We start from the raw sequence: 50,169 nt of genomic DNA on the forward strand, positions 1-50,169 counted from the left end.
ATACGACAGATGCCCCAAGGTCTTCTTATCAGCCATCGCGCTCGCGGCTACCGTTCTGTTCTGGCTGTAAATCAATGAGTCTGGAGCCTAAAAACCACCTGGGAACTTTGTGTAACCGCTCGTCGCCTCGGGCGTTGCGTCGCAATACAGATGCTCATCAAAAAAACAGAGGGCGTGTTTGCAATAAAGACAGTTTTTTAGCCAATAGACTTCGCCTTTGTAGGCTGCGCGCTTTGCGGCGCTATTCCATCCTTTTTTTGGCAGGTTGTCTAAAAGAGCCATTGTGGGCAACGGACATGGTACCAAATTGCCGCTGCAATCTTTACGCGTGCAGCGTGCCAGTCGAATTGCGGCTTTAGCGTTGTAGATCCATTTCTTGTGGGATTCACTTTCAATGACACACTGCCTAACTTTTTCTTTCGAGGCATCGCGCGGTAATTCGGATACATCAATCTCGATAGCGGACATTTTCAAGCGCTCGTAGTACAGGGCCTTATCGTCATTCACTGCGTGAGTGACCTTTATTTCAATGCAGAGTGTGTGACCTTTTGACGATGCAGCAACATCTGGGACAATGCGCCCTAGGCTACACTCCAGTTCAACAGTGTCGAATTGCACGCGCTTTGAAGATGCGACAACATCGTACCCTTGCGGATAATAACTTCGGCCTCCTTGATAGATGCCATCGGATGCCACGACCTGGGGAAGCAAAATCTCACAAGTTTCGGCAATCACATTTTTGCAGGCAAGATGCAGGGCGCTTTCCCCGAGGCTTGAACAGTCAACCTTTTGCGCGTGGGCGAAGTGGTGCAAACGCACATTGCCCTTTCGAGCGACAAGTTTCTCGCCGCAACTTGGGCAGACGCACTCACATGCAAGCCCTCGTTCAACCTCACTGATATGAACGGCCTTGCCATCTTTACTACCCCAGCCTGTGTTCTCCCAATTTGAAATGCTATCCATCAATGGTCTGTTACTACCTGCAACTGAAAACTAGCTGAGACGCAATCATTCAGCTGGCTTTGGTTGCGTGGCCGTGTGTTCCCAGCCAACCCAGTTTTCCTGTTTTTCGTCCCAGTAGGCTTGCAGAGTTCCCCACAATTCCCCGGCCTCGTCAATCATGTCCTCTAGCTCGTTGGGCAGGGCTTTGAACAGGGTGACATAGCTGTACTTCTCGGTGTGTATCTCGACGTCACCATCTGGCTTGAAGCTGAGCATAAGCACATCAGCCTCGGCATCCTCAATAAATGCCACGACCGACGGCGTACCACTTCCATCATCAATGACTATTACTTCATCAAGCGGGTAACCGCCTGTCAGCAACAAATGCATGTCATCAACTACGTCATTCATGGGAACGCCTACCGTTTGCGAAATCCCATGCATACTATGGCGTCAAATTTACTGAGACCAGCCCGACACAGTATTTCGCCCAGGACTTGGCATCAAATATTTTTTGTTGGGCAAAATGTTGGGCACAGCCAAAAGCACTGCCAAAAAGCCTATCGTTAACAATGCCTTATGAAACCAAAGTGGCGGACCGAGGAGGATTCGAACCCCCGACCCCTTGATTCGTAGTCAAGTACTCTATCCAGCTGAGCTATCGGTCCGCGTTGGTGAGGCGCTATGTAGACCCGGGGCCGGGGACGTGCAAGCCGATTCTGTAAAAAATCTTCAAAAAGTCACGTCCCCGCGCGGTAGTCTTATTTCAAAGGTGGTTCCCTCGGGGCCGGTGTCTTTCAGCAGCAGATCACCGCCATGCCCGCGGACAAGTTCCTGCGAGATTGCCAGCCCCAGCCCGGACCCTCCCTTGCGCACGCCGCCCTGAAACGGGGTGAACAGGTTCTCGCGTGCCTTGGGGGGCAGGCCGGGGCCGGTGTCGCGGATTTCGATGCACCAGCTGTTTTCATACTCGCAGCCCGCGATGGTGATGCGCCCGGGTTTGCCCGAAGCAACCAGCGCCTGCCGAGCATTGCGCACCAGATTCATGATCACCCGGAACATCTGTTCCGGATCGGCGCGGGCCACCAGATCCTCGGGCAGTTCGTTTTCGATTTCGACGCAGGCATCGGCCAGAGCGAGCCGTTCATTGGCGGCCACGTCCTCGGCAATGTCGCGCAGGCGCACCATGGTCAGCGTCGGCGCGGGTTCCTCGGCGCGGCCAAAGGCCAGCGTGCTTTCGCACAAAGACACCGCGCGCGTGATCGAGTTGACCAGTTTGGGTGCCATACGCCGGACCAGCGGGTCATCGCTGGCCTCGATCCTGTCGGTGAACAACTGGGCCGAGGTCAGGATGTTGCGCAGGTCATGGCTGACCTTGGCCACTGCGCCGCCCAGTTGCGCCAGACGCTCCCGCTGTTTCAGAACCTGGGTCAGGTCGGTCTGCAATTGCTGCAGCGCCTCTTCCGCCTCACGCAGTTCGGTCACTTTGGAATTGGGAGAGATGATGCCCCGCGCATCCTCGGGCGCGCTTGCATAGCGCTGCATATAGCCCACAACGCCTTTTATCGGCTTCACCAGCACCACCCGCACGGCCAGAAACAGGAAAAACGCCGTGATGATCGAGATGACAAAGGACAGCCCCAGAATGCGCAGCCCGTAGTCGGTCATCGCCATGCGCAAGGGCATGCTGTCGGTGGTCACTTCGATCAGAAGGCCTGCGCCTTTGACCGGTTCGCCGATCACGCGGATCACCTCGTTTTCAGGTGTCCAGAGCCGGATCATCGCGTCGCGGATCAGCACCCAGGGGCCTGCGTCGCGCAGGTCATAGGTTTTGGTGATCTGCTCGGGGATGGGTGACGACAGCATCAGTTGCCGGACCTCGTCCCGGCGCAGCACGACGTTATAGACGCCCGCATTGGCCAGCAGTTCGGCCTCAAGGTCTTCGGCCAGCATGTCGTCGGCCAGCAGCGCCAGCGAGGCGATCTGGGCGCGTTCCAGCCGGTTCAGCAGGAAATCCTCGCGAAAGCGCGCAATCGAAGGAACAAAGATCAGAATCTCGGCCAACATGACGAAGACCGTGGTCAGGATCAGAAATCGGCCTGACAGCGAGTTCACTCTGCTCTCCCTTTTTCGGTCAGGGTATCCAGCGCTGGACGAACCTGACCATTCGTTTAACCGTTTGATTCTCAAACAGCCTTGGCGAGAAATAAGCACCCGCGACACGTTTGTTAAGCTCTCCGATCGTCGGGTATGGGGAAACCATCGCGGCGATCTGGCCCATCTTCAGGTTATTGGCCAGCGCCAGCGACCACAAGTTGATCAGTTCGCCCGCCTGATGACCCACGATTGTCGCGCCCACAGGCCGGCCTTTTACGACCATGACCTTAATGAAGCCTTTCGTTCTTCGCTCAGAAATCGCGCGGTCATTGTGGTGATAATCAAATCGTGCGATTTCCATCTTATCGCCGTGCTGTTCGCGGGCCTGCGCCTCGGTCAGGCCGACCTGGGCCAGTTCGGGGTCGGTATAGGTGGCCCACGGGATATGGGCCGTTTTGGCCTTGGACGGCAGGCCGAACAGGGCCGAGCGGATGATGATGCCCGCGTGATAGCCCGCGACATGGGTGAATTGCAGACCGCCCGCGACATCGCCGATGGCGTAGACCTTGCGGTTTGTGGTGCGCAGGGTTTCATCGACCTTGATGCCGGTCCGCGTGGGTTCGATCCCGGCAGCCTCAAGGTTCAGCCGGCCGGTATTGGCCTTGCGCCCCGCCGCCAGCAGCAGGTGCGTACCCGCGTAAATCTGGCCGGTTTCTGTGACGACCTCGACCTTGCCTTCGGACCCGCGAATCTGGGCGACCATGGCCTGTTCGTGGATCTCGACACCTTCGGCCCGCAGCGTGTCCAGAACGACCGCCGCAGCCTCGGGGTCATCCTTGCCCAGCGCTTGCATGCCTTCGATCACGGTGACCTTGCAGCCCAGCCGGATATGGGCCTGCGCCATCTCCATCCCGATGGGGCCGCCGCCGATGATCAGCAGATGCTCGGGCTTGTCGCGCAGGTCAAAGATCGTCTCATTGGTGTAAAAGGGCACCTGATCCAGACCGGGGATCGGCGGCACCAGAGGGGACGAGCCGGTTGCAATCACCACGCGGCGCGCAGTGATCAGCGTGTCGCCCGCCTGCACCTGCGTGGGCGAGACAAAGCTGCCGTATTCCCGGATCACCTTGACGCCGAAGCCCTCGAACCGTTCCTGACTGTCCATCGGCTCGATCTGCGCGATGACGTCATGAACGTGGTCCTTGGCGGCGACATAATCGACCTTGGGCACCACATCCGCCACGCCAAGCGCCGAGGCATGTGCCTGACCAAATGCCGCCTTGCCGCTGGCGATCAGCGCTTTCGACGGCACACAGCCGAAGTTCAGGCAGTCGCCGCCCATCTTGTGGCCTTCCAGCAGGACCACATCGGCCCCCATCTGGCTGGCCCCGGCGGCGACGGACAGGCCTCCGGACCCGGCTCCGATCACCAGGATATCGGTTTTCAGTTCGGTCATGGATCAGCTGTCCTTTTTGCCGCGCAGGGCTTTGATCACAATCGGCAAGGCCGCCAGAAGGCACAAGCCAAGGATCGGGCCGATCACGAACGGCTCCCATAGCAGCGAGACATCCGGTGTCTCGCCCCGATCAAACACGCCGCCCAGACCCACGCCAATCCATGTATAGACGATTCCGCCCGGAATGATGCCCAGCGCCGTGGTCAGCAGGAAATTGCGGAACTTCACCCCGACCAGCGCGGGCACCAGATTGGCCACGAAGAACGGCACAACCGGTACAAGGCGCAGCAGGAACAGCACCGAGATTTCATTCTCACGCAGCCCGTCTTTCAGCTTCTTGACCGTACCTTCCGAGGATTCCAGCCGCGCGGTCAGTGTCTCGCCCAACCCCCAGCGCGCGGCCAGAAAGATCGCCGATGCGCCGATGGCGGCGGCAAAAACGTTAAAGACAGTGCCTGCGAACAGGCCGAACAGGAACCCTCCGGTCATCGAGGCAACGGCCGCGCCCGGCAGGGAAAAGGCCACGATCACGATGTAAATACCGACAAAAGCCGCCGCCATCGCCCAGTAATGCCCGTCACGCCAGGCCAGCAACGCCTCGCGGTTGTCGCGCAGGGTCTCGAAAGTCAGGTAATCCCCAAGGGTAAAGAACCCGACAGCGGCAACCGTCAGGATGATCAGCAAGGGAATATGCCGCGCAACCCCGCTGCGCGGCGCCTGGGTGGTATCGCTCATGTCGCCATCCGGCTTTGTCAGTTTCATCTTCTCCACAAGATGCGCCGCCCGGCGGCCAAGCAACAGAGGCTTCACGCGGCCTTGATCCATGTGTCGGTTAATGTGAGCGTTTCTGTGCGGAACCACCGGATTCTGAAATCTTTTCGCCGGTCGGTTACAGAATTGTTGCAAATAGCGACAAAACCCCCACCTTGGGGTTTGACTTACCCTGCCCTTAGCAGTAGAGGACGGGCTTCGAACACTAGGGCCAGGCGAATCCGCGCCGCACCCGACCGCTATAGATTGGAGACGGAGCGATGAAACGCACCTATCAGCCTTCGAACCTGGTTCGCAAACGCCGCCACGGTTTCCGCGCGCGCATGGCCACCAAGGCCGGCCGCAAAATCCTGAACGCGCGCCGCGCACGTGGCCGCAAATCGCTGAGCGCGTAAACCGCTCACCGATCAGGTTATGAACATGACGCCGCCGGAGGCCCCTGAGGATGGTAAGAACCACCCCGGGGACACGCCCCCGGCGGCGTCCGTTTGCGTGCCTGATACTCTGACCGTTCTCAGGAAACGGTCCGATTTCCTGAAAGCCGCGCGGGCGCGCAGGCAGGGCACGTCCTCGTTGATGGTGCAGGCCCGCAAACGCGCACCGGATGAGGCCCCCGGTATTCGGGTTGGCTTCACCTGTTCCAAGAAAGTCGGCAATGCCGTTGCCCGCAACCGCGCCAAACGACGATTGCGCGAGGCAGCACGGGCCGTTTTGCCCGCGCACGGGCGGGACGGCTGGGATTACGTTCTGATCGGACGGGCCGAAGTCACGGCAACCCGCCCTTTTGACGCCCTGCTGGACGATCTGAAATACGCGCTCCGCAAGGTTCACAGCGCCCGGAAATGACGCCGTTTGCCCATATCCTTGCCCTGCCCGTCCGGGCCTATCGGCTAATCTTCAGTCCCTGGGTCGGGTTCAATTGCCGCTACCAGCCCACATGTTCCGCCTTTGCGCTGGAAGCGCTGGAAAAGCACGGCGCTATAAAGGGCACATGGCTCGCCGCCCGCCGCATCGGGCGCTGCCATCCCTGGGGCGGGGATGGCTATGATCCGGTGCCGGATCGCAAGGACTGAACCGCCTCAGACCAGCGCCAGATTGCCACGATCCGTGCGTGCGCGGGTCGGAATAACCTCACGGTCCAGAGAGCCCATAAAGGTGTGATACAGGTCTTCGTAGAACCGGGGCGCGTCGAAATACCAGCTATGCGAGGCGGATTTCCCGTCAGGATAGCTGTCTTTGGTCTTCTTGTAGAACGCGCCGCAATACAGGTTCACGGCCTTGTCCGCCCGATCCTCGGGCAACCCGACCCGCCCGGCCCGGCGCGACACCCCGACACGTTTGATTTCCGAGACCGACAGCGCCTCGTCAAACGGGCTGTAGTAGCAGGTCAGTCGTATGCTACGACGCAACAGGGAAGAGGTTTTGGGGTTCCCGTCCTGAAAGGATTTCGACGACACGTCCGCCGCCACAAAGGCCACCTGGCTGGCGGTCCAGCTGGTCTGGGCCGTGGCGTGGTCGTCATCGGCATAATCCATCGCTTCGCGCACCAGATAGGTGCCCATGGAATGCGCCAGCACGTGAATGTTGTACCGGCAATCCGCCGTCTGCATACGCGACAACCGGTTGATGCCGTGCACAAACAGCTTGTCGGCTGACCGCCGCGCGTCGGCTCGGTCCGAGTTATAGCCCAGAACCGACCCGTCGCTGGGCCAGTCATAGCTGATCACGACGCCCTTGAATCCGTGCGCCTCAAGCCCTTTGCGGATTTTGCGGTGGCGTTCCAGCATCTCGAACTGCTCGGTGTTGAAGCCGTGGACAAACACGACGATATGCCCCTTGTCCTCGTCGGTTGCGCCCGCCGCGGCCTGAACATCGCGCAGCCAGTCCGAGACCCGGACCTCGTGTCTTCGCGCGGGCTGTTTCGCGGTGCCGGGGATCGCCAGATACCGCGCCGCGCCTAGTTTGTTCGAGTAGTGATCGCCCTTGCGGGCGCGGACGGAAAAGAAATAGTCCATGAATTCGCTCCTGCCTGAAATGCTGGCTTCCTACCACATCCGGCACACATCCCCAAACCGGCTGCGTTCAGCCTTGCCCGGGCGCAATGCTCGGTGTACGCACGGGCGCATGTTTGATGACGCAGACGATATCCACCCGCTGTTTGCCGGCGCCCCCTCGACCACCGAGTTCAAGAAGCTGCGCAAGCGCATCGTGCGCCAGACCCGTGAAGCCATCGAGCAGTACGGGATGATCGAACGCCATGATGGGAAGCCCCCCCGCTGGCTGGTCTGCCTGTCGGGCGGCAAGGACAGCTACACCCTGCTGGCCGTTCTGCACGAACTGAAATGGCGCGGCCTGCTGCCTGTCGATCTGCTGGCCTGCAATCTGGATCAGGGCCAGCCCGGCTTTCCCGCCACCGTCCTGCCCGAATTTCTGGATCGGATGGGCGTGCCCCACCGCATCGAGTATCAGGACACCTATTCGGTCGTCATGGACAAGGTCCCGCAGGGCCGGACCTATTGCGCCCTCTGCTCGCGCCTGCGCCGGGGCAACCTGTATCGCATCGCGCGGGAAGAGGGCTGTTCGGCGGTGGTTCTGGGCCATCACCGCGACGATATCCTCGAGACATTCTTCATGAACCTGTTCCATGGCGGGCGTCTGGCGACCATGCCGCCGAAACTGGTGAACGAAGAGGGCGACCTGTTCGTCTACCGCCCGCTGGCCCATGTGGCCGAGGCCGATTGCGAAAAGTTTGCAAAAGCGATGAACTATCCCATCATCCCCTGCGATCTATGCGGCAGTCAGGACGGGTTGCAGCGGCAACAGGTGAAACAGATTCTCGACCAGTGGGAAAAGAACAGCCCCGGACGGCGGCAGGTCATGTTCCGCGCGCTGACAAATGCGCGGCCCTCCCATCTGCTGGACCCGAAACTGTTCGATTTCGCCAATCTTGCGCTGAAATCCGGTGAAATAGACGAAAATTCGGAAGAAATTCCGCGCCTGCGTTAACGACTGACTCAGAGAGGTTTCCTAGGGTCGTCTTGTGCGATTTCAGCCAAGGCCCGGAAACTGATGCGGAACCTTCTTTTTGCTCGACGATTGGTGCAGTCCCTCTCGGGTGTGTTCAATGGCCCGTCCGCGCTGGCCTTTGTGCCCGCGATCAGTCTGGGGGCCTTCTGGATCGGCGGGGAACGGGCGCTTGTGGCGATCGCGCTGGGGTTACCCCTGATGTGGGCAGGCTCGGGCATGGCGGCGTCCCGGACCAAGACAAACGCTCGGGGGGCATCTGGCGGGCTTTTGCCAAATGATGGCTTTGACACAGCCCTTGCCGATGTGTTCCAGGCTGCCAACCGCAGGGGCGATGCCTCGGCCTGTATCGCCCTGACGCTGGACGATTACAGCCAGATCGTCGATCTGCACGGTCAGGCCGCCGCCGAGCATATAAATCAGCAGGTCTGCACCCGTGTCCTTTCGGTAATCCGCACCGGGGATTTTATCACCCGGCTGGACGGGCACAAAATTCTGATCGGCCTCAGCCCCGCGCAGCATCTGGATCTTGAGACATGTATCCAGTTGACCGGGCGCATCCAGGCCGCGGTCGAAACACCGGTAATGTTGAACGAGGCGGGCGTGTACCTGTCCTGCTCGATCGGGTTCTGCCTGAGCACCAGCGCCTCGGACGGCACGGCCAGCGACTGGAAAGAAGCCGCGTTCAGCGCGCTGTTTGAGGCGCAGCAAAATGGCCCCTCGACCATTCGGGCCTATTCCGCAGAGATCAGCCGCCGGTCAAAAACAAGAACCAACCTGCGCAAGGAATTTGACGCCGTGCTGAACAGCGGGGAAATCCGCCCCTGGTTTCAGCCGCAGATTTCGACCGACACAGGGCAAGTCACGGGTTTTGAGGCGCTGGCCCGCTGGGAACACCCCAGTAAGGGTGTCCTTGGGCCGCATCTGTTCCTGCCCTTTGCCGAACAGGCCGGGCTGATGGAACGGTTTGGGCAGGCCATACGCCAACATGCCTTCACCGCCATGCGCGACTGGGATCGCGCCGGGATTATCGTACCCCGGATCGGCGTCAACTTTTCCTCGGACGAGCTGCGCGATCCCGGCCTGATCGACCACCTGAAATGGGAACTGGATCAGTTCGACCTGACCCCGGACCGGCTGGCAGTCGAGGTGTTGGAAACCGTATTCTCTCGCCGCCCGGACGACGTAATCACGCGCAACGTGTCGGGTCTGGCCGCTTTGGGATGCTGCATCGATCTGGACGATTTCGGAACCGGCCATGCGTCAATTGCGTCGATCAAGCGGTTCAGAGTTTCCCGGATCAAAATCGACCGCTCCTTCGTCACCAAGGCCGATCAGGACCCCAGCCAGCAGCAACTGGCCAGCGCCATTCTGACCATGGCAGACAAGCTGAATCTCGAGACTCTGGCCGAAGGGGTCGAGACACCGGGCGAACACGCGTTGATGGCGCAGCTGGGCTGCAACCATGTTCAGGGCTTCGGGATCGGCAAACCCATGCCCGTTGAAAAAACCGTCGACTGGATCACCGCCCATCGCAATAAAATCGGGGGCGTCCCCAAAATCGGTCGGCAAACTGGGTAGCGGGGCGGAATTGCATCACGGAAAGCCTGTCCAAGGCGGATTTACGGGCGATTCCGCTTGACCTTTGGGCCTGCACTCTGTTGAACCCTGCGGGTGTCTTTCACTGCTCAAGGTGGCTGTCCCAGATGGACGATCAGAACAAGAATCTCATCCTCGCAACCGCGCTCAGCTTTCTGGTGATCCTGGTTTGGTTCGTGCTGTTCCCCCCGCCGGAACCAACACCCACGACCGAACAGACCGAGATCGCTGCGGTCGAGGACACTGACGTTCAGACGCCCAGCGCCGCCGGAACCGGCACCGTGGGCAAGGCGACGACCGCCGCAGAAGAAACCCTGCCCGAGGAACAGGCCCCCCGCGTGCAGATCGACACCCCCCGCCTGAAAGGCAGCCTGTCGCTGTCGGGCGGCCGCATCGACGAGCTGTTCCTTAAAGACTACAAAGTTTCGATCGAAGAAGGCGCGCCCATCGTTGAACTGCTGTCGCCGGTTGGAACCGATTCCGCCTATTACGCCTTGTATGGCTGGGCCCCAGGGTCCGGCGTGTCGGGCACCGATGTGCCCGGCCCGAATACCCTTTGGACGCTCGAGCAGGGTGAGGCACTGGGCGTGGACACTCCGATCACGCTGGCTTGGGAAAACGGCAACGGCCTGACCTTCCGCCGCACCATTTCGGTGGACGAGGACTACATGTTCACGATCACGCAATCCGTTGAAAACGGCACTCAGGCCGAGGTTGGCATGGCGCCCTACGGCATTCTGGCCCGCCACGGCATTGGCGAGGACGGCGATCTGCCGGGGCTGAAAAACTTCTTCATCCTGCATGAGGGCGTGATCGGCATGGCCGACGGCACCCTGTCCGAGGTCGATTACGGCGATGTGCGCGATTTCGACATCGACCCGAACGAACGGGCCCAGGCCGAGGTGTATCAGGTCAAGCAAGATGGCTGGATCGGCTTCACAGACCACTACTGGATGACCACGCTGATCCCCGAACCGGGCTCGGCCTTCAAGGCGGCTGCGAAATACGACTCGCGCCGCAAGATTTATCAGACCGAAACCGTTCTGCCGACGCTGACCGTTGCCCCCGGTGCCACGGAAGAGGTCACGACACGCCTGTTTGCCGGTGCCAAAGAGTGGGAGACCATTCGCGAGTATCAGAAAAAAGGCGTGCAGAAATTCATCGACAGCATCGACTGGGGCTGGTTCTTCTTCCTGACCAAGCCGATCTTCTGGCTGCTGCACAACATCAACGCCCTTATCGGCAACATGGGCTGGTCGATCATCGGCCTGACGCTGATCATCAAGGCGATCCTGTTCCCGCTGGCCTTCAAATCCTACGTCTCGATGGCGAAGATGAAGGAATTGCAGCCGCAGATGGAGGCCCTGAAAGAGGCGGCTGGCGACGACCGCCAGAAGATGCAGCAGGGCATGATGGAGCTGTACAAGAAGGAAAAGGTTAACCCCGCCGCGGGCTGTCTGCCGATCCTGATGCAGATCCCGATCTTCTTCTCGCTGTACAAGGTGATCTTTGTCACCATCGAACTGCGACAGGCCCCGTGGTTTGGCCCGTTCCGTGACCTGAGCGCGCCCGATCCGACCTCGATCTTCAACTTTTTCGGCTTGCTACCCTGGGCGGCCCCGCAACCCGAAAGCTTTATGGCGCTGATCTTCATCGGCATCCTGCCGTTGCTGCTGGGTATCTCGATGTGGCTGCAGCAGAAGCTGAACCCGGCCCCAACCGATCCGACGCAGGCGATGATCTTTGCCTGGATGCCGTGGGTCTTCATGTTCATGCTGGGCGGCTTTGCCAGCGGTCTGGTGGTGTACTGGATTGCGAACAACACCATCACGTTTACCCAGCAATACCTGATCATGCGCAGCCAGGGTTACACGCCCGATGTGTTTGGCAACATCAAGTCCGGTTTCAAGAAGACCCCAAAGACGGACGACAAATGAGCGGCGCAATCACCAGCCTGTGGCGGCATCCGATCAAAAGCCACGGGCGCGAAAGCCTTGATCACGTCACCATGACCCCCGGGCAGACCATGCCCGGGGATCGTGTTTGGGCGGTCGCGCATGAGGCATCCACAATCGATGGTTCGCAATGGGCCCCCTGCGCCAATTTCAGCCGTGGCGCGAAGGTGCCGCAACTGATGGCGATCTCGGCGCGGTTGCAGGGCGACGCGGTTACACTAAGCCACCCCGACCGCCCCGATCTGAGCTTTGAGCCGGACACCCAGCAGGATGCGTTTCTGGACTGGGTCAAGCCCTTGATGCCTGCCGATCGCGCGGCCTCGGCCCGTATTGTCCGCGCCCCCGGCCGGGGTATGACGGACAGCGATTTTCCGTCGATCAGCCTGTGCAACATGGCCTCGCACCGGGCGGTTGAACAGAAGCTGGGCCGCGATCTGTCCATCGTGCGCTGGCGCGGCAATATCTGGTTCGATGGCCTGCCTCTGTGGGAAGAGTTCGACTGGCTGGGCCGTGACATCCGCATCGGCGAGGCCCTGTTCCGCGTCCGCGAACGCATCACGCGCTGTCTGGCGACCACCGCCAACCCCGAAACCGGTGAGCGGGACGCCGACACGCTGGGGGCGTTGAACAGCTGGAACCATCAGGATTTCGGCGTCTATGCCGAAGTGCTGGAGGGCGGCAGCGTCCGGACCGGCGACAAGGTAGAAGTGCTATGACCCCGCTTCCCTTCCCCCTGGCCGAAACCCCGGATGAGTTTGCGGCGGAAACCGGCCGCAAGCTGTTTGCCGGCGAATCCGAGTTCGTCAAAGGCGTCGTCGCGATGGACGGCCTGCCCGCCCCCGACCGGTTGGAGGTCTGCTTTGCAGGCCGCTCGAACGTGGGCAAATCCAGCCTGATCAACGCGCTGACCGGCACCAAAGGTCTGGCGCGCGCATCCAACACGCCGGGCCGCACGCAAGAGATCAACTTTTTTACCCAGGGCCCCGAACTGTATCTGGTGGACCTGCCGGGCTATGGCTACGCCAATGCGCCGGTGAAGGTGGTCGAGAAGTGGCAGCGGCTGTTGAAGCAGTACCTGAGCGGGCGTCAGACCCTGCGCCGCGCCTTTGTTCTGATCGATTCACGCCACGGCGTGAAACCGGTGGACGATGAGATCATGAAGCTGCTGGACACCAGCGCCGTGACCTTTCAATGCGTGCTGACCAAGGCCGACAAGGTGAAAGCCAAGGACCGCGCGAAAGTGCTGGATCAGGTGCGCGGCGCGTTGTCCAAACACCCGGCGGCCTTCCCCGAGATCGTGCTGACCTCATCCGAGAAAGGCGACGGCATTCCGACCCTTCGCTCGATAATCGCGCATCTGGAGTAGTCACGGCAGTTCCGGTTTTCATTGCAAAAACACTGATCGCCAATGTCCCGAGAGCGCCGAAGGCGAGGCAGGGCATTGGTGATTCTATGTGAACCGGAACTGCTTTAGGCCCTTGGCAGTGCCGCGCAAAGGTCCTAACACGGAATGTCAGAAGGACCTTAGCCATGAAGACACGTGACATGAACCGGGACTGGATCGCCACCGCCGCAACCCTGAACAGCGCGCTGCCCTATCTGCAGCGCTATGACGGCGCGATTGTCGTCATCAAGCTGGGCGGCCACGCCATGGGCAGCGACGAGGCGATGGAAAGCTTTGCGCGCGACGTGGTGCTGATGCGGCAGGTCGGGGTGAACCCGGTGGTCGTGCATGGTGGCGGGCCGATGATCAACGCGATGCTGGACAAGCTGGATATCCAGTCCGAGTTCGTGAATGGCAAGCGCGTGACCGACAAGGCGACGGTCGAAGTGGTCGAGATGGTGCTGTCGGGCCTTGTGAACAAGCGCATCGTGCAGGCGATCAACCGTCAGGGCGGCACAGCCGTCGGGCTTTCGGGCAAGGATGCCAATCTGATGACCTGCGATCAGGCCGACCCGTCGCTGGGCTTTGTTGGCTCGCCTTCGGAAATGAACCCCAAGGTTCTGCACAACCTGTTCGCCCATGACGTTATTCCGGTCATTGCCCCGCTGGGCGCTGGCCGGGACGGTGAGACCTTCAATGTCAATGGCGACACCGCAGCCGGGGCCATCGCTTCGGCGCTCAAGGCGGATCGCCTGTTGCTGCTGACCGATGTCTCGGGCGTCAAGAACGCCGCCGGTGAGGTCGTGACCGAGCTGAAGGCCGGTCAGATCCGCGAGATGACGATGGACGGCACCATTGCGGGCGGCATGATCCCCAAGACCGAAACGGCGCTGGATGCGCTGCACAGCGGCGTGCGGGCCGTGGTCATTCTGGACGGGCGCGCGCCCAATGCAGTCCTGCTGGAACTGTTCACCGAACACGGTGCGGGTTCGCTGATCCGGCCCGACTGACCCGAGCCGCGGAGGAGAGATGACCGGACATCCCCCACCCTCCTCTTACATGGCGGCAATCAGCTATGGCTGGGTGGGGCGCGTTGCGCATCAGGCGGGCCTGATCGTCATGGGTGCGACCCATCCACGTATCAGCGGCGCCAAAGGGCTGGACGGAGGAACTCTGGTCCTTTTGGGCGCGGGTTCGGCCTTTTGGTCCGTTCTGAAAGCCGCGCCCGAATGGCAGGGCCCCGACCCGGTGGACCGCTGGTCGAGCCGGGTTATCGGCGGGATGGCGCAGACGCTGGGCGCGCAGGCGCATTTCCCCTTTGGCGGGCCGCCTTACGCCCCGTTCATCGACTGGGCGCTGAAATCCGGACGCACGTTCAGCAGCCCGGTCGGCGCGTTGGTGCATGACACGGTCGGCATGATGATCTCGTACCGGGGCGCGCTGCATTTTGCGCAGGAGTTCGACATCCCCGAGATCAGCGCCCCGTCGCCCTGCACGGGCTGCCCGGCCCCCTGCACAACGGCCTGCCCGGTCGGTGCGCTGAATGCCGAGGCGTTTTACAGCGTCGACGCCTGCCACGACCATCTGAACACGCCCGAGGGGCAAAGCTGCTTGACCGGCGGTTGTCTTGCCCGGCTGGCCTGCCCCCTCAGTCCCGGCGCGGGCCGCGATCCGGAGCAATCCGCCCACCATATGAAAGCGTTCCACCCGACATGACCCGTACTCTGATCCTGACCCGTCACGCAAAATCCAGCTGGGACGCGCCGGTTACAAGCGACCATGACCGCCCACTGAACAAACGCGGACGCAAGTCGGCCCCGGCCATCGGTGGATGGCTGAGGCAAAACGGATGGCTGCCGGATGAGGTCATCAGTTCCACATCCGAAAGAACCCGCGAGACATGGGACAGGATGGGTCTGCGGGCTGCAACGGTCGGGTTCACACGCCAGCTTTATCATGCGGGGCCGGACGACATGCTGAACGTTCTTTCGGGCGCGACAGGGGACACGGTGCTGATGCTGGGCCATAACCCCGGAATTGCCGGTTTTGCCCAGCAGATCGTGCAGCAAGGCCCCGAGCACGCCAGATTTTACGACTATCCGACCTGTGCGACCACAGTGATCCGCTTCGACCTTAGCGATTGGGCGGATGTGAACTGGCGCAGCGGAACGGTGCTGGGCTTTGCCATCCCGCGTGAGTTGCTGGAATAGAAAAAGGCGAGGCCAAAGCCCCGCCCTTCCCGTGATTTCAACCGGATCAGTGCCCCAGAATCTGGCTCAGGAACAGCTTGGTCCGTTCGCTTTGCGGGTTGTTGAAGAACTCTTCCGGTTCGTTCTGTTCGACGATCTGGCCGGCATCCATAAAGATCACGCGGTTGGCGACCTGACGGGCAAAGCCCATCTCGTGGGTCACGCACAGCATGGTCATGCCTTCCTCGGCCAGTTCGATCATGGTGTCGAGCACCTCTTTGATCATCTCGGGGTCCAGCGCCGAGGTCGGTTCGTCGAACAGCATGATGCGCGGCATCATGCAGAGCGAACGGGCAATCGCCACCCGCTGCTGCTGACCGCCGGACAGCATGCCCGGATACTTGTCCGCCTGTTCCGGGATTTTCACCTTTTCCAGGAAGTGCATCGCACGCTCTTCAGCCTCTTTCTTGGGCGTCTTGCGCACCCAGATCGGGGCCAGCGTGCAGTTTTCCAGAATGGTCAGATGCGGGAACAGGTTGAAGTGCTGGAACACCATCCCAACCTCGGACCGGATCTTGTCGATGTTCTTGAGGTCATTCGACAGCTCGATCCCATCTACGACAATCGTGCCCTGCTGGTGTTCCTCCAGCGCGTTCAGGCAGCGGATCAGGGTGGATTTCCCCGAGCCCGATGGCCCCGCGATGACAATCCGTTCGCCCTGATTGACGGTCAGATTGATGTCGCGCAGCACGTGGAACGAGCCGTACCACTTGTTCATGCCGTTGATTTCGATGGCGACCTCGTCGCTCACCTGCATTTTGGTGCGGTCGATTTCGCGGTCAATTGCAAGTTCAGACATGTGTTGAACTCCTTAACGATGATCGGTGGCAAGGCGACGCTCGAGCCACTGTGAATATTGAGAGATGCCGTAGCAGACGACGAAGAACAGAAGCGCGGCAAAGCCCAGAAGCTCCCAATAGACGCCGTTCCATTCGGTCGACGCCAGGATGGGACCCCGGATCATGCCCACCAGATCGAACATCGAGATGACCGAAACCAGTGTGGTGTCCTTGAACAGGCCAACGGCCACGTTCACGATGCCGGGGATCGAGATCTTCAGCGCCTGCGGCAGGATGATCAGGCGCATGGCCTGCGGGTAATCCAGGCCCAGACTGTCTGCTGCCTCGTACTGTCCGCGCGGAAGCGCCGCCAGACCGCCGCGGATCACCTCGGCGATATAGGCGGCCGAGAACATGGTGATCATGATCACGACGCGCAGGAACAGGTCGACCGTGCTGTCAGGCGGGAAGAAATAGGCCAGCATCACCGAAGCCACGAACAGCAGCGTAATCAGAGGCACGCCACGGATGAACTCGATGAAGATGACGCAGACCCACTTGATCAGCGGCATGGTGGATTGACGGCCCAGCGCCAGCGCAATCCCCAATGGTACCGACAGCGTCACGCAGGTTACACCCAGCATCATGTTCAGCATGAAGCCGCCAAGGTCCCGGCTGGGAACGGCCGAGAGCCATGCGTTCTCGGACGCGCCTTCGGGGATCAACGCCCCGCCAACTTTCCAGACCACCAGCGCCACGACGATGGCCCCGAAGAACCCCGCCGCAAAGCTGTTTTTGCCGAATTTCTGGAACACTGCGGCAGCCGCCACACATCCCAGAAGCGCGACCAGCGGAACCAGGATGGTGCCACCCCAAATCAGCCAAAAGGCGACAAACGGATAGACTGCGGTGAACAGCAGCATCTTGCGCGGCAGGTCGAAAAACAGCACCGGAGCCGCAGCAACCAGCATCAGCACAAAGGCCAGATTTGGCCGCCAATAGGCGTCATCGGGGTATTTGAACCCGTAGATCAACTGATGCCAGCGCTCGGTCAGAACCGCAAAACACGCCCCTGTCTTGCCATCCAGAATCTCCCGGCACTGCGCCAGTGAATCCGCCTGCCAGACACCGTTCAGCATCCAGGGAAGCGTATTGCGCAGGATCAGATAGATCAGGATCAGCGACAGTACCGTCAGGATCGTGTTGGCCACGCCCGAAAACAGGTTTTCCCGCAGCCACTTGACCACACCCGTTTCACGCGCCGGCGGCGGTGACGGTGGGATGGTGCCTTCGGCCACGAAAGCGATCGAATTGGTTGTTTGATCGGTCATGACTCAGCGCTCCTTCAACTTGACGGATGCGTTGTACAGGTTCATTACCATCGAAATCACCAGCGAGGCTGTCAGGTAGAACAGCATCAGCAGCAGAACACATTCGATCGCACGACCGGTCTGGTTCAGGGTGATGCCACCCAGCGTTGCCGTGATGTCCGCATAGCCCACGGCAATCGCCAGCGACGAGTTCTTGGTGATGTTCAGGTACTGCGAGATCAGCGGCGGGATGATCACCCGCAGCGCCTGCGGCAGGATCACAAGGTTCATGATCCGGCCCGAACGCAGACCCAAAGCAGCGGCGGCTTCGGTCTGACCCTTGGAAATCGCCTGAATACCGGCGCGCACGTTTTCCGCGATGAAGGCGCCCGTATAGATCGACAGGGCAAACCACAGGGCAATCAGCGGGGCTCCGACCTGGGTGCCTCCCCGTAGATTAAACCGGTTTGCCAAGGGATCGGGAAGGTCCCACGACAAGCCCAACAGAAGCAACACAGCGACAAGCGGGACGACCCAGATCGCCGCATTTATCAACAGCGTGTTCGGCCTGACGCCCGTCTGCTCTTGCTTTATCTGCGCGTTCTTGTTCACGAACCGGGTTGCGAAATACGACAGAACCAGCACAGCCAGCACCAGAAGCCAGTTTACGAAGCTTCCGCCTTCCCCGCCGAACCCACGGGTAAAATAGGGCGACGGAACATAGATACCCCGGTTGGTGAACGCGATGAGCCCGAAGGTCATCTCACGCTCCGGTTCTTCACCCAGATATGCTCTGGCACCCGGCAGGACCGCGGTCATGATCGTGAAGATGATGATGATCCAGATCAGCACCGGAATATTCCGGAAGATCTCGACATATACCGCCATCAGCTTGGACACGAGCCAGTTGTTCGACAGCCGCAGAACCCCGGCAACGACGCCAAAGAACGTGGCCGTGATGCAGGCCAGAAAGGCGACAAGCAGCGTGTTGAGCAAACCGACAACGGACGCGCGGGCATGCGAGTCCTGGCTGTCATATTCTATAAGAACCTGGTTGACGTCATACCCGGCAGTGTCTCCGAGAAACGCAAACGAGATGTTCAGGCCAGCGGCGCGGAGGTTTTGAAACAGATTGTGCCCTAAGTACCAGATACAGTACGCAATAACGATGGCCGCAATCACCTGAAACGTCAAAGAGCGATAGCGGGTATCGTTTATGAGCATCGACAACCGAAAATCAGCTTTCGGTGGGTCAGTCATAGTCGACATATTATGGGATCCCCGTAGCTTGCGGACTGTTTTATCCTGGCGAGGTTGTCCCCGCTCTGCATCTGTCCGCAGCAGTTATTGGTGAAAAGGGCGCAGGTTACCCTGCGCCCTCTTCAATTGATGTCTTAGCGGAACGGCGGCGAGTACAGCAGACCGCCATCGGTCCACTGCGCGTTCAGGCCGCGCGCCAGACCAATCGGGGTTTCTTCGCCGATGTTCTTGGCAAACACTTCACCATAGTTGCCGCCTGCTTTTACAGCTTTGGCAGCCCAGTCGGCATCCAGACCCAGCATCTCGCCCAGGGTGCCTTCGGTCCCCAGCAGGCGGTTTACTTCAGGGTTCTCGGTGCCGGCGCTCAGTTCGTCGATATTCGCCGAAGTCACACCCAGCTCTTCCGCCGAGATCAGCGCGTTCAGGGTCCAGCGAACCACATCTGCCCATTCGTTGTCGCCGTGACGGACCAGCGGGCCCAGCGGCTCTTTCGAGATGATTTCGGGCAGCAGGACGTGATCACCGGGGTTTTCGAACGTGGCACGCGTTGCGGCCAGACCCGATGCGTCGGTGGTGTAAACGTCACATGCGCCAGCCAGATACTGCTGTTGCGCTTCGGCGTTGGTTTCAATCGGAACCGGCTCGTAGCTGATGTTGTTGGCACGGAAGAAATCGGCCAGGTTCAGCTCGGTGGTGGTGCCGGTCTGGATACAGACGGTTGCCCCGTCCAGTTCCTTGGCCGAGCTGACGCCCAGCGCTTTGGGAACCATGAAACCCTGACCGTCATAGTAGTTGACGCCCACGAATTCGAACTTCAGGTCGACGTCGCGGCTAAAGGTCCAGGTGGTGTTCCGGGCCAGCATGTCGATCTCACCGGCGGCAAGCGCCGTGAAGCGTGTTTTTGGTGTGGTCGGAACAAACTCGACAGCAGTCGCGTCGCCCAGAACGGCTGAAGCCACAGCCCGGCACAGGTCTACGTCAAAGCCTTTCCACTCGCCATTCGCGTCAGGTGCAGCGAAGCCGACCAGACCGGTGGTCACACCGCAGTTCAGCGTACCCCGTGCCTTGACGTCGTCCACAGTACCCGCCACGGCTGCGCCAGCGGCCAGGCCGGCAACTGTTGCCGCGCCCAAGATTACGGATTTTTTCATTTTTACCTCTTCCTGATTTTCCGCCCCCTAAAGGAACGGTTCTACCCAGCAAATGAATGCCGGAAAGGTTTCCCCAAAGGTGTCTCCCCTTTAGTGGGCTTGAGTTTGGGCGCATTCATAAACAAACGTCAAGGGTTGGATCAGAGAAAACGATGGGTCCGGCCAATAGGTTTTGGCAGGCCCGTCATAATTTCGATGCGCGAAGGATCAGACAGATACGTCGAAGAAACGTTTGGCGTGCAGAAACGCGGCTTTCTTTGTTTCCGCCGCCGCATGGGCTTCGTCGTCATGGCCCCATTGTTCGATCTGCCACCGCTCGTCCAGCCGCGAGATGTCCCAGATGGCGTCCGCTTGGCGCCAGTTCAGCGCTGCCGCAAAGCCCAGAACCAGCGAGCCCGACAGGCTGACAAGATCGTGGAAGGCGGCCAGTTGAAAAGCATCCATTGCGTGCACCCGGCGGCGCAGCGCGATCAGGGCCTGTTGCGACTGCGGCTGATGCAAAACCCCGGCGACCGGCAACAGCCGGGCCGACAATGCCTCTGCCGCCCAGTCCAGCGCCGGGTCCCATTCATCGGCCTGTCGGTTCTGCAATTCCTGCGGATGGGTCGCACGGTAGCACAGCAAATCCGAATCGCCGTAATCGGCCAGCATGTCGGCCACTTCGGCATGCTGTATCCGCACCTTGTCTATCGCCGCGTTGGCCGAACGGGTAAAGGGCATCGAGGCCGGATCGACCTCTTTCTCCTGCGCGTCCCATTCGGCGGCTACGGCCCGGGCCATGGCGCGGGTCGGCAGGATCAGCGCGGCTTTGGCGGGGGTTTTGACCCGGCGCCCGTCCAGTTCCACGGTATAGCCGCCCTCGGCCTCGACCACGGCGCTGGTTTTCCAGAAGCGTTTCGGTTTCCAGTCGCTCATGCCATCAGTTCCAGATGCGGGCCAGCGCGCCGGGCAACTGGTCGAAGGTTTCAATCATGCAGGTGGCCGAGGTCAGGGCCACCGGGTCGTGATAGCCCCAGGACACGCCGATACCGCGCACTCCGGCCGCGGCGGCCATATCCATGTCATAGCTGGTATCGCCGATCATCACCGCATTTGCGGCCTCGACCCCGGTTTCGGCCAATGCGGTTTCCACCATCGAAGGGTGCGGTTTCGACGGGTGGTGATCGGCAACCTGCTGGGTCACGAAATAGCGCTCCAGCCCATGCGCCTCGATCAATGCGTCCAGGCCGCGCTGAGATTTGCCGGTCGCCACGCCCAGCAGAATTTCCGGCACAGCATGCAAGGCTTCGATTGCCTCGCGCGCGCCGGGAAAAAGCGGAGAACTGCCAGCGCCCAATTCCAATCGGTAGGCATGGAAGGCCTCTTTGTAGCCTTCGACCAACCGCGCCTGCACCGCGTCAGACTGTTCCGGCGCAAGCCGCGCGATGGCCTGTGGCAGCGACAGACCCACAATCGACAGGATCGCGTCCCGGGACGGTGCCGTAACCGAGGACGCCTGAAAGCTGGTTGTCATGCAATGGACGATGCTGCCCTGACTGTCGACCAGCGTGCCGTCGACATCGAACAGGACCAGCCGCAAAGGTGCGCTCATTGCAGTTCCTCGAACGGGTCGTCTGCGGCCAGATCCTCGGTCCAACCGAAGGTGTCCCAGCTGTTTTTCATATGTTCGGGCAAAGGAGCTTCGATGGTGATCTGTTTGCGTGTCATCGGGTGCTGAAAAGACGCGCGCCGCGCGTGCAGATGCAGCTTCTTGCTGATGATGCCGCCCAACTGCGCGCCCCAGCCATCGCCAAGGTTTTCCTGACCCGAACCACCATATTTCCCATCCCCGATGATCGGATGCCCGATGGCGGCCATATGCGCCCGCAACTGATGGGTGCGCCCGGTGATCGGCTCCATCGCCACCCAGGCCGCCCGGCCCGCGACGCGGTAGAGCGTGGCATAGTGGGTGTGGGCGCGTTTTGCGCCTGGCGTGCTGTCGATCTCGTCCATAAGCACGGGGATCATCTTTTCGCCCTCGCCGTGCTTGCCGTGACCGGGGGCCTTGACCAGACCCGTCTTGATCTCGCCCAGATACGGCGTAGGAACGCCAGCGACCAAAGCCCAGTAAATCTTGCGGGTATCGCGGTGGCGGAAAGCGGCGGTCAGGCCCTTGGCGGCCTCACGCGTGCGGGCCAGCAGCAGAACGCCCGAGGTATCCTTGTCCAACCGATGCACCAGACGCGGGTTTTCGTCGTAGCCAAAGCGCAGTGCCTCGGACAGGCTGTCCACATGCCGGGTCTGCCCGCTGCCGCCCTGCACCGGCAGGCCCTGCGGTTTGTTCAGCGCCAGAACGTGATCGTCGCGATAGATCACGCAGGACTGGATCATCTTGGCATCCGCATCTGATATGCGACGCTTCACCTCGGCCGGCTTGTGATCCGCATCCGGCAGCGGCGGAACCCGCACGACCTGCCCAACCTCAAGCCGGGTCGAGGCTTTGGCCCGGCTGCCATCGACACGCAATTCGCCCTTGCGGCACATCTTTTCGATCCGGCCCTGACTGACATGCGGGAACAGGCGGCGCAGCCAGCGATCGACCCGCTGGTCCCCGTCACCTTCCGCAACCGTAATCATCTGCACGCCACTCATGCCATTGCCCCATGCACCGTGCGGCCACCCCGCCCGGATTGCACCTTTGCCAGTGTCCCAGAAAACATGCGCGTCTGTGGCCCGCTGGAGGCGAAGAGTCAAGCCGGGCCTACCGCGCGTTCCGCTGCGCCCGCAGTTTCGAGAAATAATCCAGCCGCTTCTTCAACTCGCGCTCGAAGCCGCGTTCGACCGGCTGATACAGTTCTGGCCGCTCCATCCCATCGGGGAAATAGTTCTGGCCGGAAAACCCATCTTCGGCATCGTGATCATAGGCATAGCCCTTGCCATATCCCTGATCCTTCATCAGCGAGGTCGGCGCGTTCAGGATGTGCTTTGGCGGTGGCTCGCTGCCCGATTGCTTGGCCAGCCGCATCGCGGCCTTGTAGCCCACATACGCCCCGTTCGATTTCGGCGCCAGCGCCAGATAGACCAGCGCCTGCGCCAGCGCCAACTCGCCCTCGGGCGAACCGAGGCGTTCGTAAGTCTCCCAGGATTGCAGGCAGATCGCCTGCGCCTGCGGATCGGCCAGCCCGATATCTTCGACCGCCATCCGCGTGATCCGGCGCGCCAGATAGCGCGGGTCCTCGCCCCCCGTCAGCATCCGGGCAAACCAATAAAGCGCTGCGTCCGGGTCCGACCCGCGCACCGATTTATGCAGCGCCGAGATCAGGTTGTAATGCTCATCCCCCGACTTGTCGTACTTCGCCGCGCGCCGCATCAGGCGGGTCGACAGCGCATCCGGGTCCAGCGGGGCGTCGGTCTTCCAGGCCGAGACCTGCTCGATCAGGTTCAGCAGCGCCCGCCCGTCGCCATCGGCCATTTCCTGTAATGCATCCCGCGCCGCAGGGGTCAGCGGCAGGGCGCGGCCCAGCTCCTTTTCGGCCCGCTGGGTCAACCGTTCCAGATCGCTCAGGCTGAGGCGTTCCAGCACCAGCACCTGCGCGCGGCTGAGCACAGCGGCGTTCAATTCGAACGAGGGGTTTTCGGTCGTGGCCCCCACCAGCAGGATGGTGCCATCCTCCATATGCGGCAGAAACCCGTCCTGCTGCGCCTTGTTGAAGCGGTGGATTTCGTCCACGAACAGCAGCGTGCCCTGCCCGTTCTGGCGGCGGATTTTTGCGGCCTCAAAGACCTTTTTCAGGTCCGGCACACCGGTGAAAATCGCGCTGATCTGCACGAAATGCAGGTCGGTTTCCTGCGCCAGAAGCCGCGCAATCGTCGTCTTGCCGACACCGGGCGGCCCCCAGAAAATCAGGCTCGACAGGCTGCCCGAGGCCAGCATGACGCCCAGCGGCGCGTCCGGGCCCAGCACCTGACCCTGCCCGATCACCTCGGCCAGCGTTTGCGGCCGCAACCGGTCAGCCAGCGGGCGGTGCGGGGCCGGTGCGGGCTCGGCGGCCCCGGTATCGAACAGATCGCTCACGGTATCACAGACGGAACCGCAGCGACATGGTGCGACTGCCGCGCTGAATATCCATCTGTACCCTGCGCCCCGGATCAGTCAGCGCGTCCACCACATCTGCGGGGCGCTGCATGTCGTCGCCATTGATGGCGCTCAGCACATCCCCGGCCCGCAGCCCTGCGCGCGCGCCGTAAGGGCCGGGATCGACAACGACGACGCCGGTTTGCGACAACAACAAGCCCAAGCGACTGATCACCGCCGGATTGACACCCGAAACCGTCAGTTCCGGCAGCACGGTTTGGTCATCCAACGTCGTTTCCTCGGCCGCCGGGGTTTCCGGCGCCTTGATCAGAGCCACCTCAACCTCGTCACTCTGTTCACCGCGCAGCCGGGTCAGGACCGAGGTTCCGCCGACCCCTGCAACGGACATGCGAAACTTCATCTCAGCGGGCGAGTTGACCTCATCCCCATCCACATGGGTGACCACATCGCCAACCCGCAGGCCCGCATCGGCCAGCGGGCTGAGGTCGTGCAGATCGGAAATCACCACGCCAAGCGGAATGACCAGACCCAGCGACTCGGCAATATCGGCGCTCATGTGCTGGCCCGACATGCCGGCCCAGGGGCTGACGAAATCCTCGTTGCCCGCCTGCGCCTGCCGCAGGAACTCGGCCACCAGATTGGCGGGGATGGCGAACCCGATCCCGTTCGACCCGCCCGAACGCGTGAGAATCGAGGTGTTGATCCCGATCAGATCGCCGTTCACATCGATCAGCGCCCCGCCCGAGTTGCCGGGGTTGATCGCCGCATCGGTCTGAATGAAATACCCCCGCGCATTCCCTGTGGCCGTCCCCGTCCGCGCCAGACCCGAGATGATGCCAGAGGACACCGTCTGCCCCACCCCAAACGGGTTGCCGATGGCCAGCGCCAGTTCCCCGACCTCAACCTGATCTGAATCGCGCAAGGTCAGGTAGGGCAGATCGTCGGCCTCTTCCAGACGCAGAATGGCGATGTCGCTTTCCTCGTGGCCCAGAACGACCCTGGCGGAAAACTCGCGGCGGTCGGTCGTCACGACGCGAATCTCGGTCGCCGAGCCCACCACGTGATAGTTGGACACCACATAGCCGTCCTCGGACAGGATCACGCCCGAGCCCAGCGAGTTCTGTACCCGTTGCTGCGGCTCGCCAAAGCCCCGGCCAAAGAAATCGCGAAAGAACGGGTCCGAGAACAAGGGCCGCGCGCGACCCTGCCGGACGATCTTGGCATAGATATTCACAACGGCGGGTGCGGCGTCTTTCACGACTGGCGCAAAGCCCAGCGAAATCTCGGCGTGTGACTGGGGCACCCGGGTTTCCGCATAGGCGATGGATGCACAGGCGAGGGAAAAGGCGAAAAGGGTCGCGCGAAACATTCAGACCTCAAACTTCTAAGACCTGTTGGATATGCGTCCACACGACCCGTAATGCAATGGTGGTTTACCCATCCAGCGGCGCATGCAGGCGCGTGCCTTTGGTGATGATCCCGCCCCGGTTGCCGATCTCGATGGTGCCATAGCGCTGCCGGAACACCTCGGGCAGTTCCCGATCACCGTCCGGAGACAGCCAAAGCCGCAGCAGATGCCGCCGCTCGGCCGGATCGGGCCAGTCGACAAAGCCGGTGCGGTCATGCAGTTGCGCGTGATTGTAAACAAACTGCATGTCCCCGGGTTGCAGCCGCATCAGCAGGTAAAGCTCGGGGTCATTGGCCAGCGCATCGAACCTGTCCAGCGCGGCCACGTGGTCCGGCGTCAGGCGCATCGCCCTTGGGAACCTCTGGGCGCTGTCGATATATTGCCGCTGGTAGAACACGGTCAGCTTGCCGTCATGCCAGCAGAAGGGCGGGATGGTCATGAAGGGCTGCATCCCTTCGGGAACCTCGCCCCGGCGGTCGGTGGCAATCGGATCGAACAGCCGGGCCAGCAGGTCCGGGCATTCGGCACGCATCCGGTTATAGATCGCCTCGGCGCTGACAAGCAGCGAATCCCCGCCTTCCTTGGCCTCGCGCAGGCACAGGAGCCCGACAATATCGGCGCTGTCCGTGTGGAAGGTCTGGCGCTCGTGGGTCTGGTAAATGCGGGTATTCGGATCACTGGCATTCGCGCCGACGTCGCGCACATGGCCCAGAATATGGCCCTGCGCGTTCTGCGACCGGGCCGAGCCCAGATGCGCGCCGACCCCGCAAAAGATCGTCGCCGCCATTTCCTGCGTGTAGCGCTGAACCGGCAATCCCCTGATAACCTCGAACCCGATGCCGTTGATCAGCTTGTCGCGCAGGGTTTCCAGATGCCCGCCGAAGCCCGCAAGCGGGAAATCGGCCCTGGTAATTTCCCCGATATCGCGCCCCAAGGCCAGATAGTGCCGGGCGGCCTGTTCCAGATCGTCAATATCGGACTGGCTCAGATCGACAATCCATTCATCCTGCCGCGCGGCCATCTCGCGCCCGGTCCAGACCGATGGGCCTTTCAACTCGCCCGGGATTTTCGAAAGCACGTCTGTCATTTCGCCCTCCTCGCTTGCGGTTCAGGGTCGCGCGGGGTGGGGCGGGTTTCATCGTCTCAAATCATCGGAAATCGCCCAAAAACGACATTACCGACGTCAATTGGGCGACCAGGATGCGCGCATTGGGCAAATCACTCGGCCACGGACCAGTCCGGGCCGGGGTCGTATTCGGAAATTTCCGCCGCGCGGTCCAGCGTTTCAGGGCCAAAGTCAGCCTCATAGATGATCCCGTTCTCGCCGATCAGGAACGTGTGGATGCCGGTCTCGCCATATTCTGCCGGAACCGCCAGCAAGGCGTGCCCGGCGACCATGTGATCGCCTGCGAAATAGGAATGTGCACCGCCGGGCGCATTGGCGCCCTGCCCCTGCAGGATGGTGTAGTAATAGCCCAGGAAAGGTTCCGGTTCGTAATCCTGTTCCCCGTCGCTCCACCCCGAGGCCGCGGCCCGGGCCAGGGCGGCCCCGACAAGGCTGTCCTCACCCGGCCAGAACAGCCCGTCGCGGCTGTCAGAGTCCGAGATGATCGCGCGCGCGAACTCCATCACCCCGTCGCCATTGTGATCGACCAGCCGGAACGCGGCCTGCAGGTCGACATAGGCTTCGAGCAGGTCCATGACGTCCAGCTCATTCAATCCGATCTCGCGCGCGGCAAGCTCTTCTATCCCGGCGTCCAGATCGAATTGCCACTGCGCGCCGTCCCGCGTGATCGGGATCGGGAAGGGCCAGCTGTCTTCGCCCATCAGGACGACGACGCCGTTTCCATCGGGCTGGAAGCGATAGCCATCGGCATACATGGCCAGAACCTCTTGCCGGCGGGACCGATCCTCATCCGCATCGCCGGTTGCCAGCAGGTCTTCGGCGTCGGGCCCGAAAATCTCAAGCAGTTTGCCGTGATCTTCCGCTTCCAGCGCGGCGACAAAGGTGTCCAAAGCCGATTGCGGCGTATCAAATTGCGCGCCGTCGGACAGCGCTGGCCCGGCAATTGCGAAAACGAAAGCGGAGGAAACCAAAATCTTGCGCATCTTACCGTCTCCGCTTTCCTTTGGACGCATGTCCCCGGTTCGAGGCCGAGCGCGTTTTGTGACCCGAGGCTTTCTTTTTCATGGCCTGCCCTTTTTGGGCCGAGGGCTTGCGTTGCGCCGCAGCCTTCTTGGCCTGAGGCTTTTGGGCCGTCTGCGCGTTGCGCTTCACAGGCTGCTTCGCCGTGTCTGGCCGCTGTTTGGTGCGGTCTATCGCGTTTTGCTTGGCTGCGGCCTTGTCCCGATCCACGCCACCGGGATTGAGCGGTGGCAGCTGCTTTTTCGCGCCGTCGCGATTGGCCAGCGCGCCGCCCGCGACCGCACCGGCCCCAGCCCCGGCGGCCAGAGCGGCGGCCCCCGCCCCATCCCGGCTGATATCCGCAGCACCGGATTCCCGGCTGAGCTTGGCGCGCAATTCATCCGTACGCCCATCGGGCCGGTTCACAGGCAAATCACCGCGCCCGCCTTCGGGCCGCTTGTGATCAGCGATCTTGTCGCGCGCATCCTGCTGGCGCCCGGGGTCGGGGTTCCAGCCAATATCGGTCCGGTCGCCCAGATCGATCTGATTACCGATATTGACGTTGCCATCCACATCGATGTCGATATCGGGGTTTCGGATGATGGGATTGCCATTCCAGCCGCCGCAATTCCGGCAGCCCCAGTAATCGTACCAATCGTCGTCATCGTCGAAAATCTCATCAATCAGCGCGACGGTGCCAAAGGTCAGCAGGGCCGCGCCGATCACATCTCCGGTTGATGGCCCGGTATAGACCGTCTGGTAATCATATTGCGGCACATAGACGGTTTCGGGGTTGGTCGGAACAATCGTGACGGTGTCATCCTCGGCCACTTCGACGGTCTGTTCCTCGCCCGAGACAAGCGCACCGCTGTCAATCGCCTGATCCCGCATGACCTGAACAGCATTCATCACGTCGTCGGATTGGGCCAGCATCGCTGTGCCCATGGTTTCAGTCCAGTCGATATGCGTTGCCATCTGGCCCACAACCTCGGGGAAGGCCGTCGCCAGAACGGTAACCGACGGGTCCCACCCCATCGCCTCAATCTCGGGCTCCAACTCGACCGGGTCGCGGTCGGCGTTGTCCAGCAGATAGCGTTCCGCCTTGACGATTTCCAGCGGCTGCGTGGCCGCAACGAATATCTGGATCAGCAGCGTGTCGGGATAAAGCGCGACCGGGGCAACCAATGTCTGAAGCTCGGCATCGGTCAACAACTCAGCCGAGGCATCGTCTGCTGCGCCTTCGGTCGCCTCCCCAGACGTTTCCTGAGCGTAAAGCGCACTGCCTGCGCCGATCAGAAGCGCAAAAATCAGAAATCTATACATATTGCGATCCTTCAATTTCTTCAAAGATCGCCCAAGTTTACGATTCTGGCAACACGGCGCAAAAAACATCGCCGCGCGAAAAAGAAAAACCCCCGCACCGCATGGTACGAGGGTTCCGAGTTTACAGACTATATCGGTCTTATTCTTCTGCAGCCTCTTCGGCGGCAACGCGGGCCTTGTCAGCCGCGCCTTTGGCGTCGACGTCACGATCCACGAATTCGATGATCGCCATCGGAGCCATGTCGCCATAGCGGAAGCCCGCTTTCAGGATGCGGACGTAACCGCCCTGACGCTCGGCGTAGCGGGGGCCCAGAACCTCGAACAGCTTGGTGACGTCTTTGTCTTCTTTCAGCTGCGATGCGGCCTGACGGCGGGCGTGCAGGTCGCCGCGCTTGCCCAGCGTGACCAGCTTTTCGATGATCGGGCGCAGTTCTTTTGCTTTGGGCAGAGTCGTCTTGATTTGCTCATGCTCGATGAGCGAGCCGGCCATGTTCGCAAACAGCGCCTTGCGGTGCTCATGTGTGCGGTTCAGGCGGCGGTAACCACGTGCGTGACGCATTTTCTAGTTCCTTCTTTCGCGTTTTGCTTTGTCTGACCGGCGATGCGTGTCACCGGCTCTCCTTGGGGCGGAAGTGCCCGTTTTGTCCCCGGCAGATCCGGGCATTTGGGAAGACGCGCTTAGAACGCGTCTTCGAATTTCTTCGCCAGATCTTCGATGTTGTCGGGCGGCCAATCCTCGACATCCATGCCGAGGTGCAGACCCATGCCGGACAGCACTTCCTTGATCTCGTTCAGCGACTTGCGGCCGAAGTTCGGGGTGCGCAGCATCTCGGCTTCGGTCTTCTGGATCAGGTCGCCGATATAGACGATGTTGTCGTTCTTCAGACAGTTCGCCGAACGGACCGACAGTTCCAGCTCGTCCACTTTCTTCAGCAGCAGCGGGTTGAACTCCAGACCATCGTCCTCGTCCTGGCGGCCAGCCGATTCCGGCTCGTCGAAGTTGACGAAGATCGACAGCTGGTCCTGCAGGATACGGGCGGCATAGGCCAGCGCGTCTTCCGGCGTGATCGAACCATCGGTTTCGATCTTCAGGGTCAGCTTGTCATAGTCCAGAACCTGACCTTCACGGGTCGGCTGAACGTCATAGGCGACCTTTTTGACCGGCGAATAGATCGCGTCGATCGGGATCAGGCCGATGGGCGCGTCTTCGGGCTTGTTCTTTTCGGCCGAGACGTACCCTTTGCCGGTGTTGACGGTCAGTTCCATGAACAGGTCGGCGCCATCGTCCAGGTGGCAGATGACGTGATCGCGGTTCAGAACCTCGATACCTGCGCTTTCGCTGATGTCGCCTGCTGTGACAACGGCGGGGCCTTTGGCATTGATCGACAGGCGTTTGGGGCCTTCGACTTCCATGCGCAGCGACACGCCTTTCAGGTTCAGGATGATGTCGGTGACGTCTTCGCGAACGCCCGCGACGCTCGAGAATTCGTGCAACACGTTGTCGATCTGAACGCTGGTGATGGCCGCGCCTTGCAGGCTGCTCATCAGCACGCGGCGCAGCGCGTTGCCCAGGGTCAGACCAAAGCCACGCTCCAGCGGTTCAGCAACCAGGGTTGCCTGACGCGCGGGATCGTTGCCCGGCTTGCCGTCCAGTTGGGTCGGCTTGATCAATTCTGCCCAATTTTTGTGGATCATGTAATCCCTCCATTCCTGTCCGCGCCCCATGACCAACAAGGTGCAGACGCCCGAGGTTCAAAATGACGTGCTGGGGCCGTGCAAAAACACAGCCCCAGCCAAATTCGAAATCGCTTAGACGCGGCGGCGCTTCGGCGGGCGGCAGCCGTTGTGAGCGATCGGGGTCACGTCGCGGATCGACGTGATGTTGAAGCCCACGGCAGCCAGCGCGCGCAGCGCCGATTCACGACCCGAACCGGGGCCCTGAACTTCGACTTCCAGCGTTTTGACGCCATGTTCCTGCGCCTTCTTGCCTGCGTCTTCCGCAGCCATCTGCGCGGCATACGGAGTAGATTTCCGCGATCCTTTGAAGCCCATGGTACCGGCAGACGACCACGAGATGGCGTTGCCCTGCACGTCCGAGATCAGGATCTTGGTGTTGTTGAAGGTCGAATTCACATGGGCAACGCCCGATGCGATGTTCTTGCGCTCTTTGCGCTTGATGCGAGTCTTGTCGCGTGCCATCGGTCAGACCCCCTCTTATTTCTTCTTACCGGCAATGGCCTTTGCGGGGCCTTTGCGGGTACGAGCGTTGGTGTGGGTGCGCTGACCGCGAACCGGCAGGTTGCGGCGGTGACGCAGACCGCGATAGCAGCCCAGGTCCATCAGGCGCTTGACGTTCATCTGAACTTCACGACGCAGGTCACCTTCGACGGTGTAGTTGGCGTCGATATGTTCACGGATGGCCAGAACTTCGGCATCCGACAGTTCGTTGACGCGACGGGTCGCATCAATGCCCACGGCTTCGCAGATCGCGTTGGCCGAGGTGTTGCCGATACCGGTGATATATGTGAGGGCGATAGGTACCCGCTTTGCAGTCGGGATGTTTACGCCGGCAATACGTGCCACGTGTCACTTTCCTTTTCGTTGCGGTTCCGTAGCTCCAGAACCTTTTTTCACAACGCCTAACCGTGGCAGTACCGCCAGAGGGTCCAGCATTATTCGAGGTGGTCGGGGCGCAGGGGACGAATCCCGCACGCGGTCTTGATTCCCTTCAGGGATGGGGGTCGATATGGGCTTTTGGCACCGCCGTCAAGCCCATATTGGAATCAGCCCAGAATAGCCTCGATCGAAGCTGTCACTTCCTTGATATCCGCCAGCCCGTTCACCGGGCGCAGATCGCCTTTGGCATAGTAGTAGCCAATCAGCGGCGAGGTCTTCTTGTAGTATTCCATCAGCCGCGTGCGCAGGCTGTCTTCGTTGTCATCCGCCCGGCGGACGTAGTCGTTTTCCTTGCCGCAATTGGTGCATTTGCCATCGGCAGGGATCGGCTTGGTGATGTCGTTGTAGACCTCGCCGCAGCCGCCGCAGGTCGACCGTGCGGTGATACGACCCACCAGCGCATCGTCGTCCACCCGCATCTCGACCACGGTGTGCAGGGACTGGCCCAGCTTGGTCAGCAGCGCCGACAATGCGTCCGCCTGTGCCAGCGTGCGGGGGAAGCCGTCAAAGATGAAACCGGCACCGGTTTCCGAGGTCAGCTTCTCTTCGATCAGACCGATCACGATCTCGTCGGTGACCAGCTTGCCCGCATCCATGATCGCGGCGACCTTCTGGCCCATCTCTGTTCCGCTGGTCTTGGCCTCGCGCAGCATGTCGCCAGTGCTCAGTTGCACCATGCCCCGGGTTTCAACCAAATGCCGCGCTTGCGTGCCTTTGCCTGCCCCCGGGGGGCCGAGAAGAATGATGTTCATCGACGAGCAGCTCCCTTTCTGCCGCGTTTCTTGCCTTTGCCGCGCAGCTGGGACTTTTCGATCAGCCCTTCATATTGATGCGCCAGCAGGTGGCTCTGGACCTGTTGGATCGTGTCCATGGTCACAGAGACGATAATCAGAACCGAGGTGCCGCCGAAATAGAACGGGATGGCAAACTGGCCCCGCAGAATTTCAGGCAGCAGACAGACCGCCGCCAGATAGGCCGAACCCAGAACCAGCACGCGGTTGACCACGTATTCCAGATACTCGGCGGTTTTCTTGCCGGGGCGAATGCCGGGCACAAAACCGTTCTGCTTTTTCAGGTTGTCCGCCACATCGTCCGGTTTGAACGACACGTTGAACGTGTAGAAATAGGCGAAGAACACGATCATCGAGGCGAAGAACAGCAGGTACAGCGGCTGTCCGGGACCAAAGTTGGCCAGCAGCCAGGACATCACCGGGCCGTTCGCAGCCCCCGACGAGAAGGTCGAGATCGTCACCGGCAGCAGCAGCAGCGAGCTGGCGAAAATCGCCGGGATCACGCCCGCAGGGTTCACCTTGACCGGCAGGTGGCTTGAGCCGCCTTCGTAGACTTTCATCCCGGCCTGACGGCGTGGGTACTGGATGTGGATCTTGCGCAGGGCACGCTCCATGAACACCACAAAGGTGATCACGGCGATGACCATGACGATCACACCAACGATCACGGCGGGGCTGATCGCACCGCTGCGTCCGCTGGCAAAGAACTGCGCCAGTGCAGCCGGAACCTCGGCAATGATGCCGACGAAGATGATCAGCGAGATACCGTTACCGATGCCGCGCGCGGTGATCTGTTCACCCAGCCACATCAGGAACATGGTGCCGCCAACCAAAGTTATCATGGTCGACATGCGGAAATACAGCCCCGGATCGGTCGCCAGATCGCCTGATTCCAGCGAGACCGCCAGACCATAGGCCTGAACCGTGGCCAGTGCCACGGTGCCGAAACGGGTGTATTGGTTGATCTTCTTGCGGCCCTGCTCGCCCTCTTTCTTGAGTTGCTCAAGCGCGGGAACCATCGAGGTCAGCAGCTGCACGATGATCGAGGCCGAGATATAGGGCATGATCCCAAGGGCAAAGATACCCATCCGCCCCAGCGCCCCGCCGGTGAACATCGAAACCATGCCGCCGATGCCCTGCCCCGCCTGCTCCATGAACTCGCGCAGGGCCTGCCCGTCGATCCCCGGCACCGGAATGAAGGTGCCCAGACGATAGACGATCAGCAAGGCCAGCGTGAACAGGATGCGGTTGCGCAGATCGGTGGCTTTGCCCAAAGCAGCCCAGCTTGTGTTGGCTGCCATTTGTTCTGCTGCTGATACCATAAATCGGTCTCTCTTATGAAAACACCGCCCGGAACCGTTTTCCGGCTCGGGCGGCGTCTTGGAAAACTCTGTGGTCTATGTAAGCGGGTCTTGGCCCGCTCACAAGCGCTTACTCTGCCGCAGCAGCTTTTGTGACCGTCAGTGAACCGCCCGCTTTCTCAACTGCCTCAACGGCAGCTTTCGAAGCACCGGTAACTTCCAGGTTCACCTTGGCGCTGATTTCGCCTTTGGCCAGAACGCGGATACCGTCCAGCTTGCGACGGACCAGACCGGATGCAACCAGAGCGTCTTCGGTGATCGCAGCTTTGGCGTCCAGCTTGCCGGCGTCGACGAATTTCTGGATCAGGCCCAGGTTGATGACGGCGAATTCCTTGCGGTTCGGCTTGTTGAAGCCACGCTTGGGCAGGCGCTGGTACAGCGGCATCTGGCCGCCTTCGTAACCATTGATGGCCACACCCGAACGGGATTTCTGGCCTTTGATACCACGGCCACCCATTTTACCCTTGCCCGAGCCGGGACCACGGCCAACGCGGGTCCGTTTCGGTGCAGCGCCGGGATTGTCGCGCAATTCATGCAGTTTCATATCGCTTCTCCTAAGCCGGATGTGACCCCCGAAGCGTGATGGGCCAACCACGGCGTTTCTTGGTTTTGATTCTCGTGGACGGAAATCCACCGGAGCGCCTTACAGCGTTGCGCATCCCGTTGCAAGGTTTGTTGTGAACCGCGTCGCCCCAAACGCAAAAGAGGTGCCGGATCGGGCACCTCTTTTTTTTCGTGAGCGGTGGGTAGTCTCAAGAGCAATAAGCATGCTCGCGTGCGATGTCGGCGATATCGCAACGGCGAATGCCGATATCGTCCAGCTCGCGCGTGCTCAGCTGCTGCAGCTCGGTATAGGTGCGGTGGTATTCGGCAGCACGGGCGCGGGACGCCTTGATGCGCTCGACCAGCGCGGTAAACCGGGCGCCGAAGTTAAAACCGTTATGTGTCAGAGTAGCTGTATGTGCCATATCTCATTTCCTTTCTGTGTCAGGGCGCATTCCCCAACGATCACTTTTTTGTTCCTTGTTTGGACAAGGTGGAGATAGGCCCATACGATATCGCTAACAACTGCGGTTTTGGGTCTAGCCGATATGCAGTACGGGAATGTCGGGGACATGGTTTGCCAATACAGGGCGGTATCCGCTGTGCGACGGACCCCGCCCTATCCGGCATGAGCATAAGCCTTGGACGTCTATATTTTTTCCGAATTCAGCCAGGCCTGGGCCAGGGCCTCGGCCCGGGCTATTTCGTTCGCGGTCATCGTCTTCGATACGTTGTAGAGATGCTTCGCCATTAACCCGGCTTGCTGCTCGGTCGCAATTCTGAGCCACTTATAGGCCTGAATTTTGTCCTTCGGCACGCCGGTCCCGTTCAGATGCATGTAGGCCAGATCATGCTGTGCGAAAGCATGGCCACGCTGTGCTGCGCGCTCATACCACTTTGCAGCCAGGCCGGGATCGCGGACGACACCCCATCCATTATCGTGAAAAACGCCCAATCGATATTGCGCTTCTGTCACATTCTGCTCAGCCGCTTTCTGATACCAGATCGCGGCCTCTGTATCATCGCGTTCAAATCCGTGCCCATACTCGTACATCATACCCAAAGCATGTTGTGCCTCCGGATCTCCGGCCTGAGCAAGGGGTTGCCATTCATCCAGCGCCAGCTGGATTTCTCCGGCCCGGAAGGCCTTGAGCCCGAGTTCGAAATCAGCCGCCAAAACGGGTGCGGATAAACATATCAATGCAAGGGTCATGAGAGATGCAGCTTTGTCGCTTAATCTCTGGCAAACGTTGGTTAAGCTTTTCTTGGTCTCCGGCATCAACTTATCCCCTCCGCACTTGGGTCAGGCAATGGATCAAGGAGTGCTTTCAACCATAGGACAGGGCCGGAGACATAGGAAATCACGAATACTGGCGCGTGGTTCCGATGGATTGCGAGGATGCAAAACCGGGTCGGCGCGGTTGAACGGCTGTCCTTAAGAACCTCGGTGCGCCGTGTTGCGGAAACCGGCGACAAACAGGAAAACTGCCGATCGGAAACGAAAAACGCCCCCGACCACGTCGGAGGCGTTTCTTTGTTCTGCGAATTGCGCTTAGCCGCGCTCTTCGATGATCTCGACCAGATGCGGGATCTTGTTGACCATGCCGCGGACCGAAGGGGTGTCCTCCAGCTCACGGGTCTTGTGCATCTTGTTCAGGCCCAGGCCGATCAGGGTTGCGCGCTGTTCGGCGGGGCGGCGGATCGGCGAGCCGATCTGCTTGACGACGATGGTTTTTGCCATGGTTCGCTCTCCTTACGCTTCTGCTTCAGCAGCAGCCGGTGCTTCGTCCCGCTTGGGCAGGATATCGGCAACCTTTTTGCCACGACGTGCGGCAACCGAACGCGGGCTCTGCTCTTTCTGCAGGCCGTTGATGGTGGCGCGGATCATGTTGTACGGGTTCTGCGAGCCCAGCGACTTGGACACAACGTCCTTGACGCCCAGCATTTCGAACACGGCACGCATCGGACCACCGGCGATGATACCGGTACCTTCAGGTGCGGTGCGCATAACCACTTTACCAGCGCCGTGACGGCCCTCGATGTCGTGGTGCAGGGTGCGGCCTTCGCGCAGTTGCACGCGGATCATCTGACGCTTGGCTTGTTCGGTCGCCTTGCGGATGGCCTCGGGCACTTCTTTCGCTTTACCCTTGCCAAAGCCCACGCGGCCTTTCTGATCGCCGACAACCACCAGAGCGGCGAAGCCAAAGCGCTTACCACCTTTTACGGTTTTCGACACGCGGTTGATTGCGACCAGACGATCTGCAAATTCCGGTGCTTCTTCACGGTCGCGGCCACGGCCCCGACGGTTTTCACGTTCTGCCATTTGGCATCCCTTTTCTCATGTGGCGCTTGTCGCGCCGTTTTCTTCAATCCAAGTGAGCCCCGGCTGTTGCCGAGGCCCCCGGATCATCGGGGCGGATCGAAACCCGCCCGCAGGTCTTAGATCTTCAGGCCGCCTTCACGCGCGGCGTCGGCAACTGCCTTCACCTTGCCGTGGAACAGGAAGCCGCCACGATCGAAATAAGCCTCTTCGACGCCTGCCTTCTTGGCACGCTCGGCGATGGCCGCGCCCACTTTGGTGGCCGCTTCGACGTTGTTCTTGCCAACCACACCCAGATCTTTTTCCAGGGTCGAGGCTGCGGCCAGGGTCACGCCACGAACGTCGTCGATCAACTGAACGCTGATGTTCTTGTTCGAACGGTGAACCGACAGGCGTACGCGGCCCGCGTTGACTTTGCGAAGTTTGTTCCGAACGCGCAGGCGGCGCTTCAGAAACAGGGTTCTTTTGCTGTTTGCCATTGTCTGCGTCCTTACTTCTTCTTGCCTTCCTTGCGGAAGATGAACTCGCCCTTATAGCGGATGCCCTTGCCTTTATACGGCTCAGGACGGCGCCATTCGCGGATTTTGGCCGCGACTTCGCCCACCTGCTGCTGGTCGATACCTTCCACAACGATCTCGGTCTGCTTCGGCGCGGTGATGGTGACACCTTCCGGGGCAGTGAAATCAACATCGTGGCTGTAGCCCAGGTTCAGCTTCAGGGTGTTGCCCTGCATCTGAGCCCGGTAACCAACACCCTGGATCTCCAGCTCTTTTTTGAAGCCCTGGGTCACACCGGTTACCAGGTTGGCAACCATGGTGCGGCTCATGCCCCACTGCTGGCGGGCACGCTTGGACATGCCACGGGGGTCGATCTTGACCACGTTGTCTTCAACCGACAGCGTCACGTCGTCGGTGGCGGTGAAGCTGCGGGTGCCTTTCGGACCTTTCACTTCGATGGTCTGACCCGACACAGAGGCGGTAACGCCGCTGGGCAGCTCGACCGGTTTTTTACCAATACGAGACATTGCAGACCTCCTTAGAAGACGGTGCAGAGCACTTCGCCGCCAACATTGTTGGAGCGAGCGTTTGCGTCCGACATCACACCTTTCGGAGTGCTGACAATCGACACGCCCAGACCCTGACGGACCTGCGGGATGTCATTGACGCCCATGTACACGCGACGACCGGGCTTGGAAACCCGCTTCAGTTCGCGAATGACAGGGGTGCCTTCGTAGTATTTCAGGCTGATTTCGATGGCCGGATGACCGTTTTCACCGGTCGTCTTTTCATAGCCACGGATGTAGCCTTCGTCCGCCAGCACGTCCAGAACCCAACCGCGCAGCTTGGAAGCCGGGGTGGAAACGGTGGACTTGCCGCGCATTTGCGCGTTGCGGATACGGGTGAGCATATCGCCGATAGGATCGTTCATATCTATGTCTCCCTTACCAGCTCGATTTCACCATGCCGGGGATCTGACCAGCAGAACCCAGCTCGCGCAGCGCGATACGGCTGACCTTCAGCTTACGGTAGTAAGCGTGGGGACGACCGGTCAGCTGACAGCGGTTGTGCAGACGGGTAGCCGAGCTGTTGCGCGGCAGTTTCGCCAGCTTCAGACGCGCCTTGAAGCGCTCTTCCATCGGGCGGCTCTCGTCATTCGCGATTTCTTTCAGCTCGGCACGCTTTGCGGCATATTTGGCCACCAGGCGTTCGCGCTTCTTCTCGCGTTCGATCATTGCTTTCTTAGCCATGTCTCAATCCTCCCGGCGCTTAGGCGTTGAAGGGCATGTTGAACGCTTTCAACAGTGCCTTTGCTTCAGCGTCGGTGTTCGCTGTGGTGGTGATTACGATGTCCAGGCCCCAGACCTCGTCGACCTTGTCGAAGTCGATTTCCGGGAACACGATGTGCTCTTTCATGCCCATGGCAAAGTTGCCACGACCATCGAAAGACGGCTTCACACCGCGGAAGTCACGCACGCGAGGCATCGCGATGGTGATCAGACGATCCAGGAATTCGTACATCCGGTCACCGCGCAGGGTCACTTTCGCGCCCAGCGGCATGTCTTCACGGACGCGGAAACCCGCGATCGACTTCTTCGCCTTGGTTGCAACGGCCTGCTGACCGGCAATCGCAGTCAGATCCTCGACGGCAGCTTTCGCTTTCTTCGAGTCTTTAACCGCCTCAGAACCACAGCCGATGTTCAGAACGATTTTTTCCAGCTTGGGCAGCTGCATGTCGTTCTTGTAGCCGAACTCTTCTTTCAGAGCGGCGCGGATGGTTTCGGCGTACTGAGCTTTCAGACGCGGGGTGTAGGTTGCGTTATCAAGCATCGATCACGTCCCCTGTGGTCTTGGCGTAGCGGACCTTCTTGTCGCCTTCCATGCGGAAGCCAACGCGGGTTGCTTTGCCGTTCTTGTCCAGCAGCGCCAGGTTCGACAGCTCGATCGGGTTTGCCTGAGGCAGGCGACCCCCTTGCGAGGTTTGCGACTGGCGGGTGTGGCGGATGGCGATGTTGATGCCGTCGACAACAGCTTTACCGGCTTTCGGGTCAACCGAGGTGATGGTCCCCTCTTTGCCCTTGTCCTTGCCGGCCAGCACGACGACCTTGTCGCCTTTGCGGAGTTTAGCAGCCATGATTACAGCACCTCCGGAGCCAGCGAGATGATTTTCATGAAGTTCTTGCCGCGCAGTTCGCGAACAACCGGGCCAAAGATACGGGTACCTACGGGCTCGTTGTTGTTGTTCAGGATGACGGCGGCGTTGCGATCGAAACGGATCGCTGTGCCGTCTTCGCGACGGACTTCCTTGGCGGTGCGTACGACGACGGCCTTGCGGACGTCCCCTTTCTTTACGCGGCCGCGCGGGATGGCTTCCTTCACCGAGACGACAATGATGTCGCCGACGGAGGCGTATTTACGCTTGGAACCACCCAGGACCTTGATGCACTGAACTCGGCGTGCGCCGGAGTTGTCAGCGACATCCAGATTGGTCTGCATCTGGATCATGTGGTTTCTCCCGACCTGTGGGGGCTGGTCTTGTTAAATCCCCCAGGGTTTCGACAAATGGAAAAATCCCGGAAGCTTACGCTTCCAGAACTTCCCAACGTTTCGTCTTCGATTTCGGCGCGCATTCGATGATGCGGACTGTATCGCCGACCTTGAAGGCGTTCTTTTCATCGTGAGCCCGGTATTTCTTGGACTTACGGATGGTTTTCTTCAGAACCGGGTGGGTAAAGCGGCGCTCTACCTGAACGGTTACGGTCTGTTCGTTGGCGTCGCTGGTCACGGTGCCTTGCAGGATACGCTTGGGCATCTGATTACTCCTCGGATGCCGCGGCAGCGGCCTTTTCGTTCAGAATGGTTTTGACGCGGGCAGCATTGCGGCGGGCCGCTTTGATGCCGGCAGTGTTTTCCAGCTGACCGGTTGCCTGTTGAAAGCGCAGGTTAAAGCTTTCTTTCTTCAGGTTGGCCAGTTCCTCGCGGAGCTGGTCCGGGGTCTTGTCACGCAGTTCTTGGGCGTTCATCGCCTTTTTCCTTTGCTCAAAACACCAGAAGGCCCCGTACACGGGTCACCTTGGACCTGGTGGATGAATGATAGACATACGAATCGCCCGACAACGCCGGGAGATCGCAGGATGCCGCCGTATAAGGGTTTAGGGGGTGGGTGGCAAGGAAAAGATTCCTTCCCTTTGGGATTATACACTGCAAGCGGAATTCGACGATCTTTTCGGTGTTTACAACCCGCGCGACCAAAGTGGCTTTGCGCACAAACTATAAGTGTTGCCCTGAAAGCGCTTGCCGCCGTACCATTACGATCTGTTCTTGGTCTAAATTAATTGGTGAGGAGTATTGTGCAGCGTACCAAAGCAACGATTTTCACATTTGCCATCCTGATTTTAGCCTCCATCGCAACTGCCGCCCCGGATGGGAAATGGACCCTGACCATCAATTCCAACCGCCCATGGCAGATGGACATAGCTGTCAGCAACAACACGCCGCAGGTCCTTGCCGCACACGGGATCACCCCCGAGGGTATAAAAATTCGAAAGGTCACCGACGATCGGCTTCAGTTCGACGCTATTATTTCCAAAAAAGACAGTTGTTCTTCGGGAAGCGTGATGAAGTTTGATCTCAAATTTAAAAACGGGGCTTACAGGTCAGGGTCGGTGAACGGGAACTGCATCGGCTTCCCTAAGTTCCGCGCGCGTGTCAGTGCAAAGTAACGGTGAAAAAGTTCACTCCCACTTATAATTGAAACTCACCGAAATCCGCTCGTCCTCGGCCATGTTCATCGGCACCTCGTGGCGCAGCCAGCTTTCCCAGAGCAACACGTCGCCCACCTGTGGCTTCATATAGATGAACGGCTGCAAATCCCGCCGCCCGCCTTTGATCCGCGTTGGCGCGGCCATCATGCGGCCCGAGCGGGGGTCTTCCAGTTTCAAGGCACTCGCCCCTTCGGGCATCGCAACATAGGTCGTGCCCGAGATCACGCTGTGCGGGTGCAGGTGGCTGGAATGCATGCCGCCCTCGGGCAGGATGTTGATCCACAGGTCCTCCAGTTTCAACGCACCCTCACCCAGATCGAACTCCAGATCTTTCGCAAAGGCCGCCACATGCTGGTCCAAAGCTTTGACCAGATCGGCGAAGATCGGAAACCGCCAGGGCAGATCGGTCAGCGAGGCATAGCTGGTGTAGCCGGGATAGCCGTTTTCTTCACACCACTCCTGCCCGGCCTCGTCATCCTCGGCGATGACAAGGCAGGAGCTTTCCAACTCCTGAGGGTCGATCCTGGGGTCGAATTCGGACAAGGCCGCACGGTAGAGACGGGTAACGAAGAGCGATTCAATCTGTGCCATGCGCCCCTCATAGCTCAGCCCGGTGCCGCAGGCGAGGGCAATGGCGGCGCGAAATTGCGACCTATTGCTGCAACAGTTCCGGCCAGTAGCCGTTCGCCTTTTCGATATTCTCGTCGATCTTGTTGGCCCAGATCCGGCGCACCTCGATGCTGTAATTCAGGTAAAGCTTGTCGTCCCAGATACGCCAGGCGATCGGGTCAACATCCGCAACTGCGTTCTGGCTGGCGGCATAGGCGCAATAGCCACCAAATTGCGGCGCAAACTTCGCCGGGTCCGAAAGAAACGCCTGCCGGTTTTCGTCGCTCTGGAATACCCAAGTCGCCCCATTGTAGTCCGCCGCGATCTGTGCGTCGCCTTTCTGCGGGTCGCCGCCACGCCAATATGTCATCACGTCATAGCCGTTCATCGCAAGCCCGTTGAAGTGGCCAAGGTTCACCTCTGGTGACGCGGCCCGCGCCGTCGGCACGGCGACCAGTGCCGTTACGGCCAGCAGAGAGAAAAGGGCCAACAGGCGAAGAAAGTGTGACATGTCTAGTCGTCCCGAAACGAAAGCGCAGGACCCGATGATAGCCGTGTATACGTTTCGATTGCCAGTCACGTCTCTGTGGCCCGCACCCGGCAAAAAGAAAACCCCGCCGGTTTCCCGGCGGGGTCAATTCAAAACGAACGGGGACAAAACCCCAATCGCTTACCAGTCTTCGCGAACCACGACGCGGGTCTTGATCGGCAGCTTCATCGCGGCCAGGCGCAGGGCCTCGCGGGCGATGTCGTCATTGACGCCGTCGATCTCGAACATCACGCGACCGGGCTTGACTTTGCAGGCCCAGCGGTCGACCGAACCTTTACCTTTACCCATACGAACTTCGATCGGCTTTGCAGTGACCGGAGTGTCGGGGAAGATGCGGATCCAGACGCGACCCTGACGCTTCATGTGACGCGTCATGGCACGACGTGCAGCTTCGATCTGGCGTGCGGTTACACGCTCAGGCTCAAGAGCTTTCAGGCCGTAGGTGCCAAAGTTCAGATCAGAGCCGCCCTTGGCGAGACCCTTGATCCGGCCTTTGTGCATCTTGCGGAATTTAGTACGCTTTGGTTGAAGCATATCTTTCCCTCCTTAGCGACGACCGCCACCAGCACCACGAGGTGCAGGGCCGTCCTGGAGTTCCTGTGCTTTACGGTCACGTGCCTGCGGATCGTGCTCCATGATCTCACCTTTGAAGATCCAGACCTTGATCCCGATGATCCCGTAGGGGGTCATCGCTTCGGCATGTGCGTAATCGATGTCGGCACGCAGGGTGTGCAGAGGCACGCGGCCTTCGCGGTACCACTCGGTCCGTGCAATTTCAGCACCGCCCAGACGGCCAGCGACGTTCACCCGGATACCCAGGGCGCCCATGCGCATGGCGTTCTGAACCGACCGCTTCATCGCGCGGCGGAACGAGACGCGGCGCTCGAGCTGCTGAGCGATAGACTCGGCAACCAGCTGCGCGTCAAGCTCGGGCTTGCGCACTTCGACGATGTTCAGGTGCAGTTCGCTGTCGGTCATACGAGCAAGCTTTTTGCGCAGAACTTCGATGTCTGCACCTTTCTTGCCGATGATGACACCGGGGCGTGCAGTGTGGATCGTAACGCGGCACTTTTTGTGCGGACGTTCAATGATCACACGGGCAACACCGGCCTGCTTGCACTCTTTGTTGATGAACTCACGGATCTTGAGGTCTTCCAGCAGAAGATCACCGTAGTCCTTGGTGTCGGCGTACCAGCGGCTGTCCCAGGTGCGGTTGACCTGCAGGCGCATGCCGATCGGATTTACTTTATGACCCATTAGGCTTGCTCCTCAACTTGACGCACCTTGATGGTGATCTCCGAGAACGGCTTCATGATCTTGCCGAAACGGCCACGTGCACGCGGACGACCGCGCTTCATGACCAGGTTCTTGCCAACCCAAGCTTCGGCGACGATCAGTTCGTCAACGTCCAGGTTGTGGTTGTTTTCGGCATTCGCGATTGCGGACTGCAGGCACTTCTTGACGTCCTGCGCGACACGCTTGTTGCTGAAAGTCAGGTCGGTCAGAGCCTTCTCGACTTTCTTGCCGCGGATCATTTGCGCAACCAGGTTCAGTTTCTGCGGGCTGGTGCGAAGCATGCGGGTTTTCGCCATTGCTTCGTTTTCAGCCACGCGGCGGGGGTTCTTTTCCTTGCCCATGACTTACTTCCGCTTCGCTTTTTTATCTGCGGCGTGGCCATAATAGGTACGGGTCGGCGAGTATTCACCGAACTTCTGACCGATCATGTCTTCCGAGACGTTGACGGGAATGTGCTTCTGGCCGTTGTACACACCAAAGGTCAGACCCACGAACTGGGGCAGAATGGTGGAACGACGCGACCAGATTTTGATGACTTCGTTGCGGCCCGACTCGCGCGCTGCTTCGGCTTTTTTCAGCACGTAAGCATCGACGAAAGGACCCTTCCAAACAGAGCGAGACATGGATTAACGTCCCTTCTTCTTGGCGTGCCGCGAGCGGATGATCAGCTTCTGGGACGCTTTGTTCTTGTTGCGGGTACGCTTACCCTTGGTGTCCTTACCCCACGGCGTAACCGGCGTACGGCCACCCGAGGTCCGACCTTCACCACCGCCGTGCGGGTGGTCGATCGGGTTCATTGCAACACCACGAACCGACGGACGAACGCCCTTGTGGCGCATACGACCGGCTTTACCGAGGTTTTGGTTCGAGTTGTCGGGGTTGGACACGGCACCGATGGTGGCCATGCATTCCTGACGGACCATGCGCAGCTCACCCGAGCTCAGACGGATCTGAGCGTAGCCGCCATCGCGACCAACGAATTGCGCGTAAGTACCGGCCGCACGTGCGATCTGACCGCCTTTGCCAGGCTTCATCTCGATGTTGTGGACGATGGTACCGATGGGCATGCCCGAGAACGGCATTGCGTTGCCCGGCTTGATGTCGGCCTTGGCGGATGCCACGACTTTGTCACCAACAGCCAGACGCTGCGGAGCCAGGATGTATGCCTGCTCGCCGTCTTCGTATTTTACCAGTGCGATGAATGCGGTCCGGTTCGGGTCATATTCGATCCGCTCGACGGTTGCCGCAACATCAAATTTGTTCCGTTTGAAGTCAACGATCCGGTAGAGACGCTTTGCGCCACCGCCGCGGCGGCGTGAAGTGATCCGTCCGGTGTTGTTCCGGCCGCCCGATTTGGTCAAACCCTCAGTGAGAGACTTGACCGGACGTCCTTTCCAAAGCTCCGAACGGTCGATCAGCACCAGCCCGCGCTGGCCCGGCGTCGTCGGCTTGTACGACTTGAGTGCCATGCTTTCTGTCTTCCGTTTAGCAAGTGCAGGGGGTTTCCCTGCTATGTGATAGGCCCCCGTAGGTGCCAAGGGTATAGGGCCCCGAAGGTCCCCGGTTACAAATATCAGAGGCCCCGGAACGAATCCGAGGCCGCAAGATTGGGAGCGTGTAACAGGGTTGGGGATGGGTGTCTACACCCTCATCCAAGATTGCATAATCTTTCTCTTTTTATCCCGGTGATACAGTTGGCTTTGGTGTTATCCGTCTGCCTTCATCTCGGTATCGATCATGATTGTGATCGGCCCGGTTGAGAATGGTCCCACACCGAATTCCGTATGATCGATCTCACCCGTTGCCGAAAAGGCCACCCAATCGCCTTTGTAATATTCTATGGCGCCGCCTAAAGGATGCTCGCCCTGATGGGTCAGTGTGGCTTGCAGGGTTACTGGTTTGGTCACGCCATGAATGGTCAGATCTCCGGTCACGTCCGCCGTCGTATCGCCGGTCCGTTTGATTTCGGTGCTGACAAAAGTGATTTCGGGATAGGTTTCGACCTCGAAGAAATCAGCTGATTTGAGGTGGTCATCCAGGGGGCCAAAGCCCGAAGCCAGACTGTTCGTGTCAATCGTCACGTTCAGCGTCGAGGCTTCCACATCTTCGGCATTTAGATCCAACGTGCCGTCTACTTTGGTGAACTCACCATGCTGGTTCGAGACACCTGCGTGGCTCCAACCGAACCGGACTTCAGTATGCCCTTGATCGGTCTTATAGGTCTGCGCGAAAGCCGGTGTCACGGCAACGGTCAAGGCAGCGGCGGCAATTATAGACTTTAAGGTCATGGTTGTATTCCTTTTGTCCGGTAGGCACTGGAAAGTAGATGAATTTTCATCTAAATAAATTGAACCAAGACTGCAATCAGAAACAAGGCAAACACGAAGTTGTGAAGAACGATCTGCCAACAGAATTTGAGACAGAGATCTGGGTCGCAATGAACCGAGCCAACCGCCGTATCCAGTCGGATATCAGCGCAGCCTTGAAAGAGGCGGGACTTCCACCGTTGAAATGGTACGATCTGCTTTGGTCGCTGGAACGCCACGGGGGGCAACTACGTCCATATGAGCTTGCACGGGACACCATATTCGAGCAATCAAACCTGTCCCATCTGAGCAAGCGGCTCGCTGCAGAGGGACTGGTGGAGTTTGTCGACTTTGGTAGTGACCGGAGAGGCAAAGTCGTGAAAGTCACGACAAAGGGACGGGACTTACGAAAACGCATGTGGTCCATCTACGCCCCTATGCTGCACGAAAGAATGCGCGTGTTTGGCAAGGTAGACGGTTGGCAGGCATTCATCGAAGCGGAGCAGGATCAAACCAGTTCAAACTGATTGGCCCCAAGATAACTTGCATGTGGCAGCACCGCATGTTGGAGCGCAATAAAACCCCGCTTTCGCGGGGGCCTTTATCTCTCTCCAATGACGGATCCGATCAGAGACCGGTCGATACTTCGATGGTGTTACCCTCTTCCAGGGTGACATTTGTTTTTTTGACGTCTTTCCGACGGACCAGCTTCACCCCAAAGATCGCCTACGGCACAGCGGCTCGGACTCCACCGCAATCCTCTGCTTGAGCTTGACATGCCCCAGCACCTCGCGAAAGGCGCGGTGTTTGGGTTTGCCTTCCAGATAATCCGCCAGTTTGAGCAGGTTGATCGGGTGCTTCGCAACCAGCGCCTCGATCCGCTGCACGGCGTCGTCCAACTCATAGTGATCCACGTACTGACAAGCTACCTGCGTGGGTGTCAGCAGACAGTAATCCTGCGGGCGTTTCTCGGTATAGCGCGCGATATCGAAAGGCGACGCGCCAAGGGCGTGGAACTTGGGGATGTGGACACGCAAGTCGGCCTCGGCGTGCTCCAGCACCGTGCCTGAGGTCTGGCGAAACCCCAGCGGGCCAAGCTTTCCGACCACATGCTTTCGCATCGCCGGAGAGATCATGTCCACATCTGCCCGGTCGTATTTCAGATCATCGAAAACCGACAGCAGCCTCAGCTTTTCATCGGCGATCTGAAAATAGGGCTCGGCACTGAACACCCGCATTTGATCCAGCACCTGCGCACGCACAGTTTCAGGATCCGAAACGAAATCGGCCCCGGCGGGTTGAACCGCCGGGGCCGTGAATAGTCGCAGTAAGCGTCGGATCAAAGACCGGTGCTCACGTCGATGGTGTTACCCTCTTCCAGGGTCACATATGCTTTTTTGACGTCTTTCCGACGGCCCAGCTGACCGCGGAACCGCTTGACCTTGCCTTTGGTCACGGTGGTGTTCACCGCTTTGACCTTCACACCAAACAGCGCCTCAACGGCCTCTTTGATCTGCGGCTTGTTGCTGTCGATCGCCACTTCAAAGACAACCGCGCCGTTCTCGGACGCCATGGTCGACTTTTCGGTGATGATCGGCTTGCGGATCACGTCGTAGTGTTCTGCCTTCGCGCTCATTTCAGACGAGCCTCCAGTGCTTCGACAGCCGCTTTGGTGAGCACCAGGGTGTCACGCTTGAGGATGTCATAAACGTTTGCACCCATCGACGGCAGGATATCCAGACCTTCGATGTTGCGCGACGCCTTCAGGAACCCTTCGTTCACGGTCGCGCCGTCGATGACCAGAGCGCGTTTCCAGCCCAGGTTTGCAACCTGTTTGGCCAGAGCGGCGGTCTTGCCTTCGGCTTCGGCGTTCTCGATCACAACCAGTTCACCTGCTTTGGCTTTGGCCGACAGAGCGTGGCGCAGGCCGAGCTTGCGGAACTTCTTCGGCAGGTCGTGGCCGTGCGAACGAGGGGTCGGGCCCTTGTAGATACCACCCTTGCGGAAGATCGGCGCGTTGCGGTCACCGTGACGAGCGCCACCGGTGCCCTTCTGGCGATAGATCTTCTTGGTCGAGTAGCTGGTTTCCGAGCGGGTCTTGACCTTGTGGGTGCCGGCCTGCGCGTTGTTGCGCTGCCAACGGACCACACGGTGCAGGATGTCCGCACGCGGCTCGAGACCGAACAGATCGGCGTTCAGCTCGATGTCGCCGGCTTTGCCGCCGTCCAGTTTGATTACATCAAGTTTCATGCTTCACCACCTTCCGCGGGCGCTTCTTCCGCAGGTGCTTCGGTTGCAGCCGATTTCACAGCAGCCGGGAAAGGCAGGCCTTCCGGTGCTTTCTTCTTGACGGCGTCCTTGACGGTGACCCAGCCCGATTTCGGTCCGGGAACGGCGCCTTTGATGAAGACCAGGTTCCGGTCGGCGTCGGTTTTGACAACTTCCAGGTTCTGGGTGGTGACACGGGCAGCACCCATGTGACCGGCCATCTTCTTGCCTTTGAACACCTTGCCCGGGTCCTGACACTGACCCGTTGAGCCGTGCGAACGGTGGCTGATCGAAACACCGTGCGAGGCGCGCAGACCACCGAAGTTGTGGCGCTTCATCGCACCGGCAAAGCCTTTACCGATCGACGTGCCCGACACGTCAACTTTCTGACCTTCCAGGAAGTGTTCTGCCGAAATCTCGGCGCCCACATCGATCAGGCCATCTTCGGAGACGCGGAACTCGGCCAGTTTACGCTTGGGCTCGACCTTCGCAGCGGCATAGTGACCGCGCATGGCTTTCGAGGTGCGTTTTGCCTTGGCAGCACCGGCGCCCAGCTGAACGGCGGTGTAGCCGTCTTTGTCAGCAGTGCGCTGTGCAACGACCTGCAGATTGTCCAGGTGAAGAACGGTCACAGGGATCTGCTTGCCGTCTTCCATGAACAGGCGGGTCATGCCAACTTTTTTTGCGATAATACCAGAGCGCATAATCTATACCCTCCGATCTTACGACTGCAGCTTGATCTCGACGTCCACACCAGCAGCGAGGTCGAGCTTCATCAGCGCGTCAACGGTCTGGGGGGTCGGATCAACGATGTCCAAGAGACGCTTGTGGGTGCGGATCTCGAACTGGTCGCGGGATTTCTTGTCAACGTGAGGGCCACGGAGAACCGTGAACTTCTCGATCTTGTTCGGCAGCGGGATCGGGCCGCGCACGTTCGCGCCGGTCCGCTTGGCAGTGTTGACGATCTCTTGCGTGCTGGCATCCAGAACGCGATAGTCAAATGCCTTCAGCCGAATACGGATATTTTGGCTTTGCATAGATACAGCCTTTTATCAGGCGTTGAGGTTGAGAGGAGGACAGACGCGCATCGCCAACCCTCATCGAACCCAAAAGGCGGGAATCACCCCGCCTTGACGTTCTTGTTGAGAACTCGCGCGTATTAGTGGGGTTGGCGGGGTTTGGCAAGGGGGAAATGGTTGACCCTGACAATCCGATAGCCACCAAAGAAGTGCGCCTCAGATTTAACCGGGCTTTTGCAGTCTTTCGTAAAGACCAGCGGCCAAATTCATGTCCCACTCATCTGATGGAACCGTTCGCCACTCGTTGCTTTCTAACCAAACGCCGTTCCGACACTGGGCAAATAGAATTCTCAGGAAGTCTGGCTCAAATGAGCACATACTTCCTTTCAATTTTTTTAATGTCTGTACTGGCAGATTTTCGAGTGTAGCGGCGATACTTTCGTCATCCGCAACCTCGTACTCTGATAAACTCCAGCAGCATTCATACACCAGCCAAGGCCCGAATGCATCTGTCCAAGCCCAGCCGCGTGGTGTCCTTTCTATGTAGTCGCAAGCACGAAAGGCCTCGCATATTCTTGTCGTTGAGTTGTTTTTGGGCACTACGGACACGTAGTGGTCAGCAAACTCGTCTGCGTAGTGCGAATGACAAGCGAAAGCCTCGAGCAGTTCGTCAAGATCATCACGTCGATAGTCTGTTGGCAGCTCGATGCTTTGACCGGCTTCCCAAGTAAGCAAACCGTAGATTCCCTCATTGCGCATTAACCCCGCCCGGGACAAAACGCTAAACCCCTTTTCAAAGTTGGATTGCCCACCCGCGTGCAAAAGCGTTGGTGCTGGTGACATGTGCTGCGAGCGCCAAGACATCTCATGAGCAAGCCAAGGAAGAATGGATAATGCCAAAGACCGCTCGTTGGAACTAAGCTCTCGATTCATTTGGGAAATTCCATGCTTTGCAATTGTGTTTGTGGGACCAGTTACCAATCTGACCGCGAGATTGTCCATCGGTAGAAACATGATGGAAACCTCTCAACCGAAAAGGCCGCCCCTGAGTGGGACGGCCTTCTTTAGTTCTTTACCGAGTTGCTCCCGGCAGATTTTCCCGTGGAAAATCGCCTGCTGCAACCAGGCGCGACGAGCGCGCCTTACTCGATAATTTTAGAAACAACACCTGCGCCAACGGTACGACCACCTTCGCGGATGGCGAAGCGCAGGCCGTTTTCCATCGCGATGGGCGCGATCAGCTCAACGCCGAACGACACGT

The 50,169-nt window shown here is 59.8% G+C and carries 66 protein-coding genes, 1 tRNA gene and 1 pseudogene; 13 read left to right on the forward strand and 55 right to left on the reverse strand.

What is annotated here, in order from left to right:
• Positions 1-87 precede the first annotated feature (87 nt).
• The 6 genes from ACR0EZ_RS22920 to ACR0EZ_RS22945 form a co-directional block, all read right to left on the reverse strand.
• Positions 88-963, reverse strand: a complete 876-nt coding sequence (locus ACR0EZ_RS22920) for a competence protein CoiA family protein (protein WP_480617119.1) — start codon at positions 961-963, stop codon at positions 88-90.
• A 45-nt stretch (positions 964-1,008) separates the two neighbouring features.
• A complete protein-coding gene (locus tag ACR0EZ_RS22925) occupies positions 1,009-1,353 on the reverse strand; it encodes a hypothetical protein (RefSeq protein WP_480617120.1) in 345 nt (114 codons plus the stop codon).
• Positions 1,354-1,533: 180 nt separating this feature from the next.
• Positions 1,534-1,610: transfer RNA gene (locus ACR0EZ_RS22930), tRNA-Arg, on the reverse strand.
• A 64-nt stretch (positions 1,611-1,674) separates the two neighbouring features.
• Positions 1,675-3,057 carry an ATP-binding protein gene (locus ACR0EZ_RS22935; RefSeq protein WP_480617121.1) on the reverse strand — a complete coding sequence of 461 codons (1,383 nt, stop codon included), beginning with the start codon at positions 3,055-3,057 and terminating at the stop codon, positions 1,675-1,677.
• A gap of 19 nt (positions 3,058-3,076) precedes the next feature.
• The gene (locus ACR0EZ_RS22940; RefSeq protein WP_480617122.1) at positions 3,077-4,495 is read right to left on the reverse strand and encodes a dihydrolipoyl dehydrogenase family protein; all 1,419 of its coding nucleotides are present in this window, start codon (positions 4,493-4,495) and stop codon (positions 3,077-3,079) included.
• A 3-nt stretch (positions 4,496-4,498) separates the two neighbouring features.
• Positions 4,499-5,257, reverse strand: coding sequence for a TVP38/TMEM64 family protein (locus ACR0EZ_RS22945; RefSeq protein ID WP_480617123.1), 759 nt, complete (start codon positions 5,255-5,257; stop codon positions 4,499-4,501).
• Between the two features lie 269 nt (positions 5,258-5,526).
• On the opposite strand from ACR0EZ_RS22945, the gene rpmH reads away from it, so the two are divergent.
• The 3 genes from rpmH to yidD are packed head-to-tail and all read left to right on the forward strand — an operon-like array spanning position 5,527 to position 6,339.
• Positions 5,527-5,661 carry a 50S ribosomal protein L34 gene (gene rpmH / locus ACR0EZ_RS22950; protein WP_005980833.1) on the forward strand — a complete coding sequence of 45 codons (135 nt, stop codon included), beginning with the start codon at positions 5,527-5,529 and terminating at the stop codon, positions 5,659-5,661.
• Between the two features lie 25 nt (positions 5,662-5,686).
• Complete coding sequence (gene rnpA / locus ACR0EZ_RS22955) at positions 5,687-6,112, forward strand: ribonuclease P protein component (protein WP_480617124.1); 426 nt, start codon at positions 5,687-5,689, stop codon at positions 6,110-6,112.
• The gene (gene yidD, locus ACR0EZ_RS22960) at positions 6,109-6,339 is read left to right on the forward strand and encodes a membrane protein insertion efficiency factor YidD (protein ID WP_480617125.1); all 231 of its coding nucleotides are present in this window, start codon (positions 6,109-6,111) and stop codon (positions 6,337-6,339) included. Before rnpA ends, yidD begins: the two co-directional genes overlap by 4 nt.
• 6 nt (positions 6,340-6,345) lie before the next feature.
• On the opposite strand, the gene ACR0EZ_RS22965 is transcribed toward yidD, so the two are convergent.
• Positions 6,346-7,281, reverse strand: a complete 936-nt coding sequence (locus ACR0EZ_RS22965; RefSeq protein WP_480617126.1) for an alpha/beta fold hydrolase — start codon at positions 7,279-7,281, stop codon at positions 6,346-6,348.
• Positions 7,282-7,390: 109 nt separating this feature from the next.
• Between ACR0EZ_RS22965 and ttcA the strand changes: the two genes are divergently transcribed.
• The 8 genes from ttcA (at position 7,391) to ACR0EZ_RS23005 (ending at position 15,438) form a co-directional block, all read left to right on the forward strand.
• Positions 7,391-8,272, forward strand: coding sequence for a tRNA 2-thiocytidine(32) synthetase TtcA (gene ttcA, locus ACR0EZ_RS22970; RefSeq protein ID WP_480617127.1), 882 nt, complete (start codon positions 7,391-7,393; stop codon positions 8,270-8,272).
• Positions 8,273-8,335: 63 nt separating this feature from the next.
• Positions 8,336-9,871: a putative bifunctional diguanylate cyclase/phosphodiesterase gene (locus ACR0EZ_RS22975; protein WP_480617128.1), complete on the forward strand. Its 1,536-nt coding sequence runs from the start codon at positions 8,336-8,338 to the stop codon at positions 9,869-9,871.
• Between the two features lie 125 nt (positions 9,872-9,996).
• Positions 9,997-11,826 (forward strand): membrane protein insertase YidC, encoded by a 1,830-nt coding sequence (gene yidC / locus ACR0EZ_RS22980; protein WP_480617129.1) that lies wholly within the window; start codon positions 9,997-9,999, stop codon positions 11,824-11,826.
• Entirely contained in the window at positions 11,823-12,560 is a 738-nt protein-coding gene (locus tag ACR0EZ_RS22985) for an MOSC domain-containing protein (RefSeq protein ID WP_480617130.1), read from the forward strand. The genes yidC and ACR0EZ_RS22985 overlap by 4 nt, the downstream gene beginning before the upstream one ends.
• Complete coding sequence (gene yihA, locus ACR0EZ_RS22990) at positions 12,557-13,210, forward strand: ribosome biogenesis GTP-binding protein YihA/YsxC (RefSeq protein ID WP_480617131.1); 654 nt, start codon at positions 12,557-12,559, stop codon at positions 13,208-13,210. The genes ACR0EZ_RS22985 and yihA overlap by 4 nt, the downstream gene beginning before the upstream one ends.
• Before the next feature lie 164 nt (positions 13,211-13,374).
• A complete protein-coding gene (gene argB, locus ACR0EZ_RS22995) occupies positions 13,375-14,238 on the forward strand; it encodes an acetylglutamate kinase (protein ID WP_480617132.1) in 864 nt (287 codons plus the stop codon).
• Between the two features lie 19 nt (positions 14,239-14,257).
• On the forward strand, positions 14,258-14,944 hold the full coding sequence (locus ACR0EZ_RS23000; protein ID WP_480617133.1) for a ferredoxin: 687 nt from the start codon (positions 14,258-14,260) through the stop codon (positions 14,942-14,944).
• Complete coding sequence (locus ACR0EZ_RS23005; protein ID WP_480617134.1) at positions 14,941-15,438, forward strand: SixA phosphatase family protein; 498 nt, start codon at positions 14,941-14,943, stop codon at positions 15,436-15,438. Before ACR0EZ_RS23000 ends, ACR0EZ_RS23005 begins: the two co-directional genes overlap by 4 nt.
• Positions 15,439-15,484: 46 nt before the next feature.
• Here ACR0EZ_RS23005 and ACR0EZ_RS23010 read toward each other — a convergent pair whose 3' ends face one another.
• The 32 genes from ACR0EZ_RS23010 to rpmC all read right to left on the reverse strand — a co-directional run bounded on the left by ACR0EZ_RS23010 (position 15,485) and on the right by rpmC (position 40,119).
• A complete protein-coding gene (locus tag ACR0EZ_RS23010; protein WP_480617135.1) occupies positions 15,485-16,276 on the reverse strand; it encodes an amino acid ABC transporter ATP-binding protein in 792 nt (263 codons plus the stop codon).
• A gap of 12 nt (positions 16,277-16,288) precedes the next feature.
• The gene (locus ACR0EZ_RS23015; protein ID WP_480617136.1) at positions 16,289-17,587 is read right to left on the reverse strand and encodes an amino acid ABC transporter permease; all 1,299 of its coding nucleotides are present in this window, start codon (positions 17,585-17,587) and stop codon (positions 16,289-16,291) included.
• Positions 17,588-17,590: 3 nt separating this feature from the next.
• Positions 17,591-18,835 (reverse strand): amino acid ABC transporter permease, encoded by a 1,245-nt coding sequence (locus tag ACR0EZ_RS23020; RefSeq protein WP_480617137.1) that lies wholly within the window; start codon positions 18,833-18,835, stop codon positions 17,591-17,593.
• A gap of 125 nt (positions 18,836-18,960) precedes the next feature.
• Entirely contained in the window at positions 18,961-19,977 is a 1,017-nt protein-coding gene (locus ACR0EZ_RS23025) for an amino acid ABC transporter substrate-binding protein (RefSeq protein WP_480617138.1), read from the reverse strand.
• Positions 19,978-20,184: 207 nt separating this feature from the next.
• On the reverse strand, positions 20,185-20,892 hold the full coding sequence (locus tag ACR0EZ_RS23030) for an ATP12 family chaperone protein (protein ID WP_480617139.1): 708 nt from the start codon (positions 20,890-20,892) through the stop codon (positions 20,185-20,187).
• 4 nt (positions 20,893-20,896) lie between these two features.
• Complete coding sequence (locus ACR0EZ_RS23035) at positions 20,897-21,568, reverse strand: HAD-IA family hydrolase (protein WP_480617140.1); 672 nt, start codon at positions 21,566-21,568, stop codon at positions 20,897-20,899.
• Positions 21,565-22,608, reverse strand: a complete 1,044-nt coding sequence (locus tag ACR0EZ_RS23040) for an RluA family pseudouridine synthase (protein ID WP_480617141.1) — start codon at positions 22,606-22,608, stop codon at positions 21,565-21,567. Before ACR0EZ_RS23040 ends, ACR0EZ_RS23035 begins: the two co-directional genes overlap by 4 nt.
• A gap of 109 nt (positions 22,609-22,717) precedes the next feature.
• Positions 22,718-24,031, reverse strand: a complete 1,314-nt coding sequence (locus ACR0EZ_RS23045; protein WP_480617142.1) for a replication-associated recombination protein A — start codon at positions 24,029-24,031, stop codon at positions 22,718-22,720.
• 4 nt (positions 24,032-24,035) lie between these two features.
• Positions 24,036-25,421 carry a trypsin-like peptidase domain-containing protein gene (locus ACR0EZ_RS23050; protein WP_480617143.1) on the reverse strand — a complete coding sequence of 462 codons (1,386 nt, stop codon included), beginning with the start codon at positions 25,419-25,421 and terminating at the stop codon, positions 24,036-24,038.
• A gap of 64 nt (positions 25,422-25,485) precedes the next feature.
• Positions 25,486-26,547, reverse strand: coding sequence for a TauD/TfdA family dioxygenase (locus ACR0EZ_RS23055; protein ID WP_480617144.1), 1,062 nt, complete (start codon positions 26,545-26,547; stop codon positions 25,486-25,488).
• Between the two features lie 131 nt (positions 26,548-26,678).
• A complete protein-coding gene (locus ACR0EZ_RS23060; protein ID WP_480617145.1) occupies positions 26,679-27,569 on the reverse strand; it encodes a DUF2950 family protein in 891 nt (296 codons plus the stop codon).
• A gap of 1 nt (position 27,570) precedes the next feature.
• On the reverse strand, positions 27,571-28,908 hold the full coding sequence (locus ACR0EZ_RS23065; RefSeq protein WP_480617146.1) for a DUF3300 domain-containing protein: 1,338 nt from the start codon (positions 28,906-28,908) through the stop codon (positions 27,571-27,573).
• 139 nt (positions 28,909-29,047) lie between these two features.
• Positions 29,048-29,467 carry a 50S ribosomal protein L17 gene (rplQ, locus tag ACR0EZ_RS23070; RefSeq protein WP_480617147.1) on the reverse strand — a complete coding sequence of 140 codons (420 nt, stop codon included), beginning with the start codon at positions 29,465-29,467 and terminating at the stop codon, positions 29,048-29,050.
• A gap of 119 nt (positions 29,468-29,586) precedes the next feature.
• The gene (locus ACR0EZ_RS23075) at positions 29,587-30,603 is read right to left on the reverse strand and encodes a DNA-directed RNA polymerase subunit alpha (protein ID WP_170377644.1); all 1,017 of its coding nucleotides are present in this window, start codon (positions 30,601-30,603) and stop codon (positions 29,587-29,589) included.
• Between the two features lie 114 nt (positions 30,604-30,717).
• Entirely contained in the window at positions 30,718-31,107 is a 390-nt protein-coding gene (gene rpsK / locus ACR0EZ_RS23080; RefSeq protein ID WP_170462414.1) for a 30S ribosomal protein S11, read from the reverse strand.
• 15 nt (positions 31,108-31,122) lie between these two features.
• Complete coding sequence (gene rpsM, locus ACR0EZ_RS23085; RefSeq protein WP_480617148.1) at positions 31,123-31,491, reverse strand: 30S ribosomal protein S13; 369 nt, start codon at positions 31,489-31,491, stop codon at positions 31,123-31,125.
• A 200-nt stretch (positions 31,492-31,691) separates the two neighbouring features.
• On the reverse strand, positions 31,692-32,336 hold the full coding sequence (locus ACR0EZ_RS23090) for an adenylate kinase (RefSeq protein WP_480617149.1): 645 nt from the start codon (positions 32,334-32,336) through the stop codon (positions 31,692-31,694).
• Positions 32,333-33,697, reverse strand: a complete 1,365-nt coding sequence (gene secY / locus ACR0EZ_RS23095; RefSeq protein ID WP_480617150.1) for a preprotein translocase subunit SecY — start codon at positions 33,695-33,697, stop codon at positions 32,333-32,335. Before secY ends, ACR0EZ_RS23090 begins: the two co-directional genes overlap by 4 nt.
• Before the next feature lie 109 nt (positions 33,698-33,806).
• The gene (gene rplO, locus ACR0EZ_RS23100) at positions 33,807-34,280 is read right to left on the reverse strand and encodes a 50S ribosomal protein L15 (protein ID WP_480617151.1); all 474 of its coding nucleotides are present in this window, start codon (positions 34,278-34,280) and stop codon (positions 33,807-33,809) included.
• Between the two features lie 208 nt (positions 34,281-34,488).
• Complete coding sequence (locus ACR0EZ_RS23105) at positions 34,489-34,704, reverse strand: DUF1127 domain-containing protein (RefSeq protein WP_480617152.1); 216 nt, start codon at positions 34,702-34,704, stop codon at positions 34,489-34,491.
• 224 nt (positions 34,705-34,928) lie between these two features.
• Positions 34,929-35,558 (reverse strand): tetratricopeptide repeat protein, encoded by a 630-nt coding sequence (locus tag ACR0EZ_RS23110; RefSeq protein ID WP_480617153.1) that lies wholly within the window; start codon positions 35,556-35,558, stop codon positions 34,929-34,931.
• A gap of 273 nt (positions 35,559-35,831) precedes the next feature.
• Positions 35,832-36,020 carry a 50S ribosomal protein L30 gene (gene rpmD / locus ACR0EZ_RS23115; protein ID WP_008757946.1) on the reverse strand — a complete coding sequence of 63 codons (189 nt, stop codon included), beginning with the start codon at positions 36,018-36,020 and terminating at the stop codon, positions 35,832-35,834.
• 12 nt (positions 36,021-36,032) lie between these two features.
• A complete protein-coding gene (gene rpsE / locus ACR0EZ_RS23120) occupies positions 36,033-36,602 on the reverse strand; it encodes a 30S ribosomal protein S5 (protein ID WP_155148691.1) in 570 nt (189 codons plus the stop codon).
• Positions 36,603-36,718: 116 nt separating this feature from the next.
• Entirely contained in the window at positions 36,719-37,078 is a 360-nt protein-coding gene (gene rplR, locus ACR0EZ_RS23125) for a 50S ribosomal protein L18 (protein ID WP_170356678.1), read from the reverse strand.
• Positions 37,079-37,089: 11 nt separating this feature from the next.
• Positions 37,090-37,623, reverse strand: a complete 534-nt coding sequence (gene rplF / locus ACR0EZ_RS23130) for a 50S ribosomal protein L6 (RefSeq protein ID WP_170531622.1) — start codon at positions 37,621-37,623, stop codon at positions 37,090-37,092.
• Positions 37,624-37,634: 11 nt separating this feature from the next.
• Positions 37,635-38,027, reverse strand: coding sequence for a 30S ribosomal protein S8 (gene rpsH / locus ACR0EZ_RS23135; RefSeq protein WP_068340741.1), 393 nt, complete (start codon positions 38,025-38,027; stop codon positions 37,635-37,637).
• Positions 38,028-38,040: 13 nt separating this feature from the next.
• Positions 38,041-38,346 carry a 30S ribosomal protein S14 gene (gene rpsN, locus ACR0EZ_RS23140; RefSeq protein WP_068340744.1) on the reverse strand — a complete coding sequence of 102 codons (306 nt, stop codon included), beginning with the start codon at positions 38,344-38,346 and terminating at the stop codon, positions 38,041-38,043.
• A gap of 19 nt (positions 38,347-38,365) precedes the next feature.
• Complete coding sequence (rplE, locus tag ACR0EZ_RS23145) at positions 38,366-38,926, reverse strand: 50S ribosomal protein L5 (RefSeq protein WP_480617154.1); 561 nt, start codon at positions 38,924-38,926, stop codon at positions 38,366-38,368.
• Positions 38,919-39,230: a 50S ribosomal protein L24 gene (gene rplX, locus ACR0EZ_RS23150; protein WP_480617155.1), complete on the reverse strand. Its 312-nt coding sequence runs from the start codon at positions 39,228-39,230 to the stop codon at positions 38,919-38,921. The genes rplE and rplX overlap by 8 nt, the downstream gene beginning before the upstream one ends.
• A 2-nt stretch (positions 39,231-39,232) precedes the next feature.
• The gene (gene rplN, locus ACR0EZ_RS23155; RefSeq protein WP_008757934.1) at positions 39,233-39,601 is read right to left on the reverse strand and encodes a 50S ribosomal protein L14; all 369 of its coding nucleotides are present in this window, start codon (positions 39,599-39,601) and stop codon (positions 39,233-39,235) included.
• 76 nt (positions 39,602-39,677) lie between these two features.
• Positions 39,678-39,908, reverse strand: coding sequence for a 30S ribosomal protein S17 (gene rpsQ / locus ACR0EZ_RS23160; RefSeq protein WP_170356682.1), 231 nt, complete (start codon positions 39,906-39,908; stop codon positions 39,678-39,680).
• A gap of 4 nt (positions 39,909-39,912) precedes the next feature.
• Positions 39,913-40,119 carry a 50S ribosomal protein L29 gene (rpmC, locus tag ACR0EZ_RS23165; protein WP_010437082.1) on the reverse strand — a complete coding sequence of 69 codons (207 nt, stop codon included), beginning with the start codon at positions 40,117-40,119 and terminating at the stop codon, positions 39,913-39,915.
• Positions 40,120-40,446: 327 nt separating this feature from the next.
• On the opposite strand from rpmC, the gene ACR0EZ_RS23170 reads away from it, so the two are divergent.
• Positions 40,447-40,818 carry a hypothetical protein gene (locus ACR0EZ_RS23170; RefSeq protein ID WP_480617156.1) on the forward strand — a complete coding sequence of 124 codons (372 nt, stop codon included), beginning with the start codon at positions 40,447-40,449 and terminating at the stop codon, positions 40,816-40,818.
• Between the two features lie 12 nt (positions 40,819-40,830).
• Here the strand turns inward: ACR0EZ_RS23170 and ACR0EZ_RS23175 are convergent, their stop codons facing one another.
• From ACR0EZ_RS23175 to ACR0EZ_RS23210, 8 genes are all read right to left on the reverse strand, one after another.
• Entirely contained in the window at positions 40,831-41,451 is a 621-nt protein-coding gene (locus ACR0EZ_RS23175) for a 2OG-Fe(II) oxygenase family protein (RefSeq protein ID WP_480617157.1), read from the reverse strand.
• A gap of 61 nt (positions 41,452-41,512) precedes the next feature.
• On the reverse strand, positions 41,513-41,980 hold the full coding sequence (locus tag ACR0EZ_RS23180) for a YHS domain-containing (seleno)protein (protein ID WP_480617158.1): 468 nt from the start codon (positions 41,978-41,980) through the stop codon (positions 41,513-41,515).
• Positions 41,981-42,139: 159 nt separating this feature from the next.
• A complete protein-coding gene (rplP, locus tag ACR0EZ_RS23185; protein WP_058283513.1) occupies positions 42,140-42,553 on the reverse strand; it encodes a 50S ribosomal protein L16 in 414 nt (137 codons plus the stop codon).
• Positions 42,554-42,565: 12 nt separating this feature from the next.
• Positions 42,566-43,276, reverse strand: coding sequence for a 30S ribosomal protein S3 (rpsC, locus tag ACR0EZ_RS23190; protein WP_008758042.1), 711 nt, complete (start codon positions 43,274-43,276; stop codon positions 42,566-42,568).
• A complete protein-coding gene (rplV, locus tag ACR0EZ_RS23195) occupies positions 43,276-43,656 on the reverse strand; it encodes a 50S ribosomal protein L22 (RefSeq protein ID WP_039538267.1) in 381 nt (126 codons plus the stop codon). Before rplV ends, rpsC begins: the two co-directional genes overlap by 1 nt.
• A gap of 3 nt (positions 43,657-43,659) precedes the next feature.
• Positions 43,660-43,938, reverse strand: coding sequence for a 30S ribosomal protein S19 (rpsS, locus tag ACR0EZ_RS23200; protein WP_005980699.1), 279 nt, complete (start codon positions 43,936-43,938; stop codon positions 43,660-43,662).
• 3 nt (positions 43,939-43,941) lie between these two features.
• Positions 43,942-44,784, reverse strand: a complete 843-nt coding sequence (gene rplB / locus ACR0EZ_RS23205) for a 50S ribosomal protein L2 (RefSeq protein WP_120633917.1) — start codon at positions 44,782-44,784, stop codon at positions 43,942-43,944.
• A 237-nt stretch (positions 44,785-45,021) separates the two neighbouring features.
• Positions 45,022-45,603 carry a YceI family protein gene (locus tag ACR0EZ_RS23210; protein WP_480617159.1) on the reverse strand — a complete coding sequence of 194 codons (582 nt, stop codon included), beginning with the start codon at positions 45,601-45,603 and terminating at the stop codon, positions 45,022-45,024.
• Between the two features lie 38 nt (positions 45,604-45,641).
• On the opposite strand from ACR0EZ_RS23210, the gene ACR0EZ_RS23215 reads away from it, so the two are divergent.
• Complete coding sequence (locus ACR0EZ_RS23215; RefSeq protein WP_480617160.1) at positions 45,642-46,148, forward strand: MarR family winged helix-turn-helix transcriptional regulator; 507 nt, start codon at positions 45,642-45,644, stop codon at positions 46,146-46,148.
• 100 nt (positions 46,149-46,248) lie between these two features.
• Here ACR0EZ_RS23215 and ACR0EZ_RS23220 read toward each other — a convergent pair.
• From ACR0EZ_RS23220 to ACR0EZ_RS23255, 8 genes and pseudogenes are all read right to left on the reverse strand, one after another.
• Positions 46,249-46,329: pseudogene (locus ACR0EZ_RS23220) on the reverse strand (50S ribosomal protein L23); the annotation flags it as partial.
• Between the two features lie 2 nt (positions 46,330-46,331).
• Complete coding sequence (locus ACR0EZ_RS23225; protein WP_480617161.1) at positions 46,332-46,964, reverse strand: hypothetical protein; 633 nt, start codon at positions 46,962-46,964, stop codon at positions 46,332-46,334.
• Positions 46,961-47,257, reverse strand: a complete 297-nt coding sequence (locus tag ACR0EZ_RS23230; protein ID WP_008757532.1) for a 50S ribosomal protein L23 — start codon at positions 47,255-47,257, stop codon at positions 46,961-46,963. Before ACR0EZ_RS23230 ends, ACR0EZ_RS23225 begins: the two co-directional genes overlap by 4 nt.
• Positions 47,254-47,871 (reverse strand): 50S ribosomal protein L4, encoded by a 618-nt coding sequence (gene rplD / locus ACR0EZ_RS23235; protein ID WP_155148664.1) that lies wholly within the window; start codon positions 47,869-47,871, stop codon positions 47,254-47,256. The genes ACR0EZ_RS23230 and rplD overlap by 4 nt, the downstream gene beginning before the upstream one ends.
• Positions 47,868-48,593 carry a 50S ribosomal protein L3 gene (gene rplC / locus ACR0EZ_RS23240; RefSeq protein WP_170328778.1) on the reverse strand — a complete coding sequence of 242 codons (726 nt, stop codon included), beginning with the start codon at positions 48,591-48,593 and terminating at the stop codon, positions 47,868-47,870. The genes rplD and rplC overlap by 4 nt, the downstream gene beginning before the upstream one ends.
• Positions 48,594-48,611: 18 nt before the next feature.
• Positions 48,612-48,926 (reverse strand): 30S ribosomal protein S10, encoded by a 315-nt coding sequence (rpsJ, locus tag ACR0EZ_RS23245; protein ID WP_008756422.1) that lies wholly within the window; start codon positions 48,924-48,926, stop codon positions 48,612-48,614.
• 204 nt (positions 48,927-49,130) lie between these two features.
• Positions 49,131-49,772 carry a hypothetical protein gene (locus ACR0EZ_RS23250; protein WP_480617162.1) on the reverse strand — a complete coding sequence of 214 codons (642 nt, stop codon included), beginning with the start codon at positions 49,770-49,772 and terminating at the stop codon, positions 49,131-49,133.
• A gap of 278 nt (positions 49,773-50,050) precedes the next feature.
• Positions 50,051-50,169, reverse strand: a 119-nt coding sequence (locus ACR0EZ_RS23255) for an EF-Tu C-terminal domain-related protein (RefSeq protein ID WP_199023609.1), incomplete at its 5' end; no start/stop codon positions are given.

It is taken from the genome of Ruegeria sp. AK4 (assembly GCF_056541025.1).

Bases quoted from the DNA above. Each gene is read 5' to 3' on its own strand.
- rplE (WP_480617154.1), bottom strand. From the start codon at position 38,926: ATGCTTGATAACGCAACCTACACCCCGCGTCTGAAAGCTCAGTACGCC.
- rpsH (WP_068340741.1), bottom strand. From the start codon at position 38,027: ATGAACGATCCTATCGGCGATATGCTCACCCGTATCCGCAACGCGCAA.
- rplB (WP_120633917.1), bottom strand. From the start codon at position 44,784: ATGGCACTCAAGTCGTACAAGCCGACGACGCCGGGCCAGCGCGGGCTG.
- rpsS (WP_005980699.1), bottom strand. From the start codon at position 43,938: ATGTCTCGCTCTGTTTGGAAGGGTCCTTTCGTCGATGCTTACGTGCTG.
- rpmD (WP_008757946.1), bottom strand. From the start codon at position 36,020: ATGGCAAAAACCATCGTCGTCAAGCAGATCGGCTCGCCGATCCGCCGC.
- ACR0EZ_RS22940 (WP_480617122.1), bottom strand. From the start codon at position 4,495: ATGACCGAACTGAAAACCGATATCCTGGTGATCGGAGCCGGGTCCGGA.
- ACR0EZ_RS23090 (WP_480617149.1), bottom strand. From the start codon at position 32,336: ATGAACATCATTCTTCTCGGCCCCCCGGGGGCAGGCAAAGGCACGCAA.
- secY (WP_480617150.1), bottom strand. From the start codon at position 33,697: ATGGTATCAGCAGCAGAACAAATGGCAGCCAACACAAGCTGGGCTGCT.
- ACR0EZ_RS22920 (WP_480617119.1), bottom strand. From the start codon at position 963: ATGGATAGCATTTCAAATTGGGAGAACACAGGCTGGGGTAGTAAAGAT.
- ACR0EZ_RS23175 (WP_480617157.1), bottom strand. From the start codon at position 41,451: ATGGCACAGATTGAATCGCTCTTCGTTACCCGTCTCTACCGTGCGGCC.
- ACR0EZ_RS23035 (WP_480617140.1), bottom strand. From the start codon at position 21,568: ATGAGCGCACCTTTGCGGCTGGTCCTGTTCGATGTCGACGGCACGCTG.
- ACR0EZ_RS23105 (WP_480617152.1), bottom strand. From the start codon at position 34,704: ATGGCACATACAGCTACTCTGACACATAACGGTTTTAACTTCGGCGCC.
- ACR0EZ_RS23020 (WP_480617137.1), bottom strand. From the start codon at position 18,835: ATGTCGACTATGACTGACCCACCGAAAGCTGATTTTCGGTTGTCGATG.
- ACR0EZ_RS23065 (WP_480617146.1), bottom strand. From the start codon at position 28,908: ATGTATAGATTTCTGATTTTTGCGCTTCTGATCGGCGCAGGCAGTGCG.
- rplP (WP_058283513.1), bottom strand. From the start codon at position 42,553: ATGCTTCAACCAAAGCGTACTAAATTCCGCAAGATGCACAAAGGCCGG.
- rpsE (WP_155148691.1), bottom strand. From the start codon at position 36,602: ATGGCAGAACGTGAAAACCGTCGGGGCCGTGGCCGCGACCGTGAAGAA.
- rpsN (WP_068340744.1), bottom strand. From the start codon at position 38,346: ATGGCTAAGAAAGCAATGATCGAACGCGAGAAGAAGCGCGAACGCCTG.
- ACR0EZ_RS23215 (WP_480617160.1), top strand. From the start codon at position 45,642: ATGAATTTTCATCTAAATAAATTGAACCAAGACTGCAATCAGAAACAA.
- ACR0EZ_RS23060 (WP_480617145.1), bottom strand. From the start codon at position 27,569: ATGCGCAAGATTTTGGTTTCCTCCGCTTTCGTTTTCGCAATTGCCGGG.
- rpsQ (WP_170356682.1), bottom strand. From the start codon at position 39,908: ATGCCCAAGCGTATCCTGCAAGGCACCGTGACCAGCGACGCCAACGAA.
- rpmC (WP_010437082.1), bottom strand. From the start codon at position 40,119: ATGAACGCCCAAGAACTGCGTGACAAGACCCCGGACCAGCTCCGCGAG.
- yidD (WP_480617125.1), top strand. From the start codon at position 6,109: ATGACGCCGTTTGCCCATATCCTTGCCCTGCCCGTCCGGGCCTATCGG.
- ACR0EZ_RS23180 (WP_480617158.1), bottom strand. From the start codon at position 41,980: ATGTCACACTTTCTTCGCCTGTTGGCCCTTTTCTCTCTGCTGGCCGTA.
- rpsJ (WP_008756422.1), bottom strand. From the start codon at position 48,926: ATGCAAAGCCAAAATATCCGTATTCGGCTGAAGGCATTTGACTATCGC.
- ACR0EZ_RS22945 (WP_480617123.1), bottom strand. From the start codon at position 5,257: ATGAAACTGACAAAGCCGGATGGCGACATGAGCGATACCACCCAGGCG.
- ACR0EZ_RS22925 (WP_480617120.1), bottom strand. From the start codon at position 1,353: ATGAATGACGTAGTTGATGACATGCATTTGTTGCTGACAGGCGGTTAC.
- ACR0EZ_RS23210 (WP_480617159.1), bottom strand. From the start codon at position 45,603: ATGACCTTAAAGTCTATAATTGCCGCCGCTGCCTTGACCGTTGCCGTG.
- rpsK (WP_170462414.1), bottom strand. From the start codon at position 31,107: ATGGCACGCGACAAGACTCGCATCAAGCGCAAAGAGCGCAAGAACATC.
- rpsC (WP_008758042.1), bottom strand. From the start codon at position 43,276: ATGGGTCATAAAGTAAATCCGATCGGCATGCGCCTGCAGGTCAACCGC.
- ACR0EZ_RS23050 (WP_480617143.1), bottom strand. From the start codon at position 25,421: ATGTTTCGCGCGACCCTTTTCGCCTTTTCCCTCGCCTGTGCATCCATC.
- rplR (WP_170356678.1), bottom strand. From the start codon at position 37,078: ATGGCAAACAGCAAAAGAACCCTGTTTCTGAAGCGCCGCCTGCGCGTT.
- rplF (WP_170531622.1), bottom strand. From the start codon at position 37,623: ATGTCTCGTATTGGTAAAAAACCGGTCGAGCTGCCCAGCGGCGTTACC.
- yihA (WP_480617131.1), top strand. From the start codon at position 12,557: ATGACCCCGCTTCCCTTCCCCCTGGCCGAAACCCCGGATGAGTTTGCG.
- ACR0EZ_RS23000 (WP_480617133.1), top strand. From the start codon at position 14,258: ATGACCGGACATCCCCCACCCTCCTCTTACATGGCGGCAATCAGCTAT.
- rplD (WP_155148664.1), bottom strand. From the start codon at position 47,871: ATGAAACTTGATGTAATCAAACTGGACGGCGGCAAAGCCGGCGACATC.
- ACR0EZ_RS23055 (WP_480617144.1), bottom strand. From the start codon at position 26,547: ATGACAGACGTGCTTTCGAAAATCCCGGGCGAGTTGAAAGGCCCATCG.
- ACR0EZ_RS22985 (WP_480617130.1), top strand. From the start codon at position 11,823: ATGAGCGGCGCAATCACCAGCCTGTGGCGGCATCCGATCAAAAGCCAC.
- rplX (WP_480617155.1), bottom strand. From the start codon at position 39,230: ATGGCTGCTAAACTCCGCAAAGGCGACAAGGTCGTCGTGCTGGCCGGC.
- ACR0EZ_RS23030 (WP_480617139.1), bottom strand. From the start codon at position 20,892: ATGAGCGACTGGAAACCGAAACGCTTCTGGAAAACCAGCGCCGTGGTC.
- ACR0EZ_RS23010 (WP_480617135.1), bottom strand. From the start codon at position 16,276: ATGTCTGAACTTGCAATTGACCGCGAAATCGACCGCACCAAAATGCAG.
- ACR0EZ_RS22975 (WP_480617128.1), top strand. From the start codon at position 8,336: ATGCGGAACCTTCTTTTTGCTCGACGATTGGTGCAGTCCCTCTCGGGT.
- rplO (WP_480617151.1), bottom strand. From the start codon at position 34,280: ATGAAACTGCATGAATTGCGCGACAATCCCGGCGCTGCACCGAAACGG.
- ACR0EZ_RS23040 (WP_480617141.1), bottom strand. From the start codon at position 22,608: ATGAGTGGCGTGCAGATGATTACGGTTGCGGAAGGTGACGGGGACCAG.
- ACR0EZ_RS22965 (WP_480617126.1), bottom strand. From the start codon at position 7,281: ATGGACTATTTCTTTTCCGTCCGCGCCCGCAAGGGCGATCACTACTCG.
- rplV (WP_039538267.1), bottom strand. From the start codon at position 43,656: ATGGGCAAGGAAAAGAACCCCCGCCGCGTGGCTGAAAACGAAGCAATG.
- yidC (WP_480617129.1), top strand. From the start codon at position 9,997: ATGGACGATCAGAACAAGAATCTCATCCTCGCAACCGCGCTCAGCTTT.
- ACR0EZ_RS23230 (WP_008757532.1), bottom strand. From the start codon at position 47,257: ATGAGCGCGAAGGCAGAACACTACGACGTGATCCGCAAGCCGATCATC.
- ttcA (WP_480617127.1), top strand. From the start codon at position 7,391: ATGTTTGATGACGCAGACGATATCCACCCGCTGTTTGCCGGCGCCCCC.
- argB (WP_480617132.1), top strand. From the start codon at position 13,375: ATGAAGACACGTGACATGAACCGGGACTGGATCGCCACCGCCGCAACC.
- rpmH (WP_005980833.1), top strand. From the start codon at position 5,527: ATGAAACGCACCTATCAGCCTTCGAACCTGGTTCGCAAACGCCGCCAC.
- rnpA (WP_480617124.1), top strand. From the start codon at position 5,687: ATGACGCCGCCGGAGGCCCCTGAGGATGGTAAGAACCACCCCGGGGAC.
- ACR0EZ_RS23075 (WP_170377644.1), bottom strand. From the start codon at position 30,603: ATGATCCACAAAAATTGGGCAGAATTGATCAAGCCGACCCAACTGGAC.
- rplC (WP_170328778.1), bottom strand. From the start codon at position 48,593: ATGCGCTCTGGTATTATCGCAAAAAAAGTTGGCATGACCCGCCTGTTC.
- ACR0EZ_RS23250 (WP_480617162.1), bottom strand. From the start codon at position 49,772: ATGTCTTGGCGCTCGCAGCACATGTCACCAGCACCAACGCTTTTGCAC.
- ACR0EZ_RS23110 (WP_480617153.1), bottom strand. From the start codon at position 35,558: ATGCCGGAGACCAAGAAAAGCTTAACCAACGTTTGCCAGAGATTAAGC.
- rplQ (WP_480617147.1), bottom strand. From the start codon at position 29,467: ATGCGTCACGCACGTGGTTACCGCCGCCTGAACCGCACACATGAGCAC.
- rplN (WP_008757934.1), bottom strand. From the start codon at position 39,601: ATGATCCAGATGCAGACCAATCTGGATGTCGCTGACAACTCCGGCGCA.
- ACR0EZ_RS23025 (WP_480617138.1), bottom strand. From the start codon at position 19,977: ATGAAAAAATCCGTAATCTTGGGCGCGGCAACAGTTGCCGGCCTGGCC.
- ACR0EZ_RS23005 (WP_480617134.1), top strand. From the start codon at position 14,941: ATGACCCGTACTCTGATCCTGACCCGTCACGCAAAATCCAGCTGGGAC.
- ACR0EZ_RS23015 (WP_480617136.1), bottom strand. From the start codon at position 17,587: ATGACCGATCAAACAACCAATTCGATCGCTTTCGTGGCCGAAGGCACC.